At 66.2% G+C, this 45,202-nt stretch carries 43 protein-coding genes; 27 read left to right on the top strand and 16 right to left on the bottom strand.

Annotation, left to right across the window (positions count from 1 at the left end; translation table 11 throughout):
• Positions 1–74 precede the first annotated feature (74 nt).
• Genes HBJ55_RS14950 through HBJ55_RS14960 form a run of 3 tightly spaced genes read right to left on the bottom strand, consistent with a single transcriptional unit; the run spans position 75 to position 3,216 of the window.
• Positions 75–1,598, bottom strand: a complete 1,524-nt coding sequence (locus tag HBJ55_RS14950) for a PhnE/PtxC family ABC transporter permease (RefSeq protein ID WP_338072031.1) — start codon at positions 1,596–1,598, stop codon at positions 75–77.
• Entirely contained in the window at positions 1,595–2,359 is a 765-nt protein-coding gene (locus HBJ55_RS14955) for an ATP-binding cassette domain-containing protein (protein WP_167116532.1), read from the bottom strand. The genes HBJ55_RS14950 and HBJ55_RS14955 overlap by 4 nt, the downstream gene beginning before the upstream one ends.
• The gene (locus HBJ55_RS14960) at positions 2,359–3,216 is read right to left on the bottom strand and encodes a putative selenate ABC transporter substrate-binding protein (protein WP_167116535.1); all 858 of its coding nucleotides are present in this window, start codon (positions 3,214–3,216) and stop codon (positions 2,359–2,361) included. The genes HBJ55_RS14955 and HBJ55_RS14960 overlap by 1 nt, the downstream gene beginning before the upstream one ends.
• Before the next feature lie 263 nt (positions 3,217–3,479).
• Between HBJ55_RS14960 and HBJ55_RS14965 the strand changes: the two genes are divergently transcribed.
• The 5 genes from HBJ55_RS14965 (at position 3,480) to HBJ55_RS14985 (ending at position 8,763) form a co-directional block, all read left to right on the top strand.
• Positions 3,480–5,078 carry a solute:sodium symporter family transporter gene (locus tag HBJ55_RS14965; protein WP_167116538.1) on the top strand — a complete coding sequence of 533 codons (1,599 nt, stop codon included), beginning with the start codon at positions 3,480–3,482 and terminating at the stop codon, positions 5,076–5,078.
• Between the two features lie 132 nt (positions 5,079–5,210).
• On the top strand, positions 5,211–5,972 hold the full coding sequence (locus HBJ55_RS14970) for a FadR/GntR family transcriptional regulator (RefSeq protein ID WP_167116540.1): 762 nt from the start codon (positions 5,211–5,213) through the stop codon (positions 5,970–5,972).
• Positions 5,973–6,006: 34 nt separating this feature from the next.
• Positions 6,007–7,155, top strand: coding sequence for a galactonate dehydratase (gene dgoD, locus HBJ55_RS14975; RefSeq protein WP_167116544.1), 1,149 nt, complete (start codon positions 6,007–6,009; stop codon positions 7,153–7,155).
• Between the two features lie 10 nt (positions 7,156–7,165).
• Positions 7,166–8,149: a 2-dehydro-3-deoxygalactonokinase gene (locus HBJ55_RS14980; RefSeq protein ID WP_167116546.1), complete on the top strand. Its 984-nt coding sequence runs from the start codon at positions 7,166–7,168 to the stop codon at positions 8,147–8,149.
• Entirely contained in the window at positions 8,146–8,763 is a 618-nt protein-coding gene (locus tag HBJ55_RS14985; RefSeq protein ID WP_167116549.1) for a 2-dehydro-3-deoxy-6-phosphogalactonate aldolase, read from the top strand. Before HBJ55_RS14980 ends, HBJ55_RS14985 begins: the two co-directional genes overlap by 4 nt.
• A gap of 21 nt (positions 8,764–8,784) precedes the next feature.
• Here the strand turns inward: HBJ55_RS14985 and HBJ55_RS14990 are convergent, their stop codons facing one another.
• A complete protein-coding gene (locus tag HBJ55_RS14990; RefSeq protein WP_167116552.1) occupies positions 8,785–9,639 on the bottom strand; it encodes a MurR/RpiR family transcriptional regulator in 855 nt (284 codons plus the stop codon).
• Positions 9,640–9,835: 196 nt separating this feature from the next.
• On the opposite strand from HBJ55_RS14990, the gene zwf reads away from it, so the two are divergent.
• The 3 genes from zwf to HBJ55_RS15005 are packed head-to-tail and all read left to right on the top strand — an operon-like array spanning position 9,836 to position 12,699.
• Positions 9,836–11,344: a glucose-6-phosphate dehydrogenase gene (gene zwf, locus HBJ55_RS14995; RefSeq protein WP_167116555.1), complete on the top strand. Its 1,509-nt coding sequence runs from the start codon at positions 9,836–9,838 to the stop codon at positions 11,342–11,344.
• Position 11,345: 1 nt separating this feature from the next.
• Positions 11,346–12,023, top strand: coding sequence for a 6-phosphogluconolactonase (gene pgl, locus HBJ55_RS15000; protein ID WP_167116558.1), 678 nt, complete (start codon positions 11,346–11,348; stop codon positions 12,021–12,023).
• A 13-nt stretch (positions 12,024–12,036) separates the two neighbouring features.
• The gene (locus tag HBJ55_RS15005) at positions 12,037–12,699 is read left to right on the top strand and encodes a bifunctional 4-hydroxy-2-oxoglutarate aldolase/2-dehydro-3-deoxy-phosphogluconate aldolase (RefSeq protein WP_167116561.1); all 663 of its coding nucleotides are present in this window, start codon (positions 12,037–12,039) and stop codon (positions 12,697–12,699) included.
• Positions 12,700–12,920: 221 nt separating this feature from the next.
• Here HBJ55_RS15005 and fruA read toward each other — a convergent pair whose 3' ends face one another.
• Genes fruA through ptsP form a run of 3 tightly spaced genes read right to left on the bottom strand, consistent with a single transcriptional unit; the run spans position 12,921 to position 18,510 of the window.
• The gene (gene fruA / locus HBJ55_RS15010; RefSeq protein ID WP_167116563.1) at positions 12,921–14,660 is read right to left on the bottom strand and encodes a PTS fructose transporter subunit IIBC; all 1,740 of its coding nucleotides are present in this window, start codon (positions 14,658–14,660) and stop codon (positions 12,921–12,923) included.
• Positions 14,657–15,631, bottom strand: coding sequence for a 1-phosphofructokinase (gene pfkB / locus HBJ55_RS15015; RefSeq protein ID WP_167116566.1), 975 nt, complete (start codon positions 15,629–15,631; stop codon positions 14,657–14,659). Before pfkB ends, fruA begins: the two co-directional genes overlap by 4 nt.
• Positions 15,631–18,510 carry a phosphoenolpyruvate--protein phosphotransferase gene (gene ptsP, locus HBJ55_RS15020; RefSeq protein WP_167116569.1) on the bottom strand — a complete coding sequence of 960 codons (2,880 nt, stop codon included), beginning with the start codon at positions 18,508–18,510 and terminating at the stop codon, positions 15,631–15,633. The genes pfkB and ptsP overlap by 1 nt, the downstream gene beginning before the upstream one ends.
• A 206-nt stretch (positions 18,511–18,716) precedes the next feature.
• On the opposite strand from ptsP, the gene cra reads away from it, so the two are divergent.
• Positions 18,717–19,715 (top strand): catabolite repressor/activator, encoded by a 999-nt coding sequence (gene cra / locus HBJ55_RS15025; protein WP_167116572.1) that lies wholly within the window; start codon positions 18,717–18,719, stop codon positions 19,713–19,715.
• A gap of 5 nt (positions 19,716–19,720) precedes the next feature.
• Here cra and HBJ55_RS15030 read toward each other — a convergent pair whose 3' ends face one another.
• The 4 genes from HBJ55_RS15030 to edd are packed head-to-tail and all read right to left on the bottom strand — an operon-like array spanning position 19,721 to position 24,573.
• Positions 19,721–20,689: a carbohydrate kinase family protein gene (locus HBJ55_RS15030; protein ID WP_167116575.1), complete on the bottom strand. Its 969-nt coding sequence runs from the start codon at positions 20,687–20,689 to the stop codon at positions 19,721–19,723.
• A complete protein-coding gene (locus HBJ55_RS15035; protein WP_206022668.1) occupies positions 20,686–21,711 on the bottom strand; it encodes an aldose epimerase family protein in 1,026 nt (341 codons plus the stop codon). Before HBJ55_RS15035 ends, HBJ55_RS15030 begins: the two co-directional genes overlap by 4 nt.
• Positions 21,712–21,724: 13 nt before the next feature.
• Positions 21,725–22,690: a glucokinase gene (glk, locus tag HBJ55_RS15045; RefSeq protein WP_167116578.1), complete on the bottom strand. Its 966-nt coding sequence runs from the start codon at positions 22,688–22,690 to the stop codon at positions 21,725–21,727.
• Positions 22,687–24,573: a phosphogluconate dehydratase gene (edd, locus tag HBJ55_RS15050; RefSeq protein ID WP_167116581.1), complete on the bottom strand. Its 1,887-nt coding sequence runs from the start codon at positions 24,571–24,573 to the stop codon at positions 22,687–22,689. Before edd ends, glk begins: the two co-directional genes overlap by 4 nt.
• 199 nt (positions 24,574–24,772) lie before the next feature.
• Between edd and HBJ55_RS15055 the strand changes: the two genes are divergently transcribed.
• The 14 genes from HBJ55_RS15055 to HBJ55_RS15120 all read left to right on the top strand — a co-directional run bounded on the left by HBJ55_RS15055 (position 24,773) and on the right by HBJ55_RS15120 (position 37,292).
• Entirely contained in the window at positions 24,773–25,906 is a 1,134-nt protein-coding gene (locus HBJ55_RS15055) for a GNAT family N-acetyltransferase (RefSeq protein WP_167116584.1), read from the top strand.
• A 58-nt stretch (positions 25,907–25,964) separates the two neighbouring features.
• The gene (ftsB, locus tag HBJ55_RS15060; protein WP_240936141.1) at positions 25,965–26,306 is read left to right on the top strand and encodes a cell division protein FtsB; all 342 of its coding nucleotides are present in this window, start codon (positions 25,965–25,967) and stop codon (positions 26,304–26,306) included.
• The gene (gene ispD / locus HBJ55_RS15065) at positions 26,299–27,048 is read left to right on the top strand and encodes a 2-C-methyl-D-erythritol 4-phosphate cytidylyltransferase (RefSeq protein ID WP_167116587.1); all 750 of its coding nucleotides are present in this window, start codon (positions 26,299–26,301) and stop codon (positions 27,046–27,048) included. The genes ftsB and ispD overlap by 8 nt, the downstream gene beginning before the upstream one ends.
• Complete coding sequence (ispF, locus tag HBJ55_RS15070; protein WP_206022669.1) at positions 27,049–27,537, top strand: 2-C-methyl-D-erythritol 2,4-cyclodiphosphate synthase; 489 nt, start codon at positions 27,049–27,051, stop codon at positions 27,535–27,537.
• Positions 27,534–28,598: a tRNA pseudouridine(13) synthase TruD gene (truD, locus tag HBJ55_RS15075; protein ID WP_167116589.1), complete on the top strand. Its 1,065-nt coding sequence runs from the start codon at positions 27,534–27,536 to the stop codon at positions 28,596–28,598. Before ispF ends, truD begins: the two co-directional genes overlap by 4 nt.
• 4 nt (positions 28,599–28,602) lie before the next feature.
• Positions 28,603–29,349 carry a 5'/3'-nucleotidase SurE gene (gene surE, locus HBJ55_RS15080; protein WP_167116592.1) on the top strand — a complete coding sequence of 249 codons (747 nt, stop codon included), beginning with the start codon at positions 28,603–28,605 and terminating at the stop codon, positions 29,347–29,349.
• Complete coding sequence (locus tag HBJ55_RS15085) at positions 29,336–30,016, top strand: protein-L-isoaspartate(D-aspartate) O-methyltransferase (RefSeq protein ID WP_167116595.1); 681 nt, start codon at positions 29,336–29,338, stop codon at positions 30,014–30,016. Before surE ends, HBJ55_RS15085 begins: the two co-directional genes overlap by 14 nt.
• Positions 30,013–30,999 (top strand): DUF368 domain-containing protein, encoded by a 987-nt coding sequence (locus HBJ55_RS15090; RefSeq protein WP_167116598.1) that lies wholly within the window; start codon positions 30,013–30,015, stop codon positions 30,997–30,999. Before HBJ55_RS15085 ends, HBJ55_RS15090 begins: the two co-directional genes overlap by 4 nt.
• Positions 30,992–32,071 (top strand): peptidoglycan DD-metalloendopeptidase family protein, encoded by a 1,080-nt coding sequence (locus tag HBJ55_RS15095; protein WP_167116601.1) that lies wholly within the window; start codon positions 30,992–30,994, stop codon positions 32,069–32,071. Before HBJ55_RS15090 ends, HBJ55_RS15095 begins: the two co-directional genes overlap by 8 nt.
• Positions 32,072–32,215: 144 nt before the next feature.
• Positions 32,216–33,202, top strand: coding sequence for an RNA polymerase sigma factor RpoS (gene rpoS, locus HBJ55_RS15100; protein WP_167116604.1), 987 nt, complete (start codon positions 32,216–32,218; stop codon positions 33,200–33,202).
• A 181-nt stretch (positions 33,203–33,383) separates the two neighbouring features.
• Complete coding sequence (locus HBJ55_RS15105; protein ID WP_240936142.1) at positions 33,384–34,769, top strand: TolC family outer membrane protein; 1,386 nt, start codon at positions 33,384–33,386, stop codon at positions 34,767–34,769.
• 129 nt (positions 34,770–34,898) lie between these two features.
• Entirely contained in the window at positions 34,899–36,017 is a 1,119-nt protein-coding gene (gene alr, locus HBJ55_RS15110) for an alanine racemase (protein WP_167116610.1), read from the top strand.
• Positions 36,018–36,059: 42 nt separating this feature from the next.
• Positions 36,060–36,974, top strand: a complete 915-nt coding sequence (lpxL, locus tag HBJ55_RS15115; protein WP_167116613.1) for an LpxL/LpxP family Kdo(2)-lipid IV(A) lauroyl/palmitoleoyl acyltransferase — start codon at positions 36,060–36,062, stop codon at positions 36,972–36,974.
• 159 nt (positions 36,975–37,133) lie between these two features.
• Positions 37,134–37,292 carry a DUF1328 domain-containing protein gene (locus tag HBJ55_RS15120; protein WP_159553797.1) on the top strand — a complete coding sequence of 53 codons (159 nt, stop codon included), beginning with the start codon at positions 37,134–37,136 and terminating at the stop codon, positions 37,290–37,292.
• A gap of 104 nt (positions 37,293–37,396) precedes the next feature.
• On the opposite strand, the gene ettA is transcribed toward HBJ55_RS15120, so the two are convergent.
• The 4 genes from ettA to HBJ55_RS15140 all read right to left on the bottom strand — a co-directional run bounded on the left by ettA (position 37,397) and on the right by HBJ55_RS15140 (position 41,495).
• The gene (gene ettA / locus HBJ55_RS15125; RefSeq protein ID WP_167116616.1) at positions 37,397–39,058 is read right to left on the bottom strand and encodes an energy-dependent translational throttle protein EttA; all 1,662 of its coding nucleotides are present in this window, start codon (positions 39,056–39,058) and stop codon (positions 37,397–37,399) included.
• 169 nt (positions 39,059–39,227) lie between these two features.
• Positions 39,228–39,446: a PA3496 family putative envelope integrity protein gene (locus HBJ55_RS15130; RefSeq protein WP_167116619.1), complete on the bottom strand. Its 219-nt coding sequence runs from the start codon at positions 39,444–39,446 to the stop codon at positions 39,228–39,230.
• A gap of 184 nt (positions 39,447–39,630) precedes the next feature.
• On the bottom strand, positions 39,631–40,065 hold the full coding sequence (locus tag HBJ55_RS15135; RefSeq protein WP_167116622.1) for a PAS domain-containing protein: 435 nt from the start codon (positions 40,063–40,065) through the stop codon (positions 39,631–39,633).
• 89 nt (positions 40,066–40,154) lie between these two features.
• Positions 40,155–41,495, bottom strand: a complete 1,341-nt coding sequence (locus HBJ55_RS15140) for an MFS transporter (protein ID WP_167116625.1) — start codon at positions 41,493–41,495, stop codon at positions 40,155–40,157.
• Between the two features lie 53 nt (positions 41,496–41,548).
• Here HBJ55_RS15140 and HBJ55_RS15145 point away from each other — a divergent pair, with 53 nt between their 5' ends.
• Positions 41,549–41,818, top strand: a complete 270-nt coding sequence (locus HBJ55_RS15145) for an Rdx family protein (protein WP_167116628.1) — start codon at positions 41,549–41,551, stop codon at positions 41,816–41,818.
• Entirely contained in the window at positions 41,815–42,732 is a 918-nt protein-coding gene (locus tag HBJ55_RS15150; protein ID WP_167116631.1) for a DMT family transporter, read from the top strand. The genes HBJ55_RS15145 and HBJ55_RS15150 overlap by 4 nt, the downstream gene beginning before the upstream one ends.
• Here the strand turns inward: HBJ55_RS15150 and HBJ55_RS15155 are convergent.
• A complete protein-coding gene (locus HBJ55_RS15155) occupies positions 42,723–43,436 on the bottom strand; it encodes an arylesterase (protein WP_167116634.1) in 714 nt (237 codons plus the stop codon). The genes HBJ55_RS15150 and HBJ55_RS15155 overlap by 10 nt on opposite strands.
• Between HBJ55_RS15155 and HBJ55_RS15160 the strand changes: the two genes are divergently transcribed.
• Together HBJ55_RS15160 and HBJ55_RS15165 are read left to right on the top strand one after the other, a co-directional pair.
• On the top strand, positions 43,435–44,184 hold the full coding sequence (locus tag HBJ55_RS15160; RefSeq protein ID WP_206022677.1) for an ABC transporter ATP-binding protein: 750 nt from the start codon (positions 43,435–43,437) through the stop codon (positions 44,182–44,184). The two genes, HBJ55_RS15155 and HBJ55_RS15160, sit on opposite strands and share 2 nt — an antisense overlap.
• A partial coding sequence (locus HBJ55_RS15165) for an ABC transporter permease (protein ID WP_206022684.1) occupies positions 44,181–45,202 on the top strand: 1,022 nt, incomplete at its 3' end. The genes HBJ55_RS15160 and HBJ55_RS15165, both read left to right, overlap by 4 nt.

Below are 45,202 nucleotides of genomic sequence, written 5' to 3' on the forward strand. Positions count from 1 at the left end.
AGGATGCAGTTGGACCTTAGTGTTGATCGATCTCAACGTCATCTTGCAAAGGGGGAGTCCATATAAGTGTTTCCCTAACGAACGCAGGGATCGTCGAGCGGCACCTCTCGCGGCCTCAGCCGTCGCGAGAGGGTGTCCACGGCGATGTTCAGTGCGGCGGTGACCAACAGCAAGAAGAAGGCCACGTCGAACATCAGGTAGTCGAAGCCCTCCTCGATGTAGAAGCCCAGGGTGGCGACGCCCAGCATGCCGAGAATTGCCGTTTCGCGCAGGATTACCTCAGCGCGGTAGTAGAGCAGCGCCAGCAGGCCGGGATAGACGCGCGGCAGCAGCTCGTAGGCCAGCCGTCCGCTGGCGGGCAACCCCGGCATGCCAGGATTGATGGCGTCAGCATGGCGCGCTACCAGAAAAGCGATCAGGGCACCGTTATGCAGGGCCAAGGCCAGCCACGCGGGCAGCAGCGACGGGCCGAGCAGCAGCAGGAAGACGAACGCCAGCATCAGCTCCGGCGTCGAACGCAGGAAGATCAGCACGCCATGCCCGGCCAGGCGTGTACCACGATTGCCGAAGTGGCGGCTGGCCAGCGGCCATAGCACCAGCGCCACCGCCAGCGCCCCTACTGTACCGAGCAACCCCAGCAGCAGGGTGTTGCCGATAGCCGCTCCGAGTGCCGGGATCCGCGCCAGCCACTCGACGAGCCCCGCCCAGTCGCCTGCGAGCAGCGCTGCCGGCCAGATATCCTCCGATACGAAGCGCCATAGCAGCGCGCCGTCGACGCTCGGCCAGGGGCCGAGCAGCCAGACGCCGCCCACCAGCAACAGCGGAATCAAGCGCTTGTGCCCCCACCAGGGCAGGCTGGCGATCAGCAGATAGAACAACCACAGCAGGGCGCCGGCCTCGTGGTAGCGCCCCTCGCGAAAGGCGGTTTCGAGATGGAAGCCCAGGGTCGGCAAGCCGACGAAGCCCAGCAGCACACTGGCGCGCAGGCCGCACTCGAAGCGGTAACGGGTATAGGCGGCGAGCTGGGTCCAGGCCAGCGGCAGTTCGGTGTAGACGAAGCGCGCCAGCCGCCCGCTGCCGGGTGGCAGGGCATCGCGTGGCGCAGGCGGGGTCTGCTCGAGGATCTCGGCATAGACCTTGGCGAAGATCCCGGCATAGGGAATCGCTAGCGCCGCCAGGGCGGTGAGCGCCGAAAGGCCGAACACCTGCATGAACAGCAAGGCCCAGAACAGTTCGTGAATGGCGCGCACGAAGGCGCAGCCGGCGCGCACCAGCCGCGAGCGGGCAAACAGCAACGCCAAGGGAAAACCCAGTATTACACCGGCCAGAGTGCCCCACAGCGCCACCGCCACGGTGAGACCCAGCGCCGACAAGGGCGACTCCAGCGCGCCCCAGGCGGGCCAGGCCAGGCCGGCTACCATACGCCCGAGTTCGCCCCAGGGGTCGCGGGTATGGATGGCAAGATCGGCGAACGGCAGCAGCAACACGGCCAGGGCCACCAGGCCCAGGCTGTGTCGGGCGAGGCGCAGGCCGGGCGACGTGCCTCGCCACCAGCCCGTCGCCGACGAGCCGCGGCGCTGCGTCAGGCCATCCCTCACGGGCGCCCCCGGGCACAGGGCAGCGCATCGACGTCCGGCAGGGTCTCGGCATCATCGTCTGGCGGCGGGCGGTGGTCAGGCTGGTCGGCATCGGGGTAGAGTGCGTCCAGCTCGGCCAGGGTGAGTTGGTCGGCGCGTGCATCGATCACCAGGCGGCCGTCACGCAGGCCCCACACGCGGTCGAAGTGGGTCAGTGCCAGCTCACGCTGATGGAGCGCAATCACTGAAGTGGCATGATGACCTTCGATCAGCTCCAGCAGACGCAGCGCCTGGTGGGGGTCGACGCTGGCGACCGGCTCGTCGCCGAGAAACAGTGGACGGGCCTGGTAGAGCGCGCGGGCAATGGCCACACGCTGACGCTGACCACCGGAGAGTTCGCCCACCGGCCGGCGCATCAGGCCGGCCAGGCCCAGCTCGTCGCACAGCGCGGCCACCTCGCGCCAAGGGCCACGCAGGGGGCGCACCAGGTTCCACAGGTTGGCCAGCGCCGAGTGCTCCGGCAGCCGGCCCATGAAAACGTTGTGATAAACGGCGAGCTGCGGTACCAGGCCGTGGTGCTGCGGGCACCAGGCAACCTGGTGACCGAGCCGAGTGCGCAGCTTGCCGAGCAGCGTCGACTTGCCGGCACCGCTCTGGCCGAGCAGGGCAACCCGCTCACCCTCATGCAGGGCCAGAGACAGGTGCGGCAGGGCGATGTGTTCGCCATGTCCCAGGTCTTCGCCATCGAAGCGAACCAGCAGTCGACGTTGCTCTCCCTCCATCAGCGCAGCAGGCCGAGCGCTTCGGCCACCTCCTCGACGGGGGCGTAGAGGTCGTTGTCGGCGGGGATGAACGCCTCGCGGGGGAAGGTGGCGAGCAGCGCCGGGTTGTCCATCTCCAGAAACGCCGCCTGGACCTCGTCGCTGAAGCCCTCGCCGAAGCGCTCGTCGGCGTCGCCGCGCAGGGTCCAGTTGTAGTCGGGATAGGGCGGCGTGGCCCAGATCACGTCCACCTTGTCGGTATCCACCCGGCCATCCTCCACGGCGGCTTCCCACACCGTGTAGTTGACCGCCCCGATGTCGTAGGTGCCGGCCTCCACCAGCGCAATGGTGCGCGAGTGGTCGCCGGAGTAGCCGACCCGCGAGAAGAGGTCCTCCGGAGGTGTGTCGTCGAAGCGCTGGCGCAGGAAGTGTTCCGGCATCAAGCGACCCGAGGTGGAGGTGCGCGAACCGAACGTCAGGCTCATGCCTTCGATCTCGTCGGGCAGCTCATCGGCACGTTCGAGGCCGGTGGACTCGTGGGCGATGAAGTAGCTGACGAAGGCGTCGTCCTCGCTGCCCTGGGCCAATGCCTGCGAGCCCGGCACCAGCCGGCGCGCCTGCACGCCCGAGAGGCCGCCGAACCAGGCCAGCTGCACCTGGTCGTTGCGGAAGGCAGTGACCGCAGCGCTGTAGGACTTCACCGGTACGTACTCCACCTCGACGCCGAGGCGCTCCTCCAGGTAATCGGCCACCTTGGAGAAGCGCTCCACCAGGCGCGCCTGGTCCTCGTCGGGAATGGCGGTGAAGCGGAAGGTCTCGGCGGCGGCTGCCGGCGAGAGCAGCGCTACGGCGAGAGCGGAGAGTGCGATCCGGCGCATGGTGGTTCCTTGAGATAGAAATCGAGGGAGAGGCGGCTATTGTTGTAGGCCAACGCGGCGCTGGCAAGTCGAGCACTGTGCCGCCCCGTGGGAAATGACTCTGTCTGAAATTTTTTTAGTAATATTTCAAAATTAATAGCCATTTTTTCGACTAAAGGCGCATGTTTCGCTCGCTGCGTTTGCCTAGAATGTAGTGAATTCATCAATGTCAGACATTTTGCTGACCAACGGATTGCTCGCTGTCCGCAAGGGAGTGTACCTGCATGCATGCCTTGACCCTGTTGTCGTTCCTGTTCTTTACCGGCCTGGTGGCCTTCATCACCTGGCGCCTGACCCGGCGCGACGATCATGAGAGCACCAGCGGCTATTTCCTCGCCGGCCGCTCGTTGACCTTTCCTCTGATTGCCGGCTCGCTGCTGATGACCAACCTCTCCACCGAGCAGATGGTAGGGCTCAACGGGGCGGCCTTCAGCGACGGCCTGAGCGTAATGGCCTGGGAGGTGGTGGCGGTCATCGCCCTGGTCGCCCTGGCGTTGTTCTTCCTGCCCCGCTTCCTGCGCAGCGGCATCGCCACCCTGCCTCAGATGCTGCTGATCCGCTTCGATGCCGGCACCCAACTGATCTGTAACGTCATCTTCCTGATCGCCTATGCGGTAATCCTGCTGCCGATCATTCTCTACTCCGGCGCCATGGGGCTGCAGGGCATGCTCGATCTCTCCGGCCTGACCGGGATCGAATCGCAGACGCTGCTGCTGTGGCTCACGGTCTGGGTGGTGGGAATCATCGGCTCCATCTACGCCCTGTTCGGCGGGCTGCGCACCGTAGCCGTGTCGGACACGCTGAACGGCGTCGGATTATTGGTCGGTGGCTTCGTCATCGTCTACTTCGGCCTGCAGGCGGTCAGCGGGGACGGCGGCCTGCTCGAAGGCTGGAATATTCTCAAGGAGAGCGATCCGCAGAAGCTCAACTCGATCGGCGGCTCCGAACAGCAGGTACCGTTCTCCACCCTCTTTACCGGTGTGTTCCTGATCAACCTCTTCTACTGGACCACCAACCAGCAGATCATCCAGCGTACCTTCGCCGCCAAGAACCTCGCCGAGGGCCAGAAGGGCGTCCTGCTGACCGGCTTCTTCAAGCTGCTCGGCCCGCTGTATCTGGTGCTGCCGGGTATCATCGCCTACCACCTCTATGCCGATCAGGGCATTCAGGCCGACGAGGCCTACGGCCACCTGGTGTTCAACGTGCTGCCGCCCTATCTCACAGGTTTCTTCGCCGCGGTAATGGTGGGCGCCATCCTGTCGTCGTTCAACTCGGCGCTCAACAGTACCACCACCATCTTCAGCCTGGGGCTCTATAAAGGCGTGCTCAACAAGGAGGCCAGCGAAGAGCAGGTGGTCAGGTCGGGCAAGGTATTCGGCTGGATCATGGCCTTTGTCACCATGACCATCGCGCCGCTTCTGGCCGGCCAGGAAAGCCTGTTCGGCTACCTGCAGAAAATGAACGCCATTTATTTCATCCCCATCCTCGCGGTAGTGATCGTCGGCCTGCTCACCAAGCGGGTGCCGCCGATGGCGGCCAAGATTGCCCTTGTTGGCGGCTGTTTGCTGATCGCCGCAGGCTATTTCGTGCCGCCGTTCGATCGGCTTCCGCTGGTCATGCACGAGTTCCATTTCGTGGCCGGCGTGTTCGGGTTGCTGGTGGTCCTGATGCTGGTGATCGGCAAGCTACGCCCGCGCGAGACGGACTGGGTGCACGAGGACAGCGGCGCCGTCGATCTCACGCCCTGGCGCGGTGCCGTGCCCGTGGGGCTCTTGCTGGTGGCGCTGGTGGTCATCATCTACGCGACCTTTGCCGGCGGTTGAGGCTGGGCGCGCAGAGGCGGGTCGTCAGGCTCGCCTCTTTTTTACTGCGAGGTCAAATGTCTGACATTTGTGGCGGCATTGTTTATAGTCGTTGCACTATCTCATCTTCAAGGTCTGGCTCGGAGGGCTGCAATGACACTGGCTTCGCTGCCTCGTCACCAGGGCGGGGCCGATGGTCTGGCCAGGCTGCTGGGCCAAGCGCTGTTGGCGGGATACTGGCACCCTGGCGAGACGTTTCCCCGCGAACGCGACCTCTGCGAGCATTTCGAGGTCAGCCGCAACCAGGTGCGTAGTGCCCTGGCGACCCTGGTTGCCCTCGGCCTGATCGAGCGCACTGCGGGGCGCGGCAGCCTTGTCTGCGAGATAGGCGAATGGCATCTGCTCGATCCGCTGGTGAGCGCGTGGATGGCCGATATCGAAGCGCCCGACCCCCAACTGCTGCGCGAGATCTTCGCCTTTCGTTATTCGGCGGAGCCGGCCGTTGCTCGCCTGGCTGCCCGGGCTGCCGAAGCGGAAGATCTCGAACGCCTAGAAGCGGCCTACCAGGGCATGCAGCGTACCGCCGGCAGGCCGGAGGAGAGCGCGCAGCATGCGGAGCACGACGTGGCCTTTCACGAGGCCGTCTATCGCGCCAGCCACAACTTGGTGTGGCGCCAAATGGGCCATCTGCTGAAACCCTCGATCGTTGCTCTGATCCAGCGCTCCCAGGCCCCTCTTCAGCCTCAGCGAGACGGCCTGGGGGATAGCCTGGCGCGTCATGGTCGGCTGCTCGAGGCAATCCGTCACCGCGATGCGGACGCAGCCGAGGCGGCCGCCACCGATGTGCTGCGGCGTACTGCCGTCGACCTGGGTATCGTCGCCGATGCAGAGGCTGGATCCGCCTGGCGCCGCTAGCCGAATTCCCCGTTCATGCCAAGGAGCGTTCCGAATGAAGATCACTCGACTCAAGACCTGGCAGGTGCCGCCGCGCTGGCTGTTCCTCAAGATCGAAACCGACGAGGGCTGCTACGGCTGGGGCGAGCCGGTCATCGAGGGCCGCGCCGCCACCGTGGAGGCGGCGGTGCACGAGCTTGCCGACTACCTGGTCGGTCAGGACCCACATCGCATCGAGCACCTGTGGAACACCCTTTACCGTGCCGGCTTCTATCGCGGCGGCCCCATCCTGATGAGCGCCATCGCCGGCATCGACCAAGCGCTGTGGGATCTCAAGGGGCGCGACCTGGGCGTGCCGGTGCACCAGCTGCTGGGCGGCGCCGTGCGCGAGTGTATGCGCATGTACGCCTGGACCGGCGGCGATCGTCCCGGCGACGTGGGGGCCGGCGCCCGGGCGCTGGTCGAACGCGGCTTCACCGCCTTCAAGATGAACGGTACCGCCGAGATGCAGATCGTCGACTCGCACCGCAAGGTCGACGGGGCGGTGGCGCGAGTGGCCGAGGCGCGCGAAGCAGTCGGCCCTGAGGTGGGTATCGCCATCGATTTCCATGGCCGGGTGCACCGCCCCATGGCCAAGGCGCTGCTGCGCGAACTGGAGCCGTTTCACCCGATGTTCGTCGAGGAGCCGGTAGCGCCCGAGCATCTGCCTGCGCTCAAGCATATTGCCGGTGGCCTCGGCTACCCGCTGGCCACCGGCGAGCGGCTGCACACCCGCTTCGAGTTCCGCGACCTGCTCGCCGACGGCATGGTCGACATCATCCAACCCGACCTCTCCCACTGCGGCGGCATCAGCGAGGGGCTCAAGATCGCCACGCTGGCTTCGGCCCACGACGTGGCCCTGGCGCCGCATTGTCCGCTCGGCCCGTTGACCCTGGCGGCGTCGCTGCAGCTGGATGCGGTGAGCCATAACGCCTTCATCCAGGAGCAGAGCATGGGCATTCATTACAACCAGGACAATGACGTGCTCGACTACCTGGTCGACAAGTCGGCGCTGGCCATCGAGGAGGGCTTCTGTGCGATTCCTCAGGGGCCGGGGCTCGGCGTGGAGATCGACGAGGCGTTCGTCGAGGAGCGGGCCAAGGTGGGGCATCGCTGGCGCAACCCGGTATGGAGCCATGAAGACGGCTCCATCGCCGAATGGTGAGGGGGTGGCCATGAGCGAAGCAATGCAAGAGCGGCTGGCGTGGATCGCCGTGGACTGGGGCTCGAGCAACCTGCGCGCCTGGGCCATGGACGAGCGCGGCGAGGTACTGGCACGGGGCAGCAGCGACAAGGGCATGCTGGCCCTGGCACAGGAGGACTATGAGCCCGCACTGCTCGAGACGGTCGGCGACTGGCTGCCCGCTTCCGGCCGCGTGCCGGTGTGGGTCTGCGGCATGGCCGGCGCCCGCCAGGGCTGGCAGGAGGCGGTTTATCTGCCGGTGCCGGCGCGCCTGGGCGAGCTGGCGCGGGCTGCCGTGGCGCCTGCAGTTGACGAGCCGCGACTGGACGTTCGCCTGCTACCCGGGCTCTGCCAGCATGCCGACCCCGCAGGGCGTGCCTTCGACGTGATGCGCGGCGAGGAGACTCAGTTGGCCGGCCTAGTGGCCCGGGAGCCCGGCTTCACGGGCTTGGTCTGCCTGCCCGGAACTCACGCCAAGTGGGCCTGGCTGGAGGAGGGGGCGGTCACACGCTTCGCTACCCACCTGACCGGCGAACTCTATCGCCTGCTGGCAAGCCAGTCGGTGCTCAAGCATTCCGTGGCCGACGCCGAGCTCGATGCGCCTGGCTGTCGCGAAGCGTTCGTCGCTGCGGTACGCGATGCACATGCCGAACCCGGGCGCTTCGGTCAGCAGCTGTTCGGCCTGCGTGCCGCCGACCTGCTCGACGATGCGCTGCCCAGCGGTGCGGCGCGGCATGCCCGTCTGGGGGCTCGCCTCTCGGGGCTTACCATTGGCCTGGAACTCTCCGGCATGCGTCACGACCTGTCCGGCGCAGCCGTTACCTTGATCGGCAGCGAGGCGCTGTGTAACCGCTATACGCTGGCCCTGGAGGCGCTGGGGCACGACAGTCGCCGCCTCGATGGCGAAGCGGCAGTGCTGGCCGGCCTCGGGCTGGCGCAGGCCGACCAACGTCGTCAGAAAGGAGGTAACTTATGACCCTGCCCTTGATCGGCATCTTACGCGGCGTTACCCCCGACGAGGCGGTCGCGGTGGGCGAGGCGGTACTCGCTGCCGGCATTACCGCGCTCGAAGTGCCGCTCAACTCGCCCGAGCCGCTGGAAAGTATCCGGCGTCTGGTCGAATCCTTGGGCGAGCGTGCGCTGGTGGGCGCCGGTACCGTGCTCAACACGGACCAGGTGAGAGAGGTGCATGCCGTCGGCGGGCGGCTGGTGGTGTCGCCCAACTGCCGCCCGGCCGTGATCGAGGAGACCCGACGCCTGGATATGCAGAGCTGGCCCGGCGTGTTGACACCTTCGGAGGCTTTCGACGCGCTCGAAGCCGGCGCCACCGGCCTCAAGCTGTTTCCTGCCGTTCAGGTGGGCATCGAGGGGATGAAGGCGTTACGGGCCGTACTGCCGGGCGATACCCGCCTCTATGCCGTGGGGGGCATCGGTGCGGAAGACTTTGCCGCCTGGCGTGCCGCCGGTGTGGCCGGTGCCGGCCTGGGAAGCGCTCTCTATCGCCCTGGGCAGGCGCCCGAGCAGGTGGGCCAGCAGGCACGGGCGCTGGTGGCGGCCTGGCAGGCCGCCGACAGTGGGGCTGGTGCCTGATGCATTCGCGTCACGCGGCGTTCAGCCTCGGGGCGGGTAGCGGGTGTCGCGCAGGCTATCCTTGATCTTCTTCAGGTGGGGCAGGAAGTCCTCGCCGCGGCGCAGGGTAACGCCAGTGGCCAGCACGTCGATCAGGGTGAGCTGGATCATGCGCGAGGTCATCGGCATGTAGACGTCGGTGTCCTCCGGCGTCGGAACCTCGAGCGTCTCTGTGCACTCCGCGGCCAGCGGCGATGCCGGGGCGGTGATGCCCAGTACCACGGCACCGCTCTCGCGCGCCAGTTGGGCGATATCGACCAATTCCCGGGTGCGGCCGGTCCAGGAGATGACCACCACCACGTCGCCGGTATGGCAGGCGGAGGCGACCATGCGCTGCATCAGCACGTCGACGTAGGAAGTAACCGGCAGGTTGAAACGGAAGAACTTGTGCTGGGCATCCTGGGCCACGGCGCCGGAGGCTCCCAGGCCGAAGAAGTGGATCTGCTTGGCCTGGATCAGGTAGTCCACCATCCGCTCGATGCGGGCCGGGTCGAGCGTGCGGCTGGCTTCGTCCAGGGCGGCGATGGTGGCGCCGAAGATCTTGCGCGTGTAATCCGCCGCCGCATCGCCGGGCTCTACCGACTGGCTGACGTAGGGCGTGCCGCCGGCCAGGCTCTGGGCTAGCTTGATCTTGAAATCGGGATAGCCCTTGGCATGGAAATTACGGCAGAAGCGATTGACCGTGGGTTCGCTGACCGACGCCGCCTGGGCCAGACTGGCGATGCTCAGGCCGGTGGCCCGAGCCGGATCGGCGAGGATGACGTCTGCTACCTTGCGCTCGGAGCGGTTGAGCTCTTCGAGGCGTTGACGAATCCGTTGCAGCAGGTCGTGGGCCATGGTGGTTGAGACTCTCCTGAAATGATGATGTAGTGATTTAACAACATGGTCGCCGGCTATCCTAGCGCGGAGTGTCGGCCGGGCGCGAATCCAGGTATAGGAAGAACCGATTTTGAGTGTAATATTACAAAAAATCGGTTGATGGAAAGCCGTTTTTTACGTATTTTTTGTGTAAATTAACCAGATGGGGGCGGTCATGAATGCAACCAAGCGGTCAGAGGAAGAGAGTCGGCCGGTCATCGATCTTGCGCTGTTTGGTGCCTTGGGCGACCTGTCGCTGCGCAAACTCTATCCGGCGCTCTATCACCTCGACCGCGAGGGCCTGCTGCATGACGATACGCGCATCCTGGGGCTGGCCCGCCAGGAACTGAAGCCCGATGCCTTTCGTCGGCAAATTGCCGACACCCTGCAGACCTACGTCAAACCTGCGGAACTCGACCGTGAGGCCGTCAAGCGTTTCATTGCGCGTCTCGATTACCTGCAGCTCGATTTCGCCACCGCCGAAGGCTATCGCAGTATTACCGAGTGGCGTGAGGCCGTGCGCCACGACACCGTCGTCTGCCCCTTGGTCGTCTACCTGGCGGTGCCGGCGAGCCTGTACGGCGACATCTGTCGCAATCTTCAGGCCGGCGAGTGCCTCGACGAGCTCTCCCGCGTGGTGGTCGAGAAGCCGATCGGCTACGACTTCGAATCCTCCTGCGAGATCAACGACGCCATTGGCGAGGTGTTCCAGGAGTCCCAGGTCTATCGCATTGACCATTACCTGGGCAAGGAGACCGTCCAGAACCTGATTGCGCTGCGCTTCGCCAATCCCCTGTTCGGCACCCAGTGGAACCAGAACCACATCTCCCACGTCGAGATCACCGTCGCCGAGCAGGTCGGCATCGAAGGGCGCTGGGGCTACTTCGATCGTGCCGGTCAGCTGCGCGACATGGTGCAGAACCATTTGCTGCAGCTGGTCTGCCTGATCGCCATGGATCCGCCGGCCAACCTGGATGCCGACGCCATCCGCGACGAGAAGGTCAAGGTGCTCAAGGCGCTGCAGCCCTTCAGCGAGACCAAGCTCAACCGTGACGTGGTGCGTGGCCAGTACATCGCCGGCACCATCAAGGGCAAGGGGGTGCCTGGCTACCTGGAGGAGGAGGGCGCCAACCGCGACAGCGAGACCGAGACCTTCGTGGCCATGAAGACCGGCGTGTCGAACTGGCGTTGGGCGGGAGTGCCGTTCTATCTACGCACGGGCAAGCGCATGCCGGAGAAGCTGTCGCAGATCGTCATTCATTTCCGCCAGCAGCCGCACTACATCTTCGATCCGGATCAGCGCAACCTGGCGGCCAACAAGCTGATCATCCGCCTGCAGCCCGACGAGGGCATCGCCCTCGAGGTACTGACCAAGGACAGCGGCCTGGATCGGGGCATGCGTCTGCGCCGCGGTCCGCTGCACCTGGATTTTGGCAGTGCCTTCCCACAGACGCGGATACCCGATGCCTACGAGCGACTGCTGCTCGAGGTAATGAAAGGGCAGCAGTACCTGTTCGTGCGCCGCGACGAGGTGGAGCATGCCTGGCACTGGTGCGATAGCCTGATCGCCGCCTGGAAGGAAATGGGTGAGCCGCCGCGGCGCTACCCGGCCGGCTCCTGGGGGCCGGTAGCTTCCATCGCCATGATCACCCAGGATGGGCGCAGCTGGTACGAGGACTACTGATATGACCCAAGCGAATGCCAGGCCGCGCGAGCAGCTCGCCGCGCAGCTCGCCGAAGCCACCAGTGAAGCGTTGCGCCAGGACCTGGCGCAGCAGGAGCGGGCCCTGCTGGTACTTTCCGGCGGCTCGACGCCGGTGCCTTACTTTCAGGCCCTTTCCCGGCAGGAACTGCCCTGGGAGCGGGTCGACGTGACCCTGGCCGACGAGCGCTGGGTGAGCGAATCGGACGAGGCGAGCAATGCGCGCCTGGTACGCCAACACTTGCTGCAGGGCAAGGCGGCGGCGGCCAGCTTCGTCTCCCTGACGACCGACGACGAGACCCCCGAGCAGGGCGTCGAGGCGGCCACCCGGCGCATCGAGGCGCTGTCCTGGCCCGCCAGCCTGGTGGTGCTAGGCATGGGCGGAGACGGCCATACCGCCTCGCTGTTTCCCGACAGCCGCGAGCTGGAGCTGGGACTGACCACCGATGCCCCGGTGCTGGCCGCACGCACGCCCAGTCAGCCCCAGGCGCGCATCACCCTGAGCGCCGACCGACTGCACCAGGCGCGACGCCACGTGCTGCACATCACCGGCGACGACAAGCGCAGCGTGCTGGCCCGGGCCATGTCCGGCGACGACTCGCGTGAGCTGCCGATCCGCGCCTTTCTTTCCTGCCCGCTGGCCATTTACTGGGCCCCCTGAACTGGAGTTGCTCATGACCATCGACAAACAGCTGCCGTCCACACGCATCACCGAACTCGACAGCATTTGCCTCAAGGCCGAGGTCATCCCGGTGCTGGCCATCGAGCGGGTGGAGGATGCCGTGCCGCTGGGCCGCGCCCTGGTCGAGGGCGGGCTCACGGTGCTGGAAGTGACCCTGCGCACCGATTGCGCCCTCGAGGCGATACGTCGTCTGAAGGAGGCACTGCCCCAGGCCAGCATCGGCGTGGGCACCGTGCTGACGCCGGCCCAGTATCGTCAGAGCGAGCAGGTGGGTGCCGATTTCGTGGTGACCCCGGGCACCACCGAGGCGCTCTATCGCTATGGCGTGAGCAGCCCGGTGCCGATGCTGCCCGGTGTCGCCACGGTGTCCGAGCTGATGACCGGCTGGCAGTATGGCTACCGCCGCTTCAAGTTCTTCCCCGCCGAGGCCAGCGGCGGCGTCAAGGCCTTGAAGGCCTTCGCCGGCCCGATTCCCGAGGCGCGCTTCTGTCCCACCGGCGGCATCACACTCGACAACGCCGAGGACTACCTGGCGCTGAAGAACGTGATGTGCGTGGGTGGCTCCTGGTTGACGCCGAAGTCCCTGGTCGATGCGGAGGACTGGACCGGTATTCGACAGCTCGCCAAGGAAGCCGCCCAGCGCTTCCATCACTGAGCGTCGGCTTCGTAACGAACCTCGTTGTGCTCTCTCGACAGCCCGTTGCTGTCTTTGTGCCCGGCCTCTCGGCCGGGCTTTTTTGTCAACCGAGTCAGGCACCATGATCGAATCTGGGAAGTCCTGCTTGGCGTGAGGGAGATGATGCTGAACGCGAAAGCGCCGGTTCATGCCGCAATCATGGCGTATGAACCGGCGCTTCGCTCGTAGTCGTGGTGGTATCAGGCGTTGGCGGCAACCGCGACCGGTGCCGCGCCGCGCTTGATCGCAGCGTAGCCCAGACCGGTAACCAGCGAGCCGGCGACGATGGCGCCGAGATAGAGCACTACCGGGGTGATGGCGTTGGGGATCAGCAGCACGAAGATGCCGCCGTGGGGGGCCATCAACTGGGCGCCGACCAGCATGGAGAGGGCACCGGTGATGGCGCCGCCCAGCATGCACGCCGGGATCACCCGCAGCGGGTCCTTGGCGGCGAAGGGAATGGCGCCCTCGCTGATGAAGCACATCCCCAGCACGAACGACGCCTTGCCCGCCTCACGCTCCGGTTCGGAAAACTTGTGACGCGCGACGAAGCTGGCGATACCCATGCCGATGGCCGGTACCATGCCGGCGGCCATGATCGCCGCCATCGGCGCGTAGGTCTGGGTTGAGAGCAGGCCGACACCGAAGGTGTAGGCGGCCTTGTTGACCGGTCCACCCAGGTCGAAGCACATCATGGCGCCGAGCAGGATGCCGAGCAGCACCGCATTGGCCGAACTCATGGCGGCGAGGAATTCGGTCAGGCCGGCGAGAATGGCCGCCACCGGCTCGCCGATGACGTAGATCATGGTCAGGCCGGTGACCAGGCTGGCGATCAGCGGAATGATCAGGATCGGCTTGAGCGACTCGACGCTCTTCGGCAACTTGACGTGCCGGGTCACGGCCAGCGCCACGTAGCCGGCGAGGAAGCCGGCGAGAATGCCACCGATGAAGCCGGCGCCGATCTCCGCTGCCAGCATACCGCCGATCATGCCCGGGGCGATCCCGGGGCGGTCGGCGATGGAGTAGGCGATGTAGCCGGCCAGTACGGGAATCATCAGGGCGAAGGCGGTGCCGCCGCCGATCTGCATCAGCGCCGCGGCCAGCGTACCCTCCTGTTCGAAGGCCTCGATGCCGAACACGAAGGAGAGCGCGATCAGCAGGCCGCCGGCCACCACCATGGGAAGCATGAACGAGACGCCGGTGAGCAGGTGCTTGTAGATCCCCTTCTCCTTGAGGCTCTTGCTGGCCTCGCGCTTGCCGACAGCGCTGCCGGCTTCTTCTACCTCGGCCTCGGCCAGCGCCGCCTCGATGGTGGGGCGCGGCTTCTTGAGCGCATTGCCGGTAGAGGTGCGGTAGATGCGCTTGCCGGCGAAGCGGGTCGGATCAACCTCGATGTCGCAGGCCAGTATCACCACGTCGGCCGCGGCGATCTCCTCGTCGGTCAGCTTGTCCTGGGCGCCCACCGAGCCCTGGGTCTCGACGCGAATCGCATGGCCCAGGCTCTTGCCGGCCTCGCTCAGGGCCTCGGCGGCCATGAAGGTGTGGGCCACGCCGGTCGGGCAGGCGGTCACGGCGACGATCTTGCTGCCACCGGCTGCTGTCGCGATGGGCGCGCTGGCGGCGGGCGGGGTATATTCGCCGGCTTCACGCTGGGCGCGAGTGAGAAAGGCCTCGGGGTCGGGCAGTGCCTCGTCGATGGTGGCCTGGAACAGGCGCTTGCCGCGGAAGCGCTCGGCCGCTGGGACCTGCTCGGCGGCGACCACGACCAGCTCGGCATCGGCAACTGCCTGGGCCGAGACGGGCTCGACGGGCTCGAGCTGGCTGTGCATCTCGACGCTGGGCTGCCAGCCGAGACGGCGGGCGGCCTGCTCGAGGCGGCGAGCGGCGAGGAAGGTGGTAGCCATGCCGCTGGGGCAGGCGGTGACGATGATCACGTTCATGCAAGGGCTCCCCCTGCGTCGACGTCGTTGAGGCGACGCACGCGGGTCTGTTGTTGGATGTGAGCGAAATCGTCGGCACGGGCGTTGCCCACCCCGACGTGGCGAACCGATTCGGCGGAAAGCGCGGTGGCCAGGCGCAGCGCCTGTTCCGGCGGGTGGCCCGACAGCACACCGTGCAGCAGGGCGGCGAGCAGGGTGTCGCCGGCGCCCACGGTACTGGCCACTGCCAGGTGCGGCGGTATCGCCTGCCAGGCGCCGCGGCGGCTGACCCACAGCACGCCGGCGGGGCCGGCGGAGACCACGGCCTCCTCGACACCGGCCGCGTAGAGTCGCAGCGCCGCCTTTAGCCGAGCCTCGGCGGTTTCGAGGCTTTCGCCGGCCCAGGTGGCGAGCTCCTGCTCGTTGGGCTTGACCGCGGTGGGGCGGGCATCGATAGCCAGGGCGAGGGCTTCACCGCTGGTATCGATCCATACCGGCAACCCGGCGTCACGCAGCCTCGCGGTCAACCCGGCAAGACTATCTGCTGCGACGCCCGGCGGCAGGCTGCCGGCGATCACCACTGCATCGGGACGGCGCCGGGGATCACCGATGCGCGTGTCGAGACCGTCGAGCAGACGCTGCCAGTCCGCAGTATCAATTGCCGCGCCGGGGCCGTTGATATCGGTGACGCGACCGTCGGCCTCGGCGAGCTTGGCGTTGATGCGCGTCTCGCCGGGCACACGAAGGAAGGCATCCTCCACCTTCATAGCCTCGAAGGCGCGCAGGAAAGGGCCGTCGTTGTCGGCACCGAGGAAGCCCGACACCGTCACGTCGTGGCCAAGCTCGGCCAGCACACGGGCCACGTTGACGCCCTTGCCGGCCGCCGTCAGGTGGGTCTCGTGGGTGCGGTTGACCTCGCCCGGTACCAACCGCTCCAGGCTCACGGAAAGATCCAGCGCCGGGTTGAGAGTAAGGGTGAGCACGCGGGCCATCAGCGTGCCTCCAGGGCGTCGCGAACCGCCTCGCTGGTCGCCTGGCCCAAGGCCAGCTCGGCCTGGGCGCGGGCCTCGTTCAGGCCGAACTCGCGCAACCTGGCCTTGACCAGCGGCACCTGTCGCGCGCTGACCGAGAGCTCGTCGACGCCGAGGCCGACCAGTACCGGCACGGCCAGGGCATCGCTTGCCAGTTCACCGCAAACCCCGACCCATTTGCCGTGGGCGTGGGCCGCCGCCACGGTCATCTCGATCAGGCGAAGCACCGCCGGGTGCAGGCCGTCGGCTTGGGCCGAAAGGACGGGGTGGTCGCGATCGATGGCCAGGGTGTACTGGGTCAGGTCGTTAGTGCCTATCGAGAAGAAGTCGACCTCGGGGGCCAGCGTCGGCGCCAGCAGTGCCGCCGAAGGCACCTCGATCATCACGCCGAGCTGTACGTCCGTGGCACGCTCGGTCGGGGGAATCTCGTCGACCAGACGGTCGAAGACGGCTCGTGCGGCACGGAACTCGCCGACATCCTTGACCATCGGCAGCATGATGCGCAGCGGTCTTGGCGTTCCTTCCGCGTCGGGGGCTGCGGCCAACAGCAGCGCGCGCAGCTGGGTCTCGAGCACTTCGGGGCGGGTCAGCGTCAAGCGGATGCCGCGCAGCCCGAGGAAGGGGTTGTCTTCCTTGGGCACCGGCCAGTAGGGCAGCGGCTTGTCGCCGCCCACGTCGAGAGTACGGGCGACCAGTGGGCGTCCTTTCAGGGCGTCGAGCGCCTCGCGATACTCGGCGATCTGTGTATCGAGGTCCGGTTCCTGGGCATGGGCCATGAACAGGAATTCGGTGCGCAGCAGGCCGACGGCCTCGGCACCGCGCTCTACGGCGTCGGCCGCGTGTGTCGTGTTGCCCAGGTTGGCGGCCACCTCGACGCGATGGCCATCGCGACAGCGTGCCTCCTCGAAGCGTGTCTTCCAGGCTTCGGCCTCGCGCTGTTGGCGCTCGGCCAGGCGCTGCTCGGCAGCGGCGCGGCGCTCGGCGGAAGGCGCCGGAGTCACGCGGCCGCGCTCGCCGTCGAGGATCAACTCGCTGCCGTCCGCCAGGGTCAGCACCCGTTCGCCGGCACCCACCACGGCGGGAATGCCCAGCGCCCGGGCCAGTATCGCACTGTGTGCGGTGGCGCCGCCGCGGGCGGTGAGCAGTCCGCGCACCCTGCGCGTATCGAGCCGCGCCACGTCGGATGGGCCGATGTCGTCGGTTACCAGGATGTAGGGCGTTTCCGGCGGCTCCGGCAGGCTCACGTTGCACAGAATGCCGAGCACGCGGCGGCCGACGTCGCGCAGGTCGGCGGCGCGCTCGGCGAGCAGGCGGTCTGCGAGCATCTCCTGGGCGTGGGCGGCGGTCTCGATGGCCTCCCACCAGGCGGCCTCGGCGGAACGACCCTCATGGATGCCTTCACGGGCCGCCTCGAACAGCTCGGGATCTTGCAGCATCTCCTCGTGCATGGAGAGGATCTGTGCCACCTCGCCGCCGCGGGCTTCGCTCTCGAGCGCCTCGAGCTGGGCCACACCCTCGACGATGGCGCTCTGCAGCCGCCGCTGCTGCTCTGCCGGGTCGGCGGCGCGTTCGGGATAGTCGAAGCGCGGCGTCTGCAATACGAAGACCGGCGCAATGGCGAGCCCAGGTGAGGCAGCCACGCCAGGATGCGGCGTATTGTCGGGCAGCGGCTCGGCGGGCGCGGCGTCGGCCTGCGGCACGATGCGCTCGCGGCTCTCGTCGAAGGGCATGACCTGTTCGCCGAGACCATCGGCTACGGCTCGGCACACGGCGTCGAGCGCCTCGGCGGCGTGCTCGCCCTCGGCGGAAAAGGCCAACTGCTGGCCGCGCCGGGCGCCGAGATTGATCACCTTGGTCAGGCTGGTTGTCGGTACCGCAGCGCCGCCGCCTTCGGCCAGGCGCACATGGATGGGGATGCCCTGCCGGCGGGCCACCTGTACCAGTTGCTTGGCCGGACGAGCGTGCAGGCCGTGGGCGTTGAGTACGCGGGCGAGCCGGGTGTGAGCGGTGGCCGACTCACCGGCCAGCCGTGCCAGTACGGTGGCGGCGTCGGCGCTGGACAGCTCGGCGGCGCCGCTGTCGAGCAGTGCCAGGATTCGCTCCAGCAGGCCGCGGTGGGCGTCGCCTTGGGCGGCCAGGCAGAAGACGCCTTTCACCGTTTCGCCGCCGCTCACGAGTTCCGCTTCGGGCGTGGCCAGTGCCAGTGCCGGGATTTCCACACCCTGCCCACTCGTGGCCAGCCACAATCCCTGGCCGAGCCGGGCCAGCTCGCGCTCGGCCACCGCGGCGACGAAGCCGTTGCCAACACAGCCGAGCTGACGCAGCCGGGCGGCACCGGCCAGGGCCAGCTCGCGGGCGTCGCGAGCGGGAAAGCCGAGGCACAGGGTTTCGGCGTCCAGGCGCGCCTCCACCACCGCTTTCGAGAGCAGAGCAGCCACCTCGGCGGTCGAGCGGGCCTCGGCCAGGCGCTGGCCGACGCTGTCGTCATCGAGCACGTGGGTGAGCTGGCGCAGGATGTCGAGATGCTCATCACTCTGGGCGGCGATGCTCACCAGCACGTGGACACGCTGGCCGTCGTGCCACTCGACACCGCTCGGAAACTGCAGCACGCGCACGCCCGTGACGTGAACATGCTCGCGACTCTCGGGGGTGCCGTGGGGAATGGCGATGGCATTACCGAGATAGGTGGAGGATTGGGTCTCGCGCTGAAACAGGCCATCGCGGTAGGCGGGGGCGGTCAGCCCCGCCTGTTGCAGCGACTCGGCGGCCTGCTCCAGCGCGGCGCGCCAGTCGGCTGCCTGGCAGTCGAGGCGGATGTCCTCGGGGCGTAGCGTGAGCATCTGTTATCTCCTGATAAATAGGCGACTTGCAGCTTTCGAGCAGGCTTGGCCACTGGCAGCAGATTATGCTGAATCGTGTCACCTTTCTTGTTTATCATGCTGGATCGATTCATTTGGTTTCGCAAGTCGCTATTACTTAGACTTTCGCAGGGGGCGGGGCAGGCCATGTGTGGCGTAGAATCGGCCTTGGCACATTGAGGGATACCATGACACTAGCCGAAATCGCCCGACTGGCAGGGGTCTCGCGCACTACCGCCAGCTACGTCATCAACGGCAAGGCCGCCGAGCGGCGTATCAGCCAGGACACCGTCGACAAGGTGATGGCGGTGGTGCGCGAGCACCGTTACCGGGTTGATGCCCAGGCTGCGGGGCTGCGGCGCGGCTCGAGCCGTACGCTGGGGCTGATCGTTCCCGACCTGGAGAACGTCAGCTATGCGCGCCTGGCCAAGCGGCTGGAGCGCGGTGCTCGCGAGCAGGGGTATCAATTGTTGATCGTCGGTTCCGACGACCAGCCGGATACCGAGCGCGACTTGGCGCTATCGCTGCGTGCTCAGCGCTGCGAGGTACTGATTACCGCCAGTTGCCTGCCGATGGATGATCCGTTCTACACGGAGTTGTTGCAGGATGGCCTGCCGGTCGTGGCGGTCGACCGCGGCTTCGATCCGCAGCGCTTCGCCAGCGTGGTGAGCAACGATCGCGAAGCCGCCGAACAACTTACCCGCTCGATGCTCGACGACTCGGTGAAGCGCATCGCCTGGCTGGATGCGGTGCCGGCGCTCTCCATCAGCCGTGAGCGGCGGGCCGGCTTCCAGCAGGCGCTGGCGGGACATGGCGCCGAAGCGCTGGTCTATGGCGCCGAGCGCTATGATCGGGCTGATGGCGCTCAACTGATGCGTCAACTGCTCGACCGCCACGGCCTTCCGGATGCCGTGGTCACGGCCTCCTATACCCTGCTCGACGGCGTATTCGACGTGCTGCTGGAAGAGGGCGGCCTGCCGCAGACGCTGCGCATGGCGACCTTCGGCGACAGCCGGCTGCTGGATTTCCTGCCACTTCCGGTCAATTCGGCGGTGCAGGATCATGACCGCATGGCGTCGATGGCGCTGGCCTGTGCCTTGGCGGCGTCGCAGGGCAACTACCGCGTGGGGCAGCAGGTCGTGCCGCGAACCTTGAGGCGCCGGCTGCCGATCAGGCTCGCATCATGAATTGCCTAGCCTCGCAGCCGGGCCAGATCCTCCCGATCGGGCAGGGCGGCATAGGCGCCGGGCCGGGTCACGGCATGGGCGCCGCAATTGGCTGCGGTACTCAGGGCACGCCTCAGGAAGCTCTCGTCCTGATGCCAATCCCCCTTCGGATCCTCGAGGCGGCCGGCGAGCTCGGCCAGTAATCCACCGATAAAGGCGTCGCCGCCGGCGGTGGTATCCACCGCCTCGACCTTCGGTGGGGCATGGTGCAGCTCCCTGCCCACTCCCACGGCGCGTACCTCGCCGGGGCCATCGGTGATCACCAGCAGCTTGACGCCGGCGGCGAGCCGCTCGGCCAGCCAGGCGTCGGCCGGGTGGTCGGCGCGCAGGTAGTCGAGCTCATCGGTCGACAGCTTGACCAGGCCGGCGCGGTCGATCAGTTGAGTGACCAGGGCGATGTCGGCGTTGCCGCCGGCCCAGAGATTATGGCGCAGGTTGGCATCGACGCTGACCAGGCAGCCGGCTCGGTCCGCCATGTCGGCCATGGCCAGCGTGGTATCGGCGATCTCGGGCTCGGTGAGGCTGTTGCTGCAGAAGTGAACGATGGCGGGATCGGCGAACACGCCGGGCGGCAGGTGCTCGAGGCGATAGAGCAGGTCTGCAGCCGGTGGGCGGTAGAAGTCGAAGGTACGCTCGCCGTCGGCATCGCGGGAAACGAAGGCCAGCGCCGTGCGCGCCTCGTCGGTGCGCACCACGCCGGAGAGGTCGACGCCATGGGCGGCAAGCTCCGCGGCGAGGAAGTCGCCGAAGTGATCCTCGCCGAGCATGCCGAGAAAGCGACTGGGCACACCCAGGCGCGCACAGGCCACCGCCACGTTGGCCGGCGCGCCGCCGGCATAGGGCGTAAAGGTTTCGGGGGCGTCGCCGCCCTGGTCGCCGAGCCGGCTGGAGAGCATGTCGACCAGGGCTTCGCCGAAGGCGATGATCGGTGTCATGAGACATCCTCAAGTGACAGGGTGGTTCCCAGCAAGTGCTGTGCGCCGGGTACCAGCCATACCGGGTCGAGGCGGGTATTGGCCGACTCCACGCAGAGAAAACGGCGCGCGGCGGCGGGCGAAGTGTCATCGGGCGGTGTCTCGCCCGGGTGCCACACTACCGCCGAATCGCTGCCCTGGCGGGCGATGCGCAGGCGGCGCTGGCCGTCGTCGAGAATCACCTCGGCGTTGCTGTGGTAGATGCGGTCGAGCCCGCCGCGCACGGCCAGCTCACCCTGCTGGTCACGCTCGGCGAAACCGGCCAACTTGTCCAGGTAGCGAGCACCGCTCAGCCCTTCGGCGCGGCAGGCGAAGCTGTCAAGCACGGCCAGATAGCTGTGCAGCGCGCCGCTGAGTTTGATCGGTGTCTCGCCGACATGCTCGGTGATCAGTTCCACGTGCAGGCGCCGGGCGTTGGCCTGGATCACGGCGCGGGGGATCAGCTGGCTGTGCAGGCGTTCGCTGGGCGAGAGATGCAGCTCGACCCCGCCCTCGTGCTCATCCACCGCTTCCAGGCGCCACTGCGCCTTGCGCGCCGGGCCGTGCATGGGGCCGGAGCGATCCGGGCTCTCGTCAGCGCCGCGCTCGTCGGCAAACCATGGCCAGCACAGCGGGATGCCGCCGCGAACGGCGCCGGGCAGTGCCTGGGGCGTGGGCGTGACCCAAAGCCAGCCCCCAGGCACCAGCGCCTCTTCTCCTTCGCCCGGGCTGAGAGTGGCGCCACTGTCGCGCGCGGCATCGGATGCGTTAGTACGCGTGGTTACGGATGCGCTAGAGAGGGGCGTGGCTTCGGACGTCGGTCGCGAGCCTTCGGCTTGCGCGGGGTCGGGCGCAGGTAAAAAGTGAAGCACCTGGGCGCCCTGCAGGCAGACGGCCAGCTCCCCCCAGGGTTCGCGTGCCAGCCATACGCGGCGACCGGCCCATTCGCATTCGCGCTGACCGTCGGTTTCGTCGAGCAGGGCTCGCAGGCTTTGCGGAATCATTCGTTCTCCTTCGTCATTCCACTTCTTCGTTGCGCAGGGCCTCGGCGGCGCCCAGCAATCCCGGCCACGGAGCGATAACCACCTGTACCGGGATGGCGCGGGTATAATCGCTCATGCGGCCCTTGGCGATGAAGGCGTCGACGAAGCGACTCTGCGGCAGCCAGTCCAGCAGCCGCGGCAGGATGCCGCCGCACAGGTAGACCCCGCCGCGCGCGCCCATGGTCAGCGCCGCATCGCCGCAAACGTCCCCGAGGATCTTGAGAAACCGCAGCAGGGTATCACGGGCGATGACATCGCCGCCCGCGGCGGCGGTGACCTCGGCCGGTGTCTGGTAGGCGGGGTTGGCGCCCTTCAACGAGCAGTGCGCCAGGTAGAGGTCGAGCAGCCCCTGGCCGCACAGGATGCGTTCCACCGAGACCCGTCCATAGCGATTGCGGAAATGGCGCAGCAGGTTCTGCTCGCGCTCGTCGGTGGGGGCGAAGGTGACGTGGCCGCCCTCGGTAGAGAGCGGAATCCAGGCTCTACGACCTGGAAAGATGCCGCCCACGCCGAGCCCGGTGCCTGGGCCGATCACAAGGCAGGCGGCGTGTTCGCGCGCAACGCCCGGCTTGATCTCGACCAGCTCGTCGGATGCCAGGTGCGGTACGCCCAAGGCCTGGGCGGTAAAGTCGTTGATGACCTTCAGCCGCTCGAGGCCGAGCGCCGCCTGTGCTTCGCGGCGGGAAAACGACCAGTGGTTGTTGGTCATCGTGACCCGGTCGTCGCCGATAGGGCAGGCGAAGGCCAGGCACGCCTCGCGAGGCGGTGCGTCGGCATCCAGCCCGACCCGGGCCAGGTAGTCGCGCACCGCCTCGACCAGGCCGGGATAGTCGGCGCAGGGCAGCGTCAGGATGTCATGGGGCTCGAACTCGCCGGGAGTGACCAGGGCGAAACGGGCGTTGGTGCCACCGATGTCACCGATCAGGGCCGGTCGGGTCATTGGTCCTCCTGCTCGATCTTCTCCAGCTCTCGCGACAGGACCTCGGCCTCGAAGCCGCCGAACACGCCGGCGCCCAGCTCGGCGCCGGCCGCCAGATGGCGGAAGCTGCCGAACAACTCACGGCCGAGGCCGAAGTGATAGCGCTCCAGGTTGGGCTCGATGACGCTGCGGCCGGCGAATTCATTGGCGTCGACCACGGCAGTCAGTTCGCCGCGCTCGGCGTCCAGGCGCACCACGTCGCCATCGCGCAGCCGCGCCAGCGGACCACGGTCGATGGCTTCCGGTGTGACGTGGATGGCGGCGGGTACCTTGCCCGAGGCGCCCGACATGCGCCCGTCGGTGACCAGCGCCACCCTGTAGCCGCGGTCCTGCAGCACGCCGAGGAAAGGCGTGAGCTTGTGCAGCTCGGGCATGCCGTTAGCCTTGGGACCCTGGAAGCGCACCACTACCACCACGTCACGGTCGAGTTCGCCGGACTCGAAGGCGGCCTTGACCTGATTCTGGTCGTCGAAGATGCGCACCGGCGCCTCGACGATCCGGTTGGCCTGCTTGACCGCTGAAATCTTGATCACGCCGCGGCCGAGGTTGCCATCGAGCACCACCAGCCCGCCCGTGGGAGCGAAAGGATCGGCGACCGGGCGCAGCACGTCGCGATCGAGGCTCTCCGTCGGCCCTTCGCGCCAGACCAGCTTGTCGTCCTCCAGGAACGGCTCCTGGGTATAGGCGGTGAGGTCGGTGCCGAAGACGGTGGGAATGTCTCCATGCAGCAGCCCGGCGCCGAGCAGCTCTCGGATCAGCAGGCTCATGCCGCCGGCGGCCTGGAAATGGTTCACGTCGGCGCTGCCGTTGGGGTAGATTCGCGTCATGCTCGGCACCACCGCCGAGAGCGCGGTGAAGTCGTCCCAGTTGATGGTAACGCCGGCCGCGGCGGCCATCGCCACCAGGTGCAGGGTGTGATTGGTCGAGCCGCCTGAGGCCAGCAGGCCGATCATGGCGTTGACGATCGCACGCTCGTCGATCTGCTTGTAGAAGGGACGGTAGTTGCCGCTCTGTTCGGTATTGCGCACCGCCTGTTCCGCGGCGTAGCGGGTCAGCGCCTCGCGCAGCGGCGTGCCCGGGTTGACGAAGGAGGCGCCGGGCAGGTGCAGGCCCATCATCTCCATCATCAGTTGGTTGGAGTTGGCAGTGCCATAGAAGGTGCAGGTGCCGGGGCTGTGATAGGAGCGCGACTCGGCCTCGAGCAGTTCCTCACGCCCCGCCTTGCCCTCGGCATAGAGCTGGCGCACGCGGGCTTTTTCGTCGTTGGGCAGGCCGCTGGGCATGGGGCCGCCGGGAACGAACATCGCCGGCAGGTGGCCGAAGCGCGCCGCGCCGATGAACAGCCCCGGCACGATCTTGTCGCAGATACCCAGGTAGAGGGCTGCGTCGAACATGTTGTGGGAGAGCGCCACGGCGGTGGCCATGGCGATCACGTCGCGCGAGAACAGCGACAATTCCATGCCCGGCATACCTTGGGTGACGCCATCGCACATGGCCGGCACGCCGCCGGCGAACTGGGCGGTGCTGCCCATGCCTCGGGCGGCCTGCTTGATGATCTCGGGGTAGCTTTCGAACGGTCGGTGGGCCGAGAGCATGTCGTTATAAGACGAAACGATCCCCAGGTTGGCGCTGTTGGTCAGCTTGAGGCGGTCCTTGTCGCCGGCATGATCGCAGCCGGCGAAACCGTGGGCCAGGTTGCCGCAGGAAAGCTCGCCGCGATGCACGCCCTGCTGGTGCTGTGCGGCCATGTGCGCCTCGTAGAGCTTGCGACGCCCGCGCGAACGTTCGCGAATACGGTCGGTCACCTGCTCGACGGTGGGGTTTAGTGCGGTGGGGCGAGCCATGAGAGCACCTCGCGTCGTTGGGTGATGGATGTAAATTTACACAATTGTCTCCCATCGCATGGCAAATTTGAAGGCGCCTGGCCGAAAGTATGTAGTTTTATTACGGCGATGGAAAAGAGTTGGTGGGTCTGGGCACAATGTAGGCGGCCGTCGGCGAGTTGTCAGCCGACGCTTCGGTTACCTTCCTGACAGGAACGCCATGTCCGAGCTGATTCTCAAGCGGCTGCCTGCCATCGAGGCGGTGGCGGCTACGCCATGGAATGCGCTGATCGGCGATGACCATCCCTTCCTGCGTCATGAATTCCTGCATGCACTGGAGGCGAGCGGGGCGGTGGGCCGTTCGACCGGCTGGGTGCCGAATCATCTGACGCTGTGGCGTGGCGACGCCCTGGTGGGTGTCATGCCGCACTACCACAAGTACCACTCCTACGGCGAATACGTGTTCGACTGGAGCTGGGCCGATGCCTGGGAGGGCGCCGGCGGACGCTACTACCCCAAGGGGCTCACGGCGATTCCGTTCTCCCCTGTGCCGGGTCCGCGGTTGGCGCTGGCAGGCGACGTCGATCCGCTGGCTGCGCGAGAGGTGCTGGCCGAGGCGTGGGAGGACAGTACGCTGTCGGGCTGGCACCTGCTGTTCGCCGCGGATGAAGAGGTCGACGCCTGGCTCGCGGCTCGGCCTACGCTGCTGGTGCGTCACGGCGTGCAGTTCCAGTGGCAGGACCGCGGCTACGGCGACTTCGAGGGTTTCCTGTCCGCCCTGACGGCAAAGCGGCGCAAGACGATCCGTCGTGAACGCCGGCGAGTAGCCGAGCAGGGCCTGAGCCTGCACCGTCTGGCCGGCGAGGCAATCGGCGAGCGCGACCTCGAGCACTTCTTCCGCTGCTACGAGATCACCTATCTCGAACGCGGACGCCGCGGCTATTTCAGCCTCGATTTCTTCCGCCGTCTGCACCGCGCCATGCCGGAAGCGCTGCTGCTGATACAGGCATGCCTCGACGGCCAGCCGGTGGCCGCCGCGCTCTGTCTGCAGGGCAGTCGTACCCTCTACGGGCGCTACTGGGGCAGCGAGGTGCTGGCCGACTGCCTGCACTTCGAGGCGTGTTACTACCAGGGCATCGAGCATTGCCTGGCCCATGGTCTGACCTGCTTCGATCCCGGCACGCAGGGTGAACACAAGCTCACGCGGGGCTTCGCTCCCAGGCGGCTGCGCTCGCTGCATCATGTTGCCGATTCAAGGCTGCGCGATGCCCTGACGCGCTTTTGTGACGAGGAGCGTGACCACGTCGACGCTTATTGCCGGGCAGCCGAGCGCGCCCTGCCGTTCAGGGCGTGAGACGGGCTGGGGAAGATGGCATAATGCCGGCCATTCAGAATCATGAGGACGTCAGCCGATGCTCAAGTGGCTAGCCATCGCCCTGCTCCTGCTGCTGGCGCTGCTGCAGTATCGCCTGTGGCTAGGCGACGGCGGCATTCATGAGCTGCGCGTGATAAGCGAACGCGTAGAGCTGCTCGACAATGACAACAAGCCACTGCGCGACCGCAACGAACGACTGGCTGCCGAAGTCGTCGACCTCAAGACGGGGCTCGATGCCATCGAAGAACGGGCGCGCAGCGACATCGGCATGGTACGTACCGACGAACAGTTCTACTGGGTGCCTGGCGTGGTGACCGAGCAGGGCGGGGATGGCGCGACATCCCCGGCCCGCGCTCGAACGGGAGCGCCGAATGAGTGAGTACAGCGCTGAGCGCCTGTGGTTGGTAGTGCCCGCGGCGGGTCGTGGGCGACGCATGGGCGCTGGGCTGCCCAAGCAATACCTGGACTTGGCCGGGCGGCCGGTGCTGGCGCATACGCTGGCACGGCTGCACCAGGCCTTTCCCGCGGCGCGGCTGTGCCTGTGCCTCGACCCCGATGATGCTCACTTCGATTCGGCCTGGGTGCCCTTCGCCCAGTGGCGGCGGAGTCCGGGTGGGGCGGAGCGGGTAGATTCGGTACGGCTGGCGCTGGCATCCATTGCCAATGAGGCGGACGACGACGACTGGGTGCTGGTCCACGATGTGGCGCGGCCCTGCGTGAGGGTCGACGATCTGACGCGTCTTCATGCTGCCCTGAGGCAGGACCCGGTGGGCGGGCTGCTGGCAACTCCCGTAGCCGACACCATGAAGCGCGACGATGGCCAGGGGGGCGTGGCCCACACCGAGCCGCGCAGCGGGCTGTGGCATGCGCAGACGCCCCAGGGCTTTCGCTATGGCCTGCTGTGCCGGGCGCTGGATGAGGCGCGCATGCATGGTGCGGCGATCACTGACGAGGCCTCGGCAGTAGAAGCACTGGGCCTTTCGCCACGGCTGGTGCCGGGTCGGCGCGACAATATCAAGATCACCCACCCGGAGGATCTGGCTCTGGCGGGCCATATCCTGGCCGCTCAGCGGGAAGAGCCCTTGTCGAGCCCCGGGCACATGCACGAGGAGACTCCCTGAATGCTGCGCATCGGCCATGGCTTCGACGTCCATCGTTTCGGCGACGGCGACCATCTCATGATCGGTGGCGTTGCCATTCCCTTCGATCACGGTTTCGTTGCCCACTCCGATGGCGACGTACTTCTGCATGCCATCAGCGATGCACTGCTCGGCGCTTGTGCCCTGGGTGACATCGGGCGTCACTTTCCCGATACCGACCCGGCCTGGGCCGGCGCCGACAGTCGTGCCCTGCTGCGTCATGTGCTGACGTTGGTGCGCGAGGCGGGCTATCGGGTCGGCAACGTCGATGCCACGGTGATTGCTCAGGCGCCCAGGCTGGCACCCCACGTTGCCGCCATGTGCGGGCACATCGCCGAGGACCTCGAACTTGCCCTGAACGCCGTCAACGTCAAGGCCACTACCAGCGAGCGGCTGGGCTTCACCGGCCGCGGCGAGGGCATCGCCGCCGAGGCCGTGGTGCTGCTGACGCGCGAGGGGGTTACCACTTGAGCGAACCTTACCGGCCGGACGGCTGGCCACTTGCCAGCGTCCCTGAATTCGGGCCTCCGCGCGCAGGGGAGTTTCGCGCCACGCCCGAGGACTTCGTGGTCGAGGAAATCCTCGGCTTCGCCCCCGAGGGGCATGGCGAGCATCTCTGGCTGTGGATCGAGAAGCGTGGGCTCACCACTCTCGAGGTGGTGCGCCACCTGGCGCGGGCCTGCGGGGTGCCGGCGCGGGCCGTCGGCTACTCGGGGATGAAGGATCGCATTGCGGTGACCCGGCAGTGGCTCTCGGTGCATCTGCCGGGGCAGCAGGCGCCGGACGACCTGGTCGAGCAGTTGGCCGGTTGCGGGGTGCGGGTTCACCAGCAGGTGCGCCATCCGCGCAAGCTCAAGCGCGGCGTGCACCGGGCCAATCGCTTCTCGCTGCGCATTTCGGGAGAGGTGATCAGCGACGCTCTCGAGGCGCGCTGGGCCTGGCTGTGCCGCCATGGCGTGCCCAATCTGTTCGGCCCGCAGCGTTTCGGGCCGGGGGGGCGCAACCTGGCGCGCGCGCGTGCCGTGCTGGCGCGCGGCTGGCGCAAGCGCGACGATCGCGAGGGCATGCTGCTCTCCACCGCCCGCAGCTATCTTTTCAACGAGCTCGCTGCCATGCGCCTGGCGGAAGGCAATTGGAGCCGACTGGTGCCGGGTGACGTGGCGATGCTCGACGGCACCGCGAGCCAATTTGCCGTGGAGGTCGTCGATGCCGAGCTGAGCGAGCGGGCCGACAGACTCGACCTGCATCCTTCCGGCGTGCTGTGGGGGGTAGGCGACTCCCTCGCCGCAGGCCAAGCCGAAGGTTATGAGCGTGCCGTCGCCGAGCGCCATGAAGCGCTCTGCCATGGCCTGGAGCAGGCCGGCGTGAAAATGGCGCGGCGGGCCTTGCGCCTGCGCCTGGACCAGCCACGGCTCGAGATAGAGAAAAGCGTGGCGCGGCTCGATTTTCATTTGCCGCGCGGCAGCTTCGCCACGGCGGTGCTGCGCGAACTCATCGAACATCCAACCTTGACGCTGCCGGCAGAGGGCTAATCCAATGCGCAGACTCCTGCTTTCCAACGATGACGGTGTGCATGCGCCGGGCCTGCGCGCCCTGTACGAGGCCTTGGAGCCCCATGCCCGGCTGCGCGTAGTGGCGCCCGACCGCGACCGCAGCGGCGCCAGCAACTCGCTGACCCTGAACCGGCCTCTGGCGTTGACCTCGCTGGACAACGGCTTCCACTGTGTCGACGGCACGCCGGCCGACTGCGTCTACTTGGGCGTGAACGGGGTGTGGGACGAACGTCCCGACCTGGTGATCTCGGGGATCAATCACGGCGGCAACCTTGGCGACGACGTGCTCTACTCCGGGACCGTAGCGGCTGCCATGGAGGGCCGTAACCTGGGCATGCCGGCCATCGCCATGTCGCTGGTCGGTTCGCGCCATTTCGACACCGCGGGCCGCGTGGCGGCCAGCCTGGTAGGGGCGGCCGACCAGCTTTCGCTACCGCCGCGCAGCCTGCTCAACGTCAACGTGCCTGACCTTCCTTGGGAAAAGCTCCAGGGCTTCCGCGTGACCCGCATGGGCTATCGCGGCCCCGCGGAGCGGCCCATGGAGGTGCGTGACCCACGCGGCCGTTTACGCTACTGGATTGCGGCCGTGGGAGAGAATGCCGATGATGGGCCCGATACCGACTTTGCCGCCATCGAGGCAGGCTACGTTTCGATCACGCCGCTGCAGACCGATCTGACGCAGCGTGCGGCCATAGCGGATGTGCAGGGCTGGCTGGATGCATTCACCTGAACGACTACCCGAACTTTTGCGCGGTGTCGGCATGACATCGCAGCGTACTCGCGACCGCATGGTGGCGCGTTTGGCCAGGCAGGGCATCGTCGATGAACGGGTGCTCCGGGTGATGGCCGCCGAGCCACGTCATTTCTTTCTCGACGAAGCTCTGGCCCACCGCGCCTATGAGGATACCTCGCTGCCCATCGGTCACGGGCAGACCCTGTCCCAGCCGTGGATGGTGGCGCGCATGACCGAACTGGTGATGAAGGAGGCGCCTGGGCGCGTGCTGGAGATCGGCACCGGCTCCGGCTACCAGACGCTGATCCTGTCGCGTCTGGTGCCGGAACTCTGGTCGGTCGAACGAATCAATGCCTTGCATCACCGGGCAGCCAAACGACTGCGTTTATTGCAGGCGCACAATGCACGCCTGCGTCTGGCGGACGGCGGCCATGGTTGGCAGGAGGCGGCGCCGTTCGATGTCGTGCTGCTCACCGCCTGCGCTCATGAGCTGCCCGAGGTCCTGATCTCGCAACTTACCGAAGAGGGCGTGATGATCCTGCCGCTGGCCGATCCCAACGGCGAACAGTGGCTGACCCGGGTGCAGCGTACTGGCTCTCAACATGACCTCCAGCGGCTCGAACGCGTGCGCTTCGTGCCGCTGCTGCAAGGAGTGATTCGTTGAAGCGACAATTCAGTGTCTTCCTCAAGGGCGCCGGCATGGGGGCGGCCGATGCCGTTCCCGGTGTTTCCGGCGGTACCATTGCCTTCGTCACCGGCATCTACGAGGAACTCATCAATACCATCAAGCAGTTTGGCCCCAGCGCCTTCACGGCCTGGCGCCGAGGCGGGCTGACGGGGCTCGCCACCCACCTCAACCTGACCTTCGTCATTCCGCTGTTGCTCGGTATCGGGGTCAGCCTGGTCAGCGTGGCGCATCTGGTCGTCTGGCTCATGGGCGATTACCCGCTGCTGCTCAACGGCTTCTTCTTCGGCCTGGTGGCGGCCTCGGCCATGGTGGTGAGCCGTCATCCGTCCGAGTGGAAACTATGGCACCTGATCCCGCTGGTCATGGGCCTGCTGCTGGCGCATGGGTTGCCATCGTTGATGCCGTTGGTCACCCAGTTGGGCAGCCCCTCGCTGGTGTTGGTCGTCGGCGGCGCGATTGCCATCAGTGCTTTGCTGCTGCCGGGCGTGTCCGGTAGTTTCCTGCTGTTGAGCATGGGTCTCTACGGCACCGTGATGCAGGGGATTCGTAGCTTCGACCTGGCGCTGCTCTCGACCTTCGCCGTGGGTTGCCTGATCGGCCTGTTCGGCTTTTCACGGCTGCTCTCCTGGCTGCTGCGCCATTATCACACCGCGACCCTGCAACTCTTGATTGGCTTTATCGTCGGCTCACTGCCGGTGCTGTGGCCCTGGCGCGAGCTGGTACGCTACCAGCTCGGACCCGAGGGTCAGGTAATCCCGCTCGATTATCGCTACCTGATGCCTGGCGACTACGCCAACCTGACCGGGGAGCCCGGCTTGCTGGTGCCCGTAGTGGTCGCCATGGTGGTCGGGGCAGCCCTGGTACTGGCGTTGGGTCGTCATTCGGGGGGGAGTACGCCCGGTCAGGCAGGGAACGGCTCTCATAAATCATCTGACAAGGAGGAGGGCTCCAATGCGTAAGGTATTTCTCGTCTCGGCCGTTGCCGTGGCCATGACCGGCTGCGTCGCCCAGCAGGAGTATTCCACTCCTCAGGTTCGTGATCTTTCGGTGAGCCGCGAGCGGTCGCCCACCAGCCATTATACGGTCGAGGCCGGCGATACTCTGTATGGCATCGCCTGGCGACATGACATGGATTATCGTGACCTGGCCAGGCTCAACCAGATCGGCCCGCCTTACCAAATTCAGCCCGGCCAGCAGTTACGCCTGGGCGAGGGCGAGGCCGCTTCAACCGGTGAGACCCGCTCTGCTGAGCTGGGAGGCGGCCAGGTAGCGACGGCCACGGCACTCGGCGGCGGTACCGCGACCCAGTCGAGCGATGACGACTGGCTGCTGCCTGACGAGGAGGCCATCGAACGCAACCGCAGACTGACGGCCGAACCTCTCGCGGGGGATACGAGCGTTCCCAGCGATACCGCCGTAGCGGGCGCGCAGACGATCGCCGATGCGGCGACTTCGCCGGAGCCACAGACGCAGCCGGAGCCACAGACGCAGCCGGAGCCCAGCGTCGAGCCCGAAGCGGCTGTTGCCGTGCAGCCCGAGTCCCAGACTCAGCCCGAGCAGGAACCGGAAGCCCAGCCCGAGGTGGACGCCGGCACCCAAGTGGCAGGAGAGCCGGAACGTCAGCCCGAAAGCAGTGGTCGTACCTATACACCGGTCGACGAGGTGCCTTGGCAGTGGCCCACCGACGGTGAACTGGTTGGCCGTTTCGGTGAAGGAGGAAGCATCACCGCCGGCATTGATATCGCCGGGCAAAAGGGGCAACCTGTCAGAGCAGCGGGACCCGGTATCGTGGTCTATGCCGGTAGTGGAGTGAGGGGCTACGGCAATCTCATTCTGCTCAAGCACAACGACCAGTACCTGAGCGCCTATGCCCACAACGACAGCCTCCAAGTGACGGAGAACGATGTGGTCGAAGCCGGTCAGGTAATTGCCACGATGGGCGATAGCGATGCCGAAAGCGCCAGGCTGCACTTCGAGGTGCGCAAGGATGGCCAGCCTCAAGACCCCCTGAAATACCTGCCGGAACGCTAGCAGTACCGTGTTGCCGTCGGGGCGTCACAGGTGGGCATTGGTACCGATGGGTGCCATGAGGAGTCATAACAAATAGAACTCTGCGTGCTGTGAATCATGCCAGAGCAACAGGCATTTCAGGACGAAACCACGGGGTAGCAACCGATGAGCATGCTTGAACGGGACCTTCAGGATGTTGATCTCGAGGACGTCACCGAGGCCGAACAGGACCTCGAGACGGATTCGGACAATTCGGCCAGTGACGATGAGGCCGCCTTCGAAAAGGCGCTGAGTCGCGAGGACAAGCACTACCACCATAGCCTCGACGCCACCCAGATCTATCTCAACGAGATCGGGTTCTCGCCCCTGCTGACGCCGGAGGAGGAGGTCTACTACGGCCGCCTGGCCCAGAAGGGCGACCCCGCGGGCCGGGCGAGGATGATCGAGTCCAACCTGCGCCTGGTGGTCAAGATCGCTCGGCGCTATCTCAACCGCGGGCTGACGCTGCTCGATCTGATCGAGGAGGGAAACCTCGGTCTGATCCGTGCGGTGGAGAAGTTCGATCCCGAGCGCGGCTTCCGCTTCTCCACTTACGCCACCTGGTGGATTCGTCAGACCATTGAGCGGGCGCTGATGAACCAGACCCGCACCATCCGGCTGCCGATCCACGTCGTCAAGGAACTCAACATCTATCTGCGGGCGGCACGCGAGCTGACCCAAAAGCTGGATCACGAGGCCACACCGGAAGAGATTGCCGACCACCTCGACAAACCGGTCGAGGCGGTGAAGAAGATGATGGGGCTCAACGAACGCGTCTCCTCGGTGGACTATCCCATGGGAGGCGACAGCGACAAGCCGCTGATCGAGACCCTGGCCGACGACAACGAGCAGGGCCCCGAATCGTCGCTGGTCGACGTCGACGTCAAGCAGCACGTCGATGAGTGGCTGGCGGAGCTGACCGAGAAGCAGATGGAAGTGGTCGTGCGCCGCTTCGGGTTACGCGGCCACGAGGCTGCGACCTTGGAGGAGGTCGGCGACGAGATCGGCTTGACCCGCGAGCGGGTGCGCCAGATACAGGTAGAAGCACTCAAGAAGCTGCGCCGCGTACTCGAGAAGCAGGGCCTCTCGATGGACAACATCTTCAACGAGTAATAATTGCGTCTGGTAAAAAAGCAGCCGACCCTCAGGTCGGCTGCATATTTTCTGCATGCTGATGGGATATCATTAGCCTCCTTATCATGCAGGGACGAATAGGGGAAAAGAACACATGCTTCGCCCACCTTTCGCACGACGCCTTCCACGTCGCGGACTGGCCACTTTGATGGGTTGCCTCATGATTGGCAATGCCCAGGCCGCCGATCTCTGGACCATTGCTCAGGATGCGCTGGCCAACGACGCCGAACTGTCATCCACTCAGGCCAGTTTCCAGGCCACCGAGGCTGCGCGGGACGTACAGCGCGGCACCCTGTTGCCCCAGATCTCCTTGGGGGGAAGTGCCAGTCACTCTCGAATCTACTCCAGCGCCAACGAGGGAGCCCCGTTTCCCGGTGTGCCGGCCGAAGCATTCGAGACCGAAGACACTGTCAACAGCACAAGCCTGAGTCTTGACGCCGAGCAAGCGCTCTACGACCCGACCCGTCGAGCCCAGTTGGAGCGGGCCGAACGCGAAATCGACCGGGATGCCCTGGGAGTCGACGCGGCCGCTCAGCAGTTGCTCTTCGACGTGGCCAACGCCTACTTCGAGATTCTTCGGGCCCACGATGTGCTCAGCGCGCGTCGCGCCCAGGAAACCGCCATCAGCCGGCAGCTGGAACAGGCGCAGGAGCGTTTCGAAGTGGGGCTGATCGCGATTACCGACGTCCACGAGGCCCAGGCCTCCTATGACCTGGCCCGCGCCCAGCGCCTCGCCGCCGAAGGGGCCATGCAAGTCAGCTTCGAAGCGCTGGAGCGACTGACAGGGCATCGCTATGACAGCATCGAGGCGCTTGATGACGAGGTGCCGATTGCCCGTCCCGTGCCGGCGGATCGTGAGGAGTGGGTGGAGCTGGCCATGGCCAACAGCCCCTTGGTGCTGTCGGCCGAGGCCGGCATCGAGGTGGCGCGCAGCAGCGTCGATGTCGCTCGGGCCGGTCAGCGCCCGGTAGTGTCGGCCTTCGCCAACTATGGCTGGTCGGATACCGACCGCAGCGGGACCAACCACCAGTCCGAGAGCCAAGTCGGTCTTCGCGCCAGCCTGCCACTTTACACCGGTGGCTCGACCCAGGCGCAGATTCGCCAGAACGGCTTTCTGCTCGAGGCCAGCCAGTACGACTTCGAGGCCCAGCGGCGCGATACCATCCAGCAGGTGCGCTCGTTGTTCACACGAGTGAACAACGACGTGGAAACGGTCGAGGCACGGCGTCAGGCGATCGTTTCCAACCAGAGCGCCCTCGAGGCAACTCGTTCGGGCTACGAGGTGGGCACACGCAACATCGTCGATGTGCTCAATGCCGAGCAGAACCTGTTCAATGCCATCGCAGAGCATGCCGAGGCGCGCTACGACTATGTTCTCGGTCTGCTGCAGCTGCAGCAACAGGCAGGACTGCTCGGGCCGGAATCGATCCAGGCCGTCAACGACTGGCTCTCCGAGGAGGAGCGTGTGTTGCTGGAATTGCCCGACGAGGTCAACGATGATCCCGTCATGAATATCGGCGAGCGTCCGCAGGCACCTTCCCGATGAATTGCTGAAGATTTTGGCTATTATAGTGCCATGCTTTGTAAGCCACCGATAAATCGGTGGTTTTTTTCGTGAAATGGCTGGAAATATAAAAGATAATCTTGTGCTTTTCCGCTTCCGTAGGAGGTTGCCATGGCCAGGCCGCTGGTCGCCGATATCGATCTTGATGCCCTGTGTCACAATTATGCCCTGGCCCGTGAACTGGCAAACCGCAGCCGGGCCTTGGCCGTGATCAAGGCCGATGCCTACGGCCATGGTGCAGTGGAGAGCGCCAGCGCTCTGGAGTCGTTGCCCGAAGGCCAGCGCCCGCCGGCTTTAGCCGTGGCCTGCCTGGAAGAGGCCGAAGCCCTGCGCAAGGGGGGCATTGAAACGCCCATCGTGCTGCTCGAGGGCATCTTCGAGACGCAGGAACTGAGTCGCGTCGAGGCGCTGGGCCTGTGGATGGCGGTGCATAGCGAATGGCAAGTCGAGGCCCTTTTGTCCTACCGGCCGGCCCGGCCGATCCCGGTATGGCTCAAGGTCGATTCCGGCATGCATCGGCTGGGTTTTCCGCCCGAACAGGTGCCGGCAGTGTGGGCTCGCCTGGTCACTGCACCGCAGTACGCCACCGATCTGCAGCTGATGAGCCACTTCGCCACCGCCGATGCGCTCGACTCGGCCTATTTCGACCGCCAGCTAGAATGCATGCGGGCGCTGGCCGAGCGACTCGGCGCCCCGCTGTGCCTGGCCAACTCGCCGGCTACCCTGGCCCGGCCTCAGGCTCATGGTAGCTGGGTTCGCCCCGGCGTGATGCTGTATGGCAGCGATCCGCTGGAGCGACCCAGCGCGGCCAGCCGCCGGCTCGAGCCGGTGATGACGCTGCGTTCCGAAATCATCGCCGTACGCGACCTGGCCGTCGGCGAGCCGGTCGGCTATGCCGGCCGCTGGCGAGCGCCGCGACCGTCGCGCATTGCGGTGGTGGCCTGCGGCTATGGCGATGGTTATGATCGGCATGCCGTCGACGGTACCCCGGTGCTGGTGGCGGGGAAACGCACGGTTCTGGCCGGCAAGGTCTCGATGGACATGCTGACGGTGGACGTGACCGATATCCCCGAGGCCGATATCGGCACCGAAGTCGTGCTGTGGGGAAGGTCGCGGTATGGCGCAGTACTCTCGGTCGACGAGGTGGCCCGGTATTGCGATACCATCAGCTATACGCTGCTGACCGGCATCCTCCCGCGAGTCCCCAGGCGCTATCGGCGGCGCGCCTGAGCGCCGGTTGCCTTCGCCAACCCGAAGCTAACGGAACCCTGCATGTCCAAGCGTAACTGGCCCGCTTCATACGCCCATCCTCGCTACTGGCCGGCCTGGCTGGCCATTGGTTGCATGTGGGTCGGTGCCTGGCTGCCCTGGCGGCTCAAGCTGGCCATCGGGCGGGGGCTCGGCCTATTGGCCTGGTGGGCGGTGCCTCGTCGCCGGCATATCGTCGATACCAATTTGCGTCTCTGTTTTCCCGAGCTCAGCGATACACAGCGCGACAGGCTGGCTCGCGATACCTTCAAGGCCAACGGCATCGGTATTCTCGAGACCGCCACGGGATGGTGCCGCGACCCCAGGCATCTACGTCATCGGGTGACCTTCAAAGGGCGGCATCACATGGAGCAGGCTCGTGCCAGGGGCAAGGGCGTGTTGATCGTCGGCATTCACTTCTCGACGCTGGATCTGGGCGGTGCGCTGCACTCGCTCTACTTCACTAGCGATGCCGTCTACCGGCCGCACAACAACCCGCTGTTCGACCGCTTCATGACCCGGGGGCGCAGCCGCATCTTCGGCGAGACGATCGATCGTCACGACCTGCGCGGCGTGGTGCGCCGGCTCAAGGAGGGGCATTTGGTCTGGTACTCGCCGGATCAGGACTTCGGCCGCAGCGTCAGTGTCTTCGCCCCGCTGTTCGGCGTGGAGGCGGCAACGATCCGCCTGACGGCCAAGATCGCACGGATGACAGGGGCAGCCGTGGTCCCGCTCATGTTTCATCGCAACCCCGACGACAGTACCTATACCATCGAGTGCCAACCGGCCCTCGAAGACTTTCCCGGCAATGACGAAGTGAGTGATGCTACGCGGATCAATGCTTTCATCGAGCAGGCGATAAGCAAGCATCCGGAGCAGTACATGTGGCTTCATCGGCGCTTCAAGACCCGGCCGAAGGGGGGGCCGGGTTTGTACTGAATGTGTTGCCATCGAGGTGAGTGTTCTCTCTGGAACCTTGCCGGATACAAGGCGTAACCGGCAGTAACTTGACGATTCGGTCAGCTCACGCAAGCCTGAAAGATACCTGATTGGGTAACCGCGCCTGGGATGGCGCCAAGACAGTCAAGGAGGTCTGTTATGCTCGGCAATGCAATGCTGTTCCTGATCATCGCCATCATTGCGGGGGTGCTCGGTTTCACCGGTATCGCCGGTGCGGCCACCACCATCGCTCAAATCCTGTTCTTCCTGTTCATCGTGCTGTTCATCGTCTCGCTGATCACCGGGCGGCGACCGTGACGAGGATGCCACTCAGCGATTGATTCCCTCGCCAAGAGAAGCAACTGAAACGGACGAGGCCTCGCTGGTGCGAGGCCTCGTTCTTTGCCGAATGGCGCCGTGAATCAGGCGTCGATGCGCTTGTACTTCATGCGATGCGGCGTATCGTTGCCGACCCGTTTGCGATGCTCTGCCTCGTAGTCGGTGTAGTTGCCCTCGAAGAACTCCACGTGCGATTCGCCTTCGAACGCCAGAATATGGGTGGCGATACGGTCGAGGAACCAGCGGTCGTGGGAGATCACCAGGGCACAACCGGGGAAGGCGAGCAGGGCTTCCTCCAGGGCGCGCAGGGTCTCGATGTCGAGATCGTTGGACGGCTCGTCGAGCAGCAGCACGTTGGCACCCTGCTTGAGGGTCTGGGCCAGCTGCAGGCGGCCGCGTTCACCGCCGGAGAGGTCCTTGAGGAATTTCTGCTGGTCGTTGCCCTTGAAGTTGAAGCGGCCGACGTAGGCGCGCGAGGAGACCTCGTAGCCATTGATGTAGAGGATGTCCTGTCCGTCGGAGACCGCCTCCCACACCGTCTGCTTGTCGTCCAGCGCATCGCGCAACTGCTCGACGTAGGCGATGTCGACGGTGTCGCCGATCACCACTTCGCCGCTGTCGGGCTGCTCCTTGCCGGTGATCAGCTTGAACAGGGTCGACTTGCCGGCACCGTTGCCGCCGATGATGCCGATGATGGCACCCTTGGGCACGCTGAAGGAGAGATCCTCGTAGAGCAGCTTGTCCTCGAAGCGCTTGGACACGCCGTGGAACTCGATCACTTTGTCACCCAGGCGCGGGCCGGGTGGAATGTAGATCTCGTTGGTCTCGTTGCGCTTCTGGAAGTCGCCGGACTGCATCTCTTCGAAGCGGTTGAGTCGTGCCTTGCTCTTGGCCTGACGGCCCTTGGCGTTGCTGCGCACCCACTCCAGCTCGTGCTTGATCGCCTTCTGGCGCGAGGCCTCCTGCTTGGCCTCCTGCTCGAGACGCTTCTCCTTGGATTCCAGCCACTGCGAGTAGTTGCCCTCGAAGGGAATGCCGTGGCCGCGGTCGAGCTCGAGAATCCAGCCGGCCACGTTGTCGAGGAAGTAGCGGTCGTGAGTGATGGCCACCACGGTACCGCTGTAGTCGTGCAGGAAGCGCTCGAGCCAGGCCACCGATTCGGCATCCAGGTGGTTGGTCGGCTCGTCGAGCAGCAGCATGTCGGGGTTGGAGAGCAGCAGCCGGCACAGCGCCACGCGACGCCGTTCGCCGCCTGAGAGATTGCCCACCCTGGCTTCCCACGGTGGCAGGCGCAACGCCTCGGCGGCCACTTCCAGCTTGCGCTCCAGATTGTGGGCGTCGGCGGCCTCGATGATATTCTCCAGGCGTGCCTGCTCGGAGGCGAGGGCATCGAAGTCGGCGTCCGGCTCGGCGTAGGCGGCATAGACGGCGTCGAGCTTGGCCTGGGCCTGCTTGATCTCTCCCAGTGCTTCTTCCACGGTCTCGCGTACGTTCTTCTCGTCGTCGAGCTCTGGCTCCTGGGGCAGGTAGCCGATGTTGATGCCGGGCATGGGGCGTGCTTCGCCTTCATGCTCCTTGTCGACTCCGGCCATGATGCGCAGCAGGGTCGACTTGCCTGAGCCGTTGAGGCCCAGCACGCCGATCTTGGCGCCAGGGAAGAAGGAGAGCGAGATGTCCTTGAGGATCTGTTTCTTGGGCGGAACGACCTTGCCCACCCGATTCATGGTGAAGACGTATTGCGCCATGGAATTCCACTGGGGTTGAGGGTTTCAGTGGCCACGATGATAGTGGCCGTGCCGGGCAAAGGCCAGCGCTGTGGTGCCTGGCGCCACGTGGGCACTCTATGGAGTGGTTCGAAGACAAGCCTTGCTTGACGAGGCATCCGTGGATGCCTCGTGCCGAGAGGGATACTGCTTATTCCTCTTCTTCCTCTTCTTCACCGAGCAGCATCCAATCGTCTTCGATGGCGCGCTGCAGGCGTCGCTCCTCCAGCAGGGCCTCGACGCGGCGTCGGGCACGCAGTGTGTCGGCGCGGCTGGAGGCTCGGGGGCGAACGTATTCGTCATCGTTCACTGCTTCGAGGAAGTCTTGCTCGTCGTCGTGAGTGTCGCTGACAAGGGGTTCATGGCTCATGTGAAATCCTCCCATGGCCCGGTGTCGACCGCTCGGCGATCGACGTATCGCACATTCGCTTCGCGTCCGAAGCGACGGACCTGAAGCGCCATCGGCACCAAAGGCTGGCACCTGACGGCTATATATAACCGGGAGAGGCCGAGAGCAAGCTCTTGCAGGATTTTTTTTACTGTACCCTGGCGTATCAGCCGAGGCCGTGCTCGGCCTTGAGCCGTTCCAGCTCCATCTGGGCCTCGATGCGTTCCGTGACGTCCTTCTGTACGCCGATGAAATAGGTCAGGTTGTCATCGGCATCGAAAACAGGGGTGATCGACAGCTCGTTCCAGAACATGGTGCCGTCCTTGCGATAGTTGCGCAGGACTTCACGGCATGGGCGCCCCTCGCGCAGGGCCTTGCGGATATTGGCCAGGGGCGGCTGGTCGCGGTCATCGCCCTGCAGGAAGCGGCAGTCCTGGTAGAGAATCTCGTCGGTACTGTAGCCGGTGAGCCGCTCGAAGCCTTGGTTGACGTAGATGAGAATGTTCTCGTCACCTTCCTGCTCGGCGACCACGATGCCATCCTCCGAGGCATTGACGATGCGCTCGAGGAGTTCCGGGCTGATCAATGGGGCGCGTTTCATTCAAGGAATTCCTGGCTGAGACGTGGCGGTAACACAACGTGACTATGCTACATCATGGCCAGCCTTAGCCACGTTGACAACGCCGGGAGCTACTCGACTTCCGGCAGGCGCGCGGCCGAGGCGGCAGCGGCCAGGGCCATGGCGGCCAGCGCCACCAGCAGCCAATCGGTGCCCAGCCACTGGGCCAGCAGTCCCGTTGCGCCGCCCACGACCAGCATCATCCCACCCGTGAGGGTATTGGACAGCGCCACGTAGAGCGCGCGCCGGTCCTGGCCAGCCATATCGACCAGATAGGTCTTGCGACCCAGGCGCACGCCGGCATGGACGATCATCAGCAGGGCATAAACCAGGGCGTAGGGCCACACTGTGGCTGTCCATCCACCCGGCAGCCAGGCGATGGTGGCGCCGAGCAGACAGCAGGCCGCAGCACCCAGGCCGGCATCGCGCAGCACTCTGCGGCTGGAGGCATCCGAGCGCTTGCCCCATATCGGGCTCGCTACCATGCCGGCGAGGCCAGATACCACGATCAGGACGCCCAGGCCGCCCAGTTCGGTGCCGCTCTGCTGCTGGCCGAGCAGGGCCACGTAGGGCAGGGCCAGGGCGCTGGCCAGCAGCAGTGAGCGCGACAGGTTGAAGTGCAGGAAATCTCGGTCGTCGCGCAACAGGCGCAGCCCCAGCTTGATGCTGTTCCAGGCGTTCTCGCCGCCCTCGACGGCACCCGGCGCCTCTTTGATGCGCGCCGCACACAGAGCGTTGAGCGCCCAGCCTAGCGCGGCGACGCCGAGCAGTGTCGCCAGGGCCAGCTCGCCGGGGCGCTCCTCGAACAGTATGAGTACGCCGCCGGCGACCAGGGTGACGGCGCCGGCTACGCTGCCGCTCCAGCCCATCAGGTTGCCGCGGCGGCGCTTGGCGATGGTCTTGCCCAGTACGTCCTTGGTGGCGATGGAAGAGAGCCCACGGGCCAGCGATAGCGCTACCAGCGTGATCAGCACCAGCGCACCGCCGGGGCTGCCATGGCCGAACAGGGCGAACAGAGCGTTGAGCGCCCAGCCTAGCGCGGCGACGCCGAGCAGTGTCGCCAGGGCCTGCAGCGTACCGCCCAGCACCCAAACCCACTTGCGCTGCGGCTTGAGACGGATGAAGCCGGCGACGAACAGCTGCGGCAGCAGGGCGCCCGACTCGCGGATCGGCACCAGCAGCCCGACCATCCACAGCGGAGCGCCAATCACCCCGAGCAGCCAGGGCAGTACCAGGCGGGCGCTGGAAAGCTCGTCGGCCAGCTTGTTGCCCAGCGCGGCGAACAGATGCAGGAAAAAGTTGCGCGGTTGCTCCTGGCAGGCTTCGTCGGCGATGTCCTGACACATCCGGCTGTCTTCATCGCCGGTCAACCGCTCGTACAGGCGCGACTGGCTGATCCCGCGCTCGGCCATTTCGGCTCCTTGGCTGCTATCATCTTGATTCATTGTTGCGACAGGGCGTCCGCATGTCACGTATCCGAATTCATTACTGTACCCAGTGTCAGTGGCTGCTGCGCAGCGCCTGGCTGGCCCAGGAGCTGCTCTCCACCTTCGGTGAGGAGCTGGAGGAAGTGGCCCTGGTGCCTTCCCATGGGGGGTACTTCGAGATCTTCTACGACGACGAGTCGCTGTGGGAACGCAAGCGTGACGGTGGCTTTCCCGACAGCAAGCAGCTCAAGCAGCGGGTGCGCGACCGTCTGGCGCCTGGGCGCGACCTGGGACATATCGATCGATGAGGGCCGAAGCAACGAACGCAGAAGCGCCGAGCCAGGATCGCCAGGCGATCCTGTTCGGTCTGGGGGCGGTAGCGCTGTGGTCCACCGTGGCCACCGCTTTCAAGGTGGCATTGACCTACATGTCTCCGCTCGAGCTGATGTGGCTGGCGTCGCTGGTGTCGTGGCTGCTGATGGGCGCGCTGGTGGTTCGCCAGGGTCTGCTGGGCGAGGCATTGCGCCGAGGCTGGCGCACCGCCGCCTGGGCCGGGCTGATGAACCCGGTCGCCTACTACCTGGTACTGTTCGGTGCCTACGACCGCCTGCCCGGCCAGGAGGCCATGGCCCTCAACTACACCTGGGCGCTGGCCATGGCGTTCCTCGCGGTGCCGATCCTCGGCCAGCGCCTCACCCGCATCGACGTGCTGGCAGGACTTATCGCCTACTCGGGCGTCTGGGTAATCGCTACCCGCGGCCGGGTCTTCGACGTGGCCTTTGCCGACCCGCTGGGCGTGGGGCTGGCGCTGGCCTCGACCCTGCTGTGGGCGCTCTACTGGCTGCTCAACGTGCGCGACCGGCGCCCGCCATTGGTGGCGCAGTGGCAGAACTTCGGCGTTGGCCTGCCGGTGCTCACGCTGCTGATGCTGCTTGGCCCCGGCTTTGTCTGGCACGGCTGGGCGGCCGTGGGAGCCGGTGTTTACGTCGGTCTGTTCGAGATGGGCATCGCCTTCGTGCTGTGGCAGTTGGCCATGCACCGGGTGTCGCGCACGGCCCGGGTCTCCAACCTGATCTTCCTGTCGCCACCGGTGTCTCTGCTGCTGCTTTACCTCGTAGTGGGCGAGCCGATTCTGGCGTCGACCCTGATCGGCTTGGTATTGATCCTTGGTGGGCTCGGGCTGCAGCAGTGGCAGAAGAGTCCGGCTGCCGATCAGTCGTGAGCGGCTTCGGCCAGCTCCGCGCCGCTATTCTCCAGCAGCGGAGCGAGTTCCGGCCAGACGTTGTCGAGAATGATCGGCTGGGCGTCGCTGGTGGGGTGGATGCCGTCGTCCTGCATCATGCCCTCCTCGAGTGCCACGTTCTCGAGCAGGAAGGGCACCAGCGGCGTATCGTAGGTGTCGGCCAGACGGGAGAAGACGTCGGTGAAGGCGCGGCGGTAGGCCTGCCCGTAGTTGGGGGGAATGTCGATACCGAGTAGCAGTACCTCGGCACCGGCGGCCTGGCTGGCCTCGATCATGCCGGCCAGGTTGGCCTCGAGCTGGGTTGGCGGCAGGCCGCGCAGGCCGTCGTTGCCGCCCAGCTCGAGTAGAACGATGTCCGGGTCGTGCTGTCCGATTAGCTCGGGGAACCGGCTGGCACCGCCGCTGCTGGTTTCGCCACTGATGCTGGCGTTGACCACGTGAGCGCTGCCGTCCAATCGCTCTTCGAGCAGGCTGACCCAACCCGCTTCCCGCTCGATGCCATAGGCGGTGCTCAGGCTGTCGCCCATCACCAGCAGGACCGGTCGCTCGTCGGCCAGGGCGACGGTAGTCGCCAGCCACAGGGCAAGCAGCAGCATGCCGGGCAGACCGCCGGAGCGGGGACGCCACCGGGCCAGGCGGGTGTGATTCTCTCTTACCAGACCAATGGGGAAACCTTTCACCATGACCGACTCCTCGACTTCCGATGCTGTTGCGCTTGCCGTCGCTCCCGGGCGCGATATCCAACCGATTCTACACGCTCGGCAGCTGAGCAAGCAGGTCGTGAGCGGCGAGAGGCGGCTCACCATTCTGAGTGGCCTGGAGCTCGAAGTGTTCCCCGGCGAGAGCGTGGCGATCCTGGGCCAGAGCGGAGCGGGCAAGTCGACCCTGCTTGGTCTGTTGGCCGGCCTCGATCAGCCCAGCGCTGGCGAACTCGCACTGTTCGGCAAGACGCTCGGTCAGCTCGATGAGGACGGGCGTGCACGGCTGCGGGCCGGCCGGGTCGGCTTCGTGTTCCAGAACTTCCAGTTGCTGCCGACCTTGACGGCGCTGGAGAACGTGCTGCTGCCGCTGGAACTGTCACCGCTGCCCGACGCCTCGGCCCGGGCCCGCGATTGGCTGACCCGGGTCGGGCTCGGCGAGCGACTGGAGCATCTGCCCAAGCAGCTCTCTGGCGGCGAGCAGCAACGTGTGGCTTTGGCCCGCGCCTTCGTCACCGGGGCCGAGCTGGTCTTCGCCGACGAGCCCACCGGCAACCTGGATCAGGCCACCGGGGGGCGCATCATCGAATTGCTGTTCCAGCTCAACCGCGAGGCCGGGACCACTCTGGTGCTGGTGACCCACGATCGCGCCCTGGCGGCGCGCTGCGATCGCTGCCTGCGGCTGGAGGAGGGGCGGCTGGTCGAATTGGTGCATGACGAGGTGGATGCATGAACCGGCCGCCGTCCCGTTCGGCCGCTGCCAACCTGCTGCGTCTCTCCGGGCGCGGGTTGCTGCGCGACCTGCGTGCCAGCGACGTGCGTGCGCTGTTCGTCGCCCTGGCGCTGGCGGTGGCCGCCTCGACCATGATCGGCTTTTTTCTCGACCGCCTGGATCGGGGCCTGACCCGGCAGGCCGGGCAACTGCTCGGCGGCGACCTGGTGCTGGAACAGGGCCGCCCCTTCGACGACGAACTGCGCCAGACCCTTGAGGATGCCGGCCTGAGCCTGAGCGACCAGGTCGACATGGTCACCATGGTCAGCCTCGACGAGGCCTTCCAGCCGGCGAGCCTGAAGGCGGTCGACCGTGCTTATCCCCACTATGGCCGTATCCAGGTCGACCGCGGCGAGGGCATCGAGAGCGTGGCCCACGGGCCCGCCCCCGGTGAGGCCTGGTTGGCGCCACGCCTGGCGCTGTTGCTCGAGGCCGAGCTGGGCGACCGCGTGCAGGTCGGCGAGGGCGAGCTGACGGTGACCGGACTGGTCGAACGCGAGCCGGACCAGTCAGGCGGTTTCGGCAATTTCAATCCGCGCCTGATGCTGCACGTCGACGATCTCGAAGCCACCAACCTGGTGCAACCAGGCGCACGGGTGGAGTACGAGCTGCTTGCCGCCGGCCCGCCCCAGGCGCTGGAATCATTGGGGCCGCTGCTCGAGCGACTGCGCCGTGAGGGCGTCGAGGTGCGTGACGTCAGGCGCGACCGCCCGGGGCTCGGTAACGCTCTGGAGCGCGCCGAGAAGTACTTGAGTCTGGCCGGGCTTGCTGCCGTGCTGCTGGCCGGGGTGGCGGTGGCCATGGCTACACGGCGCTACGTCGAGCGCCACCTCGATACCGCGGCGTTGCTGCGCTGCTTCGGCGCCACCCAGCGCGACCTTGTCTGGCTCTTCGCACTGCAGCTGTTGTGGCTGGCATTGGCGGCGTCACTGCTGGGGGCGCTGCTGGGGCTGGCCGGTCAGGCCGTGCTGCTGACCCT

The organism is Billgrantia bachuensis (assembly GCF_011742165.1).
Lineage (GTDB): Bacteria > Pseudomonadota > Gammaproteobacteria > Pseudomonadales > Halomonadaceae > Halomonas > Halomonas bachuensis.

Coding starts and splice junctions, on each gene's coding strand:
- lpxL (WP_167116613.1), top strand. CDS start 36,060: ATGTCCAAGCGTAACTGGCCCGCTTCATACGCCCATCCTCGCTACTGG.
- glk (WP_167116578.1), bottom strand. CDS start 22,690: ATGACCCGACCGGCCCTGATCGGTGACATCGGTGGCACCAACGCCCGT.
- HBJ55_RS15105 (WP_240936142.1), top strand. CDS start 33,384: ATGATTGGCAATGCCCAGGCCGCCGATCTCTGGACCATTGCTCAGGAT.
- HBJ55_RS15155 (WP_167116634.1), bottom strand. CDS start 43,436: ATGGTGAAAGGTTTCCCCATTGGTCTGGTAAGAGAGAATCACACCCGC.
- zwf (WP_167116555.1), top strand. CDS start 9,836: ATGAATGCAACCAAGCGGTCAGAGGAAGAGAGTCGGCCGGTCATCGAT.
- HBJ55_RS14980 (WP_167116546.1), top strand. CDS start 7,166: ATGAGCGAAGCAATGCAAGAGCGGCTGGCGTGGATCGCCGTGGACTGG.
- alr (WP_167116610.1), top strand. CDS start 34,899: ATGGCCAGGCCGCTGGTCGCCGATATCGATCTTGATGCCCTGTGTCAC.
- HBJ55_RS15150 (WP_167116631.1), top strand. CDS start 41,815: ATGAGGGCCGAAGCAACGAACGCAGAAGCGCCGAGCCAGGATCGCCAG.
- HBJ55_RS15160 (WP_206022677.1), top strand. CDS start 43,435: ATGACCGACTCCTCGACTTCCGATGCTGTTGCGCTTGCCGTCGCTCCC.
- fruA (WP_167116563.1), bottom strand. CDS start 14,660: ATGAACGTGATCATCGTCACCGCCTGCCCCAGCGGCATGGCTACCACC.
- ptsP (WP_167116569.1), bottom strand. CDS start 18,510: ATGCTCACGCTACGCCCCGAGGACATCCGCCTCGACTGCCAGGCAGCC.
- HBJ55_RS15130 (WP_167116619.1), bottom strand. CDS start 39,446: ATGAGCCATGAACCCCTTGTCAGCGACACTCACGACGACGAGCAAGAC.
- rpoS (WP_167116604.1), top strand. CDS start 32,216: ATGAGCATGCTTGAACGGGACCTTCAGGATGTTGATCTCGAGGACGTC.
- HBJ55_RS15095 (WP_167116601.1), top strand. CDS start 30,992: ATGCGTAAGGTATTTCTCGTCTCGGCCGTTGCCGTGGCCATGACCGGC.
- HBJ55_RS15120 (WP_159553797.1), top strand. CDS start 37,134: ATGCTCGGCAATGCAATGCTGTTCCTGATCATCGCCATCATTGCGGGG.
- HBJ55_RS14990 (WP_167116552.1), bottom strand. CDS start 9,639: ATGGCCCACGACCTGCTGCAACGGATTCGTCAACGCCTCGAAGAGCTC.
- cra (WP_167116572.1), top strand. CDS start 18,717: ATGACACTAGCCGAAATCGCCCGACTGGCAGGGGTCTCGCGCACTACC.
- pfkB (WP_167116566.1), bottom strand. CDS start 15,631: ATGGCCCGCGTGCTCACCCTTACTCTCAACCCGGCGCTGGATCTTTCC.
- ispD (WP_167116587.1), top strand. CDS start 26,299: ATGAGTGAGTACAGCGCTGAGCGCCTGTGGTTGGTAGTGCCCGCGGCG.
- dgoD (WP_167116544.1), top strand. CDS start 6,007: ATGAAGATCACTCGACTCAAGACCTGGCAGGTGCCGCCGCGCTGGCTG.
- surE (WP_167116592.1), top strand. CDS start 28,603: ATGCGCAGACTCCTGCTTTCCAACGATGACGGTGTGCATGCGCCGGGC.
- ftsB (WP_240936141.1), top strand. CDS start 25,965: ATGCTCAAGTGGCTAGCCATCGCCCTGCTCCTGCTGCTGGCGCTGCTG.
- pgl (WP_167116558.1), top strand. CDS start 11,346: ATGACCCAAGCGAATGCCAGGCCGCGCGAGCAGCTCGCCGCGCAGCTC.
- HBJ55_RS15030 (WP_167116575.1), bottom strand. CDS start 20,689: ATGACACCGATCATCGCCTTCGGCGAAGCCCTGGTCGACATGCTCTCC.
- HBJ55_RS14970 (WP_167116540.1), top strand. CDS start 5,211: ATGACACTGGCTTCGCTGCCTCGTCACCAGGGCGGGGCCGATGGTCTG.
- HBJ55_RS15005 (WP_167116561.1), top strand. CDS start 12,037: ATGACCATCGACAAACAGCTGCCGTCCACACGCATCACCGAACTCGAC.
- ispF (WP_206022669.1), top strand. CDS start 27,049: ATGCTGCGCATCGGCCATGGCTTCGACGTCCATCGTTTCGGCGACGGC.
- HBJ55_RS15085 (WP_167116595.1), top strand. CDS start 29,336: ATGCATTCACCTGAACGACTACCCGAACTTTTGCGCGGTGTCGGCATG.
- edd (WP_167116581.1), bottom strand. CDS start 24,573: ATGGCTCGCCCCACCGCACTAAACCCCACCGTCGAGCAGGTGACCGAC.
- HBJ55_RS14985 (WP_167116549.1), top strand. CDS start 8,146: ATGACCCTGCCCTTGATCGGCATCTTACGCGGCGTTACCCCCGACGAG.
- HBJ55_RS14955 (WP_167116532.1), bottom strand. CDS start 2,359: ATGGAGGGAGAGCAACGTCGACTGCTGGTTCGCTTCGATGGCGAAGAC.
- ettA (WP_167116616.1), bottom strand. CDS start 39,058: ATGGCGCAATACGTCTTCACCATGAATCGGGTGGGCAAGGTCGTTCCG.
- HBJ55_RS15140 (WP_167116625.1), bottom strand. CDS start 41,495: ATGGCCGAGCGCGGGATCAGCCAGTCGCGCCTGTACGAGCGGTTGACC.
- HBJ55_RS14960 (WP_167116535.1), bottom strand. CDS start 3,216: ATGCGCCGGATCGCACTCTCCGCTCTCGCCGTAGCGCTGCTCTCGCCG.
- HBJ55_RS15035 (WP_206022668.1), bottom strand. CDS start 21,711: ATGATTCCGCAAAGCCTGCGAGCCCTGCTCGACGAAACCGACGGTCAG.
- HBJ55_RS15145 (WP_167116628.1), top strand. CDS start 41,549: ATGTCACGTATCCGAATTCATTACTGTACCCAGTGTCAGTGGCTGCTG.
- HBJ55_RS15055 (WP_167116584.1), top strand. CDS start 24,773: ATGTCCGAGCTGATTCTCAAGCGGCTGCCTGCCATCGAGGCGGTGGCG.
- HBJ55_RS15135 (WP_167116622.1), bottom strand. CDS start 40,065: ATGAAACGCGCCCCATTGATCAGCCCGGAACTCCTCGAGCGCATCGTC.
- HBJ55_RS14965 (WP_167116538.1), top strand. CDS start 3,480: ATGCATGCCTTGACCCTGTTGTCGTTCCTGTTCTTTACCGGCCTGGTG.